This is a genomic window from Luteolibacter pohnpeiensis (genome assembly GCF_016595435.1).
Lineage (GTDB): Bacteria > Verrucomicrobiota > Verrucomicrobiia > Verrucomicrobiales > Akkermansiaceae > Luteolibacter > Luteolibacter pohnpeiensis.
Genome location: NZ_JAENIJ010000008.1, coordinates 1 through 57,671, shown reverse-complemented (window position 1 = coordinate 57,671; position 57,671 = coordinate 1). Strand labels below are relative to the sequence as shown.

The 57,671-nt window shown below is 53.4% G+C and carries 47 protein-coding genes, 1 tRNA gene and 1 pseudogene (1 of these 49 running past the window's edge); 32 read left to right on the top strand and 17 right to left on the bottom strand.

Features of this window, described 5'->3' with window-relative positions; genetic code table 11:
* Window positions 1–225: the start of an ECF-type sigma factor gene (locus JIN85_RS06890; RefSeq protein ID WP_200268985.1), read on the bottom strand. The gene continues 309 nt to the left of window position 1, outside the view; only the first 225 of its 534 coding nucleotides appear in the window; the start codon lies at window positions 223–225; its stop codon lies off the left edge, out of view.
* 195 nt (window positions 226–420) lie between these two features.
* Here JIN85_RS06890 and JIN85_RS06885 point away from each other — a divergent pair, with 195 nt between their 5' ends.
* From JIN85_RS06885 to JIN85_RS06850, 8 genes are all read left to right on the top strand, one after another.
* Window positions 421–1,209: a ParA family protein gene (locus JIN85_RS06885; RefSeq protein WP_200268983.1), complete on the top strand. Its 789-nt coding sequence runs from the start codon at window positions 421–423 to the stop codon at window positions 1,207–1,209.
* 217 nt (window positions 1,210–1,426) lie between these two features.
* Window positions 1,427–2,455, top strand: coding sequence for a rod shape-determining protein (locus JIN85_RS06880; RefSeq protein WP_200268981.1), 1,029 nt, complete (start codon window positions 1,427–1,429; stop codon window positions 2,453–2,455).
* A 27-nt stretch (window positions 2,456–2,482) separates the two neighbouring features.
* The gene (gene mreC, locus JIN85_RS06875) at window positions 2,483–3,289 is read left to right on the top strand and encodes a rod shape-determining protein MreC (RefSeq protein WP_200268979.1); all 807 of its coding nucleotides are present in this window, start codon (window positions 2,483–2,485) and stop codon (window positions 3,287–3,289) included.
* 7 nt (window positions 3,290–3,296) lie between these two features.
* Complete coding sequence (locus tag JIN85_RS06870) at window positions 3,297–3,887, top strand: hypothetical protein (protein WP_200268977.1); 591 nt, start codon at window positions 3,297–3,299, stop codon at window positions 3,885–3,887.
* 10 nt (window positions 3,888–3,897) lie between these two features.
* Entirely contained in the window at window positions 3,898–6,144 is a 2,247-nt protein-coding gene (locus JIN85_RS06865) for a penicillin-binding transpeptidase domain-containing protein (RefSeq protein WP_200268975.1), read from the top strand.
* A 59-nt stretch (window positions 6,145–6,203) separates the two neighbouring features.
* On the top strand, window positions 6,204–7,796 hold the full coding sequence (locus tag JIN85_RS06860) for an Rne/Rng family ribonuclease (RefSeq protein ID WP_200268973.1): 1,593 nt from the start codon (window positions 6,204–6,206) through the stop codon (window positions 7,794–7,796).
* Window positions 7,797–7,982: 186 nt separating this feature from the next.
* A complete protein-coding gene (locus JIN85_RS06855) occupies window positions 7,983–8,357 on the top strand; it encodes an Hsp20/alpha crystallin family protein (RefSeq protein WP_200268971.1) in 375 nt (124 codons plus the stop codon).
* A gap of 7 nt (window positions 8,358–8,364) precedes the next feature.
* Window positions 8,365–8,724, top strand: coding sequence for an Hsp20/alpha crystallin family protein (locus tag JIN85_RS06850; protein WP_200268969.1), 360 nt, complete (start codon window positions 8,365–8,367; stop codon window positions 8,722–8,724).
* A gap of 58 nt (window positions 8,725–8,782) precedes the next feature.
* On the opposite strand, the gene JIN85_RS06845 is transcribed toward JIN85_RS06850, so the two are convergent.
* Window positions 8,783–10,387: an MFS transporter gene (locus JIN85_RS06845; RefSeq protein WP_200268967.1), complete on the bottom strand. Its 1,605-nt coding sequence runs from the start codon at window positions 10,385–10,387 to the stop codon at window positions 8,783–8,785.
* 162 nt (window positions 10,388–10,549) lie between these two features.
* On the opposite strand from JIN85_RS06845, the gene panB reads away from it, so the two are divergent.
* Both panB and hemW read left to right on the top strand, forming a co-directional pair.
* Window positions 10,550–11,332 carry a 3-methyl-2-oxobutanoate hydroxymethyltransferase gene (panB, locus tag JIN85_RS06840; RefSeq protein ID WP_200268965.1) on the top strand — a complete coding sequence of 261 codons (783 nt, stop codon included), beginning with the start codon at window positions 10,550–10,552 and terminating at the stop codon, window positions 11,330–11,332.
* A gap of 5 nt (window positions 11,333–11,337) precedes the next feature.
* Window positions 11,338–12,432: a radical SAM family heme chaperone HemW gene (hemW, locus tag JIN85_RS06835; protein WP_425494627.1), complete on the top strand. Its 1,095-nt coding sequence runs from the start codon at window positions 11,338–11,340 to the stop codon at window positions 12,430–12,432.
* Between the two features lie 56 nt (window positions 12,433–12,488).
* Here the strand turns inward: hemW and JIN85_RS06830 are convergent, their stop codons facing one another.
* Window positions 12,489–12,644, bottom strand: a complete 156-nt coding sequence (locus JIN85_RS06830) for a hypothetical protein (RefSeq protein WP_200268961.1) — start codon at window positions 12,642–12,644, stop codon at window positions 12,489–12,491.
* A gap of 366 nt (window positions 12,645–13,010) precedes the next feature.
* Here JIN85_RS06830 and JIN85_RS06825 point away from each other — a divergent pair, with 366 nt between their 5' ends.
* On the top strand, window positions 13,011–13,403 hold the full coding sequence (locus tag JIN85_RS06825) for a hypothetical protein (RefSeq protein WP_200268959.1): 393 nt from the start codon (window positions 13,011–13,013) through the stop codon (window positions 13,401–13,403).
* A 154-nt stretch (window positions 13,404–13,557) separates the two neighbouring features.
* Complete coding sequence (locus JIN85_RS06820) at window positions 13,558–14,478, top strand: DMT family transporter (protein WP_200268957.1); 921 nt, start codon at window positions 13,558–13,560, stop codon at window positions 14,476–14,478.
* 18 nt (window positions 14,479–14,496) lie between these two features.
* Here the strand turns inward: JIN85_RS06820 and JIN85_RS06815 are convergent, their stop codons facing one another.
* From JIN85_RS06815 to JIN85_RS06795, 5 genes are all read right to left on the bottom strand, one after another.
* Complete coding sequence (locus JIN85_RS06815; RefSeq protein WP_200268955.1) at window positions 14,497–15,300, bottom strand: AcvB/VirJ family lysyl-phosphatidylglycerol hydrolase; 804 nt, start codon at window positions 15,298–15,300, stop codon at window positions 14,497–14,499.
* Complete coding sequence (gene mprF, locus JIN85_RS06810) at window positions 15,297–17,942, bottom strand: bifunctional lysylphosphatidylglycerol flippase/synthetase MprF (RefSeq protein WP_200268953.1); 2,646 nt, start codon at window positions 17,940–17,942, stop codon at window positions 15,297–15,299. Before mprF ends, JIN85_RS06815 begins: the two co-directional genes overlap by 4 nt.
* Window positions 17,943–18,020: 78 nt before the next feature.
* Entirely contained in the window at window positions 18,021–18,596 is a 576-nt protein-coding gene (locus JIN85_RS06805; RefSeq protein WP_200268951.1) for an NADH-quinone oxidoreductase subunit NuoE family protein, read from the bottom strand.
* A 42-nt stretch (window positions 18,597–18,638) separates the two neighbouring features.
* The gene (nuoD, locus tag JIN85_RS06800; RefSeq protein WP_200268949.1) at window positions 18,639–19,895 is read right to left on the bottom strand and encodes an NADH dehydrogenase (quinone) subunit D; all 1,257 of its coding nucleotides are present in this window, start codon (window positions 19,893–19,895) and stop codon (window positions 18,639–18,641) included.
* A gap of 65 nt (window positions 19,896–19,960) precedes the next feature.
* Complete coding sequence (locus JIN85_RS06795; protein WP_200268948.1) at window positions 19,961–21,682, bottom strand: hypothetical protein; 1,722 nt, start codon at window positions 21,680–21,682, stop codon at window positions 19,961–19,963.
* 127 nt (window positions 21,683–21,809) lie between these two features.
* Between JIN85_RS06795 and JIN85_RS06790 the strand changes: the two genes are divergently transcribed.
* Window positions 21,810–22,319 (top strand): glycine cleavage system transcriptional repressor, encoded by a 510-nt coding sequence (locus JIN85_RS06790; RefSeq protein WP_200268946.1) that lies wholly within the window; start codon window positions 21,810–21,812, stop codon window positions 22,317–22,319.
* Between the two features lie 86 nt (window positions 22,320–22,405).
* Window positions 22,406–24,607, top strand: a complete 2,202-nt coding sequence (locus JIN85_RS06785) for an excinuclease ABC subunit UvrB (protein WP_200268944.1) — start codon at window positions 22,406–22,408, stop codon at window positions 24,605–24,607.
* A gap of 58 nt (window positions 24,608–24,665) precedes the next feature.
* Here JIN85_RS06785 and bamA read toward each other — a convergent pair whose 3' ends face one another.
* Complete coding sequence (bamA, locus tag JIN85_RS06780) at window positions 24,666–27,020, bottom strand: outer membrane protein assembly factor BamA (RefSeq protein WP_200268942.1); 2,355 nt, start codon at window positions 27,018–27,020, stop codon at window positions 24,666–24,668.
* Between the two features lie 126 nt (window positions 27,021–27,146).
* On the opposite strand from bamA, the gene abc-f reads away from it, so the two are divergent.
* On the top strand, window positions 27,147–28,781 hold the full coding sequence (gene abc-f, locus JIN85_RS06775; protein ID WP_200268941.1) for a ribosomal protection-like ABC-F family protein: 1,635 nt from the start codon (window positions 27,147–27,149) through the stop codon (window positions 28,779–28,781).
* A gap of 199 nt (window positions 28,782–28,980) precedes the next feature.
* A complete protein-coding gene (locus JIN85_RS06770; RefSeq protein ID WP_200268939.1) occupies window positions 28,981–29,460 on the top strand; it encodes a PEP-CTERM sorting domain-containing protein in 480 nt (159 codons plus the stop codon).
* A gap of 123 nt (window positions 29,461–29,583) precedes the next feature.
* Here JIN85_RS06770 and JIN85_RS06765 read toward each other — a convergent pair whose 3' ends face one another.
* The 4 genes from JIN85_RS06765 to JIN85_RS06750 all read right to left on the bottom strand — a co-directional run bounded on the left by JIN85_RS06765 (window position 29,584) and on the right by JIN85_RS06750 (window position 32,418).
* A complete protein-coding gene (locus JIN85_RS06765; protein ID WP_200268937.1) occupies window positions 29,584–30,345 on the bottom strand; it encodes a DUF3108 domain-containing protein in 762 nt (253 codons plus the stop codon).
* Window positions 30,342–31,130 carry a TPM domain-containing protein gene (locus JIN85_RS06760; protein ID WP_200268935.1) on the bottom strand — a complete coding sequence of 263 codons (789 nt, stop codon included), beginning with the start codon at window positions 31,128–31,130 and terminating at the stop codon, window positions 30,342–30,344. The genes JIN85_RS06765 and JIN85_RS06760 overlap by 4 nt, the downstream gene beginning before the upstream one ends.
* Complete coding sequence (locus JIN85_RS06755; RefSeq protein WP_200268933.1) at window positions 31,127–31,621, bottom strand: TPM domain-containing protein; 495 nt, start codon at window positions 31,619–31,621, stop codon at window positions 31,127–31,129. Before JIN85_RS06755 ends, JIN85_RS06760 begins: the two co-directional genes overlap by 4 nt.
* 377 nt (window positions 31,622–31,998) lie before the next feature.
* On the bottom strand, window positions 31,999–32,418 hold the full coding sequence (locus JIN85_RS06750; RefSeq protein WP_200268931.1) for a hypothetical protein: 420 nt from the start codon (window positions 32,416–32,418) through the stop codon (window positions 31,999–32,001).
* A 242-nt stretch (window positions 32,419–32,660) separates the two neighbouring features.
* On the opposite strand from JIN85_RS06750, the gene JIN85_RS06745 reads away from it, so the two are divergent.
* Together JIN85_RS06745 and JIN85_RS06740 are read left to right on the top strand one after the other, a co-directional pair.
* A complete protein-coding gene (locus tag JIN85_RS06745; protein WP_234047285.1) occupies window positions 32,661–38,345 on the top strand; it encodes an amino acid adenylation domain-containing protein in 5,685 nt (1,894 codons plus the stop codon).
* Entirely contained in the window at window positions 38,345–39,028 is a 684-nt protein-coding gene (locus JIN85_RS06740; protein ID WP_200268927.1) for a 4'-phosphopantetheinyl transferase family protein, read from the top strand. Before JIN85_RS06745 ends, JIN85_RS06740 begins: the two co-directional genes overlap by 1 nt.
* On the opposite strand, the gene JIN85_RS06735 is transcribed toward JIN85_RS06740, so the two are convergent.
* Window positions 39,029–40,447: an MATE family efflux transporter gene (locus JIN85_RS06735; RefSeq protein WP_200268924.1), complete on the bottom strand. Its 1,419-nt coding sequence runs from the start codon at window positions 40,445–40,447 to the stop codon at window positions 39,029–39,031.
* Between the two features lie 73 nt (window positions 40,448–40,520).
* The gene (locus JIN85_RS06730) at window positions 40,521–41,903 is read right to left on the bottom strand and encodes a toxin-antitoxin system YwqK family antitoxin (RefSeq protein WP_200268922.1); all 1,383 of its coding nucleotides are present in this window, start codon (window positions 41,901–41,903) and stop codon (window positions 40,521–40,523) included.
* Window positions 41,904–42,068: 165 nt separating this feature from the next.
* Between JIN85_RS06730 and JIN85_RS06725 the strand changes: the two genes are divergently transcribed.
* From JIN85_RS06725 to JIN85_RS06670, 12 genes are all read left to right on the top strand, one after another.
* On the top strand, window positions 42,069–42,224 hold the full coding sequence (locus JIN85_RS06725) for a hypothetical protein (RefSeq protein WP_200268920.1): 156 nt from the start codon (window positions 42,069–42,071) through the stop codon (window positions 42,222–42,224).
* On the top strand, window positions 42,221–44,755 hold the full coding sequence (ccoN, locus tag JIN85_RS06720; RefSeq protein WP_200268918.1) for a cytochrome-c oxidase, cbb3-type subunit I: 2,535 nt from the start codon (window positions 42,221–42,223) through the stop codon (window positions 44,753–44,755). Before JIN85_RS06725 ends, ccoN begins: the two co-directional genes overlap by 4 nt.
* A 5-nt stretch (window positions 44,756–44,760) precedes the next feature.
* Complete coding sequence (locus JIN85_RS06715; RefSeq protein ID WP_200268916.1) at window positions 44,761–44,928, top strand: hypothetical protein; 168 nt, start codon at window positions 44,761–44,763, stop codon at window positions 44,926–44,928.
* Between the two features lie 12 nt (window positions 44,929–44,940).
* Window positions 44,941–45,588: a cbb3-type cytochrome c oxidase N-terminal domain-containing protein gene (locus JIN85_RS06710; protein WP_200268914.1), complete on the top strand. Its 648-nt coding sequence runs from the start codon at window positions 44,941–44,943 to the stop codon at window positions 45,586–45,588.
* A 6-nt stretch (window positions 45,589–45,594) separates the two neighbouring features.
* Window positions 45,595–47,004 carry a cytochrome c oxidase accessory protein CcoG gene (gene ccoG / locus JIN85_RS06705; protein WP_200268912.1) on the top strand — a complete coding sequence of 470 codons (1,410 nt, stop codon included), beginning with the start codon at window positions 45,595–45,597 and terminating at the stop codon, window positions 47,002–47,004.
* Window positions 47,001–47,165, top strand: a complete 165-nt coding sequence (locus tag JIN85_RS06700; RefSeq protein WP_200268910.1) for a hypothetical protein — start codon at window positions 47,001–47,003, stop codon at window positions 47,163–47,165. Before ccoG ends, JIN85_RS06700 begins: the two co-directional genes overlap by 4 nt.
* 24 nt (window positions 47,166–47,189) lie before the next feature.
* The gene (locus JIN85_RS06695) at window positions 47,190–47,894 is read left to right on the top strand and encodes a sulfite exporter TauE/SafE family protein (protein ID WP_200268908.1); all 705 of its coding nucleotides are present in this window, start codon (window positions 47,190–47,192) and stop codon (window positions 47,892–47,894) included.
* Window positions 47,891–50,245 (top strand): heavy metal translocating P-type ATPase metal-binding domain-containing protein, encoded by a 2,355-nt coding sequence (locus JIN85_RS06690; RefSeq protein WP_200268906.1) that lies wholly within the window; start codon window positions 47,891–47,893, stop codon window positions 50,243–50,245. The genes JIN85_RS06695 and JIN85_RS06690 overlap by 4 nt, the downstream gene beginning before the upstream one ends.
* A gap of 86 nt (window positions 50,246–50,331) precedes the next feature.
* Window positions 50,332–51,237 (top strand): helix-turn-helix domain-containing protein, encoded by a 906-nt coding sequence (locus JIN85_RS06685; RefSeq protein ID WP_200268904.1) that lies wholly within the window; start codon window positions 50,332–50,334, stop codon window positions 51,235–51,237.
* A 158-nt stretch (window positions 51,238–51,395) separates the two neighbouring features.
* Window positions 51,396–51,917: a 6,7-dimethyl-8-ribityllumazine synthase gene (gene ribH, locus JIN85_RS06680; protein WP_200268902.1), complete on the top strand. Its 522-nt coding sequence runs from the start codon at window positions 51,396–51,398 to the stop codon at window positions 51,915–51,917.
* Window positions 51,910–52,803, top strand: coding sequence for a transcription antitermination factor NusB (gene nusB, locus JIN85_RS06675; protein WP_200268900.1), 894 nt, complete (start codon window positions 51,910–51,912; stop codon window positions 52,801–52,803). The genes ribH and nusB overlap by 8 nt, the downstream gene beginning before the upstream one ends.
* A 72-nt stretch (window positions 52,804–52,875) precedes the next feature.
* Window positions 52,876–54,228 (top strand): AI-2E family transporter, encoded by a 1,353-nt coding sequence (locus tag JIN85_RS06670; RefSeq protein ID WP_200268898.1) that lies wholly within the window; start codon window positions 52,876–52,878, stop codon window positions 54,226–54,228.
* Between the two features lie 264 nt (window positions 54,229–54,492).
* Here JIN85_RS06670 and JIN85_RS06665 read toward each other — a convergent pair whose 3' ends face one another.
* Complete coding sequence (locus tag JIN85_RS06665) at window positions 54,493–55,857, bottom strand: PTS sugar transporter subunit IIC (RefSeq protein ID WP_234047284.1); 1,365 nt, start codon at window positions 55,855–55,857, stop codon at window positions 54,493–54,495.
* Between the two features lie 168 nt (window positions 55,858–56,025).
* Window positions 56,026–56,142, bottom strand: a pseudogene (locus JIN85_RS22285) (hypothetical protein); the annotation flags it as partial.
* A gap of 435 nt (window positions 56,143–56,577) precedes the next feature.
* Between JIN85_RS22285 and JIN85_RS06660 the strand changes: the two are divergent.
* Both JIN85_RS06660 and JIN85_RS06655 read left to right on the top strand, forming a co-directional pair.
* On the top strand, window positions 56,578–57,189 hold the full coding sequence (locus tag JIN85_RS06660; RefSeq protein WP_200268894.1) for a hypothetical protein: 612 nt from the start codon (window positions 56,578–56,580) through the stop codon (window positions 57,187–57,189).
* Between the two features lie 90 nt (window positions 57,190–57,279).
* Window positions 57,280–57,369, top strand: a tRNA-Ser gene (locus JIN85_RS06655).
* Window positions 57,370–57,671: the final 302 nt, after the last annotated feature.

The window sequence follows — 57,671 nt, the reverse complement described above, 5'->3', positions numbered from 1 at the left end:
ACGCATCGTCTCCGCCGCCGCCGCACAAAAATGGGCGGTGTTTCGCCAGGTTTGATTTTCGCTTTCACGCATTCTCAGCCAAGCTTCATGCACCAGTGCAGTGGGCTGAAGAGTGTGGCCGAGTCGCTCATGAGCCATTTTTTCTCCCGCCATGGCACGCAAGGTCGGGTAAAGACGCCGGATGTCGTCTTCTGAAAAATGGGATAATTCCAACTCGCTCTCCATCTGAAAGTAGCAATTAAACAATCGGGTTTAACCAGAGACGTCAATCAGACATTCTGACAACTATTCTGCATGCCAATCGTCCCGAGAATTGCCGATCAAACCTAGGAAATATTCTCCTACGCATAGGCTCCTAACCGGTTAAGAAGGGGTTTTGATTGCCATCCGGCGCGACAAACGGAACAATGCTGTCACCTCATGAAAGTCGTCGCCATCGGCAACCAAAAAGGCGGCGTGGGTAAAACCACCACCGCGCTCAACCTCTCCGCAGCCCTTGCGCTTCGCGGCCAGCGCGTGCTTTTGATCGATCTGGACCCACAAGCCAACTGCACCAGCGGACTCGGAATTGAGCCACCGGAAAACAGCAGCATGTATCCGGTTCTGATCGGGCAAAAAACGGTCTACGATCAGATTTTGGCAACCGGACGTGACAATTTGTCACTCGTTCCCTCTGAAATGGACTTGGCTGGTGTCGAAATCGAGCTGGCACGGAGCGATGACCACCTCACCCGACTGCGCTCGATCCTTCAGGCGCTGAAACCGAACGATCTTTTCGAATACTGCATTCTGGATACCCCACCATCGCTGGGCGTGCTGATGACATCCGCCCTGGCAGCTGCGGACGAAATCCTGATTCCGCTTCAATGCGAATGGTTTGGCCTGGAAGGTTTGGCAAAAATCGTCCATGTCATCGACCAAATCCGCAACTCGGATGCGAATCCGAATCTGCGCCTCGAAGGCATTCTGATGACCATGTATGATGGTCGCACCTTGCTTTCGCGCCAGGTCGTCGATGAAGTTTCCAATTATTTCCCGGATCAAATTTACCGCTCGGTCATTCCTAGAACGATCCGTTTGGGCGAAGCGCCAAGTCACGGCCGGACCATCTTTGAACACGATCAGGGAGGCATCGGAGCCCAGTCTTACGGCGACCTGGCAGATGAGTTTTTGACCCGCCATGCCAAGGTCGGACCTGTCCTTGCCTAAAATCGGTTTTTGAAGTCCGTGGAACCAATGCCCCATCAGCGAGGAACACTGGTTTCCCGCTTGACCTTGACGGTCTGAATAGGGACTTTGGGATACTTTCGGCGCAGCTCCGCCATCGCTTCAGTTTTTGCACGGCTTGCCCGCCGGAACGCGAAGCCACCTGGGCACCGCCGAATTCCGCAACTTTCATCTATCTGTCTTATTTTCAACCGCTTCCATGTTCAAAAAGATTTTCGGAAATCTATTCTCCAATGATATCGGCATCGATCTCGGCACTGCAAACACGCTCATCAATGTCAAAGACCACGGCATTGTTCTCCGCGAACCTTCCGTCGTCGCTGTAAAAGCTGGCACCAACGAAGTTCTCGCCGTTGGTGACGATGCCAAGCGCATGCTCGGCCGAACGCCCGGCAACATCGTGGCGATCCGACCGTTGAAAGACGGCGTTATCGCTGACTTCGAGGTGACAGAGGCCATGCTCCGTCATTTCATCCGCAAGGTGAACAAGAACAAGCGGGCAAATCCCCGGGTTCTGATCGCCATTCCATCCGGCATCACTGAAGTCGAGCGCCGCGCGGTTCGCGAATCCGCTCTGCAAGCCGGTGCCCGTGAAGTTTACTTGATTGAAGAGCCGATGGCTGCGGCCATTGGAGTCGGCCTGCCGGTGCAGGAAGCATCTGGCAACATGATCGTCGATATCGGCGGCGGCACCACGGAAGTGGCACTCATTTCCCTTTCCGGGATTGTTTACGCTCGGAGTGTCCGCACTGCGGGTGACGAGCTGGACGAGTCCATCATTCAATACATGAAGCGCGCCTACAACCTGATGATTGGTGAGCGCACCTCGGAAGAGATCAAAATTCGCCTCGGTTCCGCCGCGCCGCTGGCCAAGGAAATCACGATGGAAGTCAAAGGTCGTGATATGGTCGCCGGACTGCCGAAAACCATCACCATCACTTCGCAGGAGATTCGCGAAGCCATGGCGGATCCTCTTAACACCATCGTCGATGCCGTTCGCACGACCCTTGAGCGATGCCCTCCGGAATTGGCGTCCGACTTGGTCGATCGCGGGATCATTCTCGCCGGAGGCGGAGCTCTCCTGAAAGGATTGGACCGCCTTCTCAGGGAGGAAACCGGGCTTCCGGTTCACGTCGCCGAGGACCCCCTCAGCGCCGTGGCCGAGGGCACAGGCAAGGCGCTTCAGGAGCTTGCGCTGCTGAAACGAGTCGCGAACTCAGATCGCTAACCCGATCCTGCACATGATCCTCCGGCCATGAAGCCGCTCAACCTCATCGCACTGCTGCTCTTTCTCGGGGCAGCTACATGGGCTCTCACTCGCAGCGAGTCGGCAGTCCGAGATATCCAGAGCAAATACTTTGCAGCAATCTCGCCATTTCTGAAATCCGGATCTGAGCTGGAAACTCATGCCCGTGCCTTCCTGGAAGAAACCAATCATTCCAAAGCACTGGAAACCGAGCTCGAAGCCATGCGTGGCGAAATGGGTCGACTGCGGCTCATCGAATCCCGCTACCGCGATCTGGAAACGGAAAACAATCAGATGCGGCGGGCGCTCGCTTTCAAAAAGCTGACCCGCTTCGATGTCGTAGGTGCCCAGGTGATCCGCCGACAACCCACGACCTGGTGGCAGACGGTCGAGATCGATGCAGGCGAAAAAAGCGGCATCGCTCTGCAATACGTTGTGCTTTCCAATGAAGGTTTGGTCGGGAAAATCGACCGGATCGATAAAGACCGTTCCTCCGTTTTGCTACTGACCGATGAAAAATGTCTGGTGTCAGCAAAAGTGGAAGGCAGTCGTGAAGTCGGCATCCTCAGCGGTCAACGCAGCCAAGCAGACGGAGAACCACGCCTCCGGTTGAAATATTTATCCAAAGACGCGCAGCTGAAAGCCGGCCAGCGGGTCCTCACCACCGGCCTGGGAGGAATCTTCCAGCCTAATATTGTTTTAGGAACCATCGAGTCCGTCGAAAGTGACGCCCTCAATTCCGAAGCTATCGTCCGTCCCGCAGTGGACTTCGCCGATCTCAGCACGGTATTCGTGGTTCTTTCAGGAGACCCATGAAACGTTTGTGATTCGCTATACCATTACCACCGTTCTGCTGGTGCTCGCGTCGTTTGTCGTGCAGCAGTTCATTCCAGCCTTTACGGGATTTCATCAATCCCGGATCCTGCTTGTCCAATTGGTATTCCTCTGCTCCGCAGTCACGGTCGGCTCCCCGACCATGCTGCTGCTGGCGTTCATCTCAGGCTTCCTTTGGGATACCCAATCCTACATTGGCACGCTCAATGGCGATCCTCAGATCTATACCCAACCGGTTGAATCACTTCGTTTTGGCTATTCGATCCTGTTGTTCGCTGCCATGGGCTACCTCATGCAGGGAGTGCAGCCACTTTTCCACCAGGGCAAATGGCAATTTTCTGTAGTTCTATCGGGAATCGCCATCTTCCTTTATCTGATGGCTGAATATCTCATCATTTGCTTCGTACGAGGCGGAATGATGATGGACCGATTCATCGTGATCCAGATGGCCTGCACGGCCCTGCTCACCATGCTATTTTCCCCCATCGTTTTTTGGATCCTATTCCGGATCGCCGCTTTATGTCGCCATTCCATTAACCCAGCTGCTGCGAAAAAGAAAAACCGCAGGCGGCGCCGATGAAATCATTACCATGCAACCGCATTTTCGCTTTCGCCTCTACCTTCTAACCACACTCATCGTCCTGGGTATTGGGGCTTTATTGTCACGTCTCTACAGTTACCAGATCGAACGACGGGATGAGTTTCTTAAAAAAGTCCCTGGCAGCCACAGCGTTTCGGTTCGCGAGCCTGGTGTCCGCGGACAAATCAAAGACCGAAGCGGCGTCGTTCTCGCTGAGAATGTTCCTGAATATATAGTCAGCCTCAATCTGGAGGAGATCAAACAAGCCTACAGCAGCCAGTATAGCAAAATTCCCAAAGTCGAAAGAATTACGCGCGAGCAAGGGATGGACCGCAAACAGGAAGTAACGGACATTATTGGCATCGTTAAAACTTATGTGATCAAACGGCTTGCAGAGAAAGACCTCAAGCTGGCAGCAAACTTCAACGCACGCAATCTTGGAAACCATTACCTAACCTTTGGTGGGCTCATTCCATTCACTTACCGTACGGATCTAACCTACGAAGAGTTTGCGCGATTCGCCGAACACAACCTCGAACTGCCGGGAGTTTATGTGGGAGTCCGGCCCAAGCGGACCTACCCTTATGGCTCTTTGGCTTCGCATGTTCTTGGCTATCTGAAAAAATGGGAAAGGGACAAGTTCATCCCGGAAGAGGCGGCACGGAAGTTCAACTTGAATTATCTTGGCGATGACAAGGGAATCGCAGGAGTCGAAGCTACGATGGATGACGTACTTTGCGGTTTGGAAGGTGTCCGCACTGTGTTGAAGGACGAGAAAGATCGCATGGTAAGAGTGACCGACATCACCAACCCAGGCGCGGGGGCTGATGTAACATTGACGATCGACGCGCATGTCCAATATCTGCTCGAGAACTCGCTGCGACTTGCTGGACGTGCTGCCGGCGTTGTCATGGATGTTAACACGGGTGAGGTGCTCGCCATGGCATCGGTGCCAGATTACAATCCCAACGATTTCGTTCCATCCATATCTCCAAAGAAGTGGGAGGAGTATCTATCAAGCCAACAGTTATCTCCTCTGACCAATCGAGCCATTTCCAGTTACACGCCAGGCTCTACCATGAAAATCCCCACTGCCTTTGCTGGTGCACTGGCAGGGATGGCAAAACAACATTTTTCCTGCGATGGCTATGTCCCATACGGAAACAGCAAAATTGGCTGCTGGATTTACAACATGCATGGGGGTAGCCACGGCATGGAGGACTTGTCGGAAGCGATCCAGCATTCCTGCAATCCTTACTTCAACAAATTGGCCAATGCCATCGGCTGGAAAGCCATGGTCGAAGGTTGCCAACTGGTCGGCATCGGCCAGAAGACCGGCATCGAACTCCCGAATGAATCGGCGGGCACTCTAACCGGCAGTCGCGAATGGCGTGCTGCCAACCCGGGACAAGCGGTCACGCCGGTCCTAACGGCTTTCCTATCCATCGGCCAGGGCGACGCTGCTGCCACTCCTCTGCAAATGTGCGCGGTTGCTGCATGTGTCGCGAACGGTGGCAAATACTACCAACCTCGTATTGTCAAAACGGTGGTCGCAGCCAACGGCAAAGTGCTCGTTCCTGACACGCCGAAGTTGAAAATCGACCTCACCAAGGCAGGCATCAGCGCCGAGGACATCGAGTTGATCCGCCACGGCATGTATTTGTCATCGAATAAACCTGGCGGCACTTCAGGCAAGGTTCGCACCGGCTTTGATGATACTTTCGTAGTCGCGGCGAAGAGCGGAACCGCTCAAACCATGGATGATGGCAAGGCCTCGGATAACTCTTGGATCATGAGTTTCGCTCCTTATGATCATCCCCGCTACGCCATCTGCGTCATGGTCCAAAACGGCAAATCCGGCGGTGGAGTTGCAGGACCATTGGTCAACCTGGTCTACCGCGGCCTTCATGCGCGCGATTCCAAAGGGATTCGCCTGCCGCTGAAACCACAGGAAAAAGCCGATGGATTCCTCGGCGAATTGGTCGAGTCGATCGAAGTCCCTGCCGAAATGATTGCTTCTGTCGAAGCCGGTGACACCAGCCCTACACAGGACGAGATCGCCGAAGCAGCTGCCGAACAACAGGCAGATCAGCAATCTAACGAATCAGATGGCGAAACCGGTGACGAAGTCGGAGATATCTCCAACACCATTCGACCAACTCAGGAAAACCCCATCATTCCTGATCCCACCATCACACCTGTTCCGGATCAGGAAGGAACCATTCCCCGGGCCATCTTGGTCCCTGAAAACAACTGACAAGTTGCTTCAAAAGCCCTAACTATTCATTTCCCTACAGCTTTCCCCATAGCAAAATCATGATTCAACGTATCAAAAGACTCTTCGGCATCGGCAAGCCCGATTCGGCCCGAGGGAATAGCATCGTCGTCAACGTCGAACGGCTGGAACGCCGCGTCGCCTTGCTTGAAGACGGTGTCCTCGAAGAATACACCGTCGAGCGCGAAGGCGAACAAAACATCGTCGGTGGCATTTTCAAAGGCCGGGTAAAAAACATCGAACCCGGACTGAAGGCGATGTTTGTCGATATCGGCCTCGACAAAAACGCTTTCCTTCACTTTTGGGATGCCATCCCTGCCGCCCTCGATGGTGGCTTGGAAGAAATCCAGCGTGAAGGCACCAAAAAGCGCCCACAGAAGAAAAAAATCACTTCGAAGGACATTCCGGACATCTATCCGATCGGCTCGGAAATCGTCATCCAGGTTTCCAAAGGTCCGATCGGCACGAAAGGTCCGCGCGTCACCACCAACATCTCCCTCGCTGGACGATATCTGGTGTTGATGCCGTTCACCGAACAATTCGGAATTTCCCGAAAAATCGAAGATCCCAAGGAACGCGCTCGCCTGCGCAAGATCGTGCAAAATCTATCAGTTCCTGAAGGCATGGGTATCATCATGCGGACCGTGGCCAGTGGCACACGGGCCCGCCACTTCGTGCGCGACCTCGCGATGCTGCTAGAGCAGTGGGACTCGATTGAAGAACGCCGCGCCAACAGTCCGGCACCGGCATGCGTGTTCCGTGAACCAGGATTGATTGAGCGCACTGCACGCGATTTCCTGACCGATGAGATCGACCAAGTTCTTTGCGACGACGAAGAAACAACCGAAATCATCCGTGAGATCGCGGGCAAAATTTCACGACGTGCGAAACGCCGCGTGCATCATCTTCCGACTGCCACCCAGCCGATTTTTGAGCGTGTGGGCATTCAAAAGCAAATCGACGAGGCATTCTCACGCCAAGTTTGGCTGCCATGCGGTGGCTACATCGTGATTGATGAAACCGAGGCTCTGATTTCGGTCGACGTCAACACGGGTCGGAACCGTGGCTCCAAGGACGTGGACAAGATGATCCTGGAAACGAACATCGAGGCGGCACAGGAAGTCGCCCGCCAGCTTCGCCTCCGGAACATTGGCGGATTGGTGGTCGTCGACTTTATCGACATGCGTCACCGCAAGGATCAACAAGCGGTCTACAAGGCGATGAAAGATCGCCTAAAGAAAGACAAAGCGAAAACCCAGGTCCTGCAGATCTCACCGATCGGCCTGATGGAAATGACCCGCCAACGACTCAACGAATCGTTGCGCGACTCCATGTATGAGCCATGCCCGTATTGCTCCGGTCGCGGTCGCGTCAAAACTCCGATGACCATGTCAGTCGAGATTCAGCGCCGGTTGAATGTTGTGATCCAAAAGCATCGCGACAACGTCGGCGACCTGATCGTGATCGTGAACAGTGACGTGCTGAATCGATTCAAATCCGATGACGCAAAACTATTGGTCGAACTGGAGCGTTCACACACCGGACGGTTGATTTTCCGCTCCGATCCGACCCTCCATCGTGAGCGCTTCGCCATCATTGATGCTGGTAGCGAAAAGACCATCGATCAGGGCTGATCCCCTCCCCGCCTTCCAACTTTCGAACTGCGACAACGCGATCCGGTCAATATGGCCGGATCGCGTCATTTTTTCCCAATTGTTCGCATATCACCACCAGCTGCAAAAATACCCAAACCTCTAGCATTCAATCATTTATGATCCGTGATCCAGTTTTGCACGAATCATGCGAAACAAGGGGCAACTATGAGATTCATCCAACGAACCCAACCATTTTTTGACGATCTGGATCGCTTCCTGAGCCGAAGTGTCACAGCAGCCGCAGCCCTTACTCCGAATGAGTCCATCTACGAATCGCCCGAATCGTATATCATTCGAATCGATCTTCCGGGTTATGTGAAATCCGAAGTGGGGTTGAAGGTAACGGATCGGCTTTTAAAGCTCACGGCAGAGCCTGGCGAAGAGCGTTCCTTCACATCGAAACTCGAACGGCAATGGAAGCTCGGAGACAAAGCCGACAGCAGCGGCATCACCGCCAAACTCGAAAATGGCGTGCTCGAAATTGCGATACCGAAAGCCGCCCCAGTGACTCCTGAAACGGTCGAAATCAACATCAACTAATCCATTTATGAACAACAATCTTTGCAATCCTACCACTCAACAACGGACCATCACTCCTGCGACTCAAACTTACGAAGACGAAAACGGCATCCGCTTGGAAGTCGCGCTGCCTGGAGTCAGCAAGGAAGATCTGAAGATCAAACTCAACGATTCCGCACTGCATATTGAAGCGCCCCGATCGTCCAAAGTTCCAGAAAACTGGAAAGCATCGCCAAGCAACACCGCCCCGGTTCAGTACCAGCTGCAAGCTAAATTGACTCGCCGACTGGATGGCAACCGAATCGAAGCCAATTTGGAAAACGGTGTCTTAACTTTGCTGATTCCATTTTCTGAAGCAGCGAAACCGCGAGAAATTTTGGTGAACTAACAAACTAGCAAAAACGAATTCGCCATCCGCTTTTCAAGAGCGGATGGCTTTTTTTGCGCTAATCACCGGAGCCACGAAACACTTTCTTATCTCGTAAATTCGTCATTAGCAGGTGTTGGACTTTTGGAGCTTCTGACGATTGGTGGAATTTCAAAACGGCTTCTTCCACGGCTCGATCTGCGACAGTCGCCCGTTCATGTTGACGAAGGTATTCAGCCCATGAACCGACCAGAAACGTTTCTTGCCAGATCCAGGGATCATCCAAGTCATTGAAAACCGAACAACGGAAAGCGCCGTCTCGGAGCCGGATTTCACGCAAATGAAACATCGCTTTGCGGAAACCAGCCGCCTCAGCGGGATCGATCCGATATTCCGTGGAAACCAAAATCGGACCATCTTCCAGTGCCGGAGCATTCGCAATCACTGGGCCTGGCCAATGCGGAGATGGACTGAGATCAAGATTCACCACATGGCTAATCGGGAAATAACGGCATAAGATCGCACTAACAATGAGTCCGACAGAAGCGATTTCCAAGGCAACCGTTGAATTGGCGTGATCCGTCACCAAGCCCCAGACTGCGGCTCCTCCTGCAAACGCGCCTTGCATCACCACCAGATAAATTGCGGAACTGCGCGCCCGCACCCAATTCGGGAAAGCGCTTTGTGAGGCGAAATTGAAGCTATTGAGCGCGGTCAACCAGGATCCACCGATCACAAACAGAACCAAGCCCATCAGAACTTTTCCTGGCACAAATGCCAGGGCAAACGTCGATGCGGCAGCGCACCAGCTCGCCCCGCCAATGACCCGATCGAGTGGCAGCTTATTGCGCAATTTCGGCAAGACCAGTAGAGCTATGGTGATGGCACCCGCTCCATAGCAGCCCATTTGAATGCCGAAATCCGCCCCGGTCCAACCGCGTGAATGGATGATGATTGGTAAAAGCACGACTGGCGCGACTGCTGAAAACATGTGAACCCCACCACGCAACAGGACTGCCTTCATCACCGGCGCGTGGTTCACATAACGGATTGCTGCCGCCATCGCTCCTAACATTTGCTCGCGCTGGGCGCTGCGGGGTTTTCCGATCTTCTCACCACCGTAGATGGCAACGATGACCGCCACGAAGGACAGGGCGTTCAGGCCAAACACTGGAGCTGGTCCCAACCACGCGACCAGAATTCCTCCAAGAATGGGTCCCAATGCCCGGGCGATATTGTAACCCAGGCCTCCCAAAACAATGGCCATCGATAGCTGCTTTTTCTCGACGATTTCCGGAATCAAAGCCTGCCAAGCGGGTGTCCGAAACGCCATGGTCAAGCCGAGTTGGAACGTCGCCAAAAGCAGCAGCGATTCTGAAAGCATACCGGCCCATGAGAGCAAAGCCATGCCCGTAGCAGTGAGTAACGCTCCCACTTGAGCCGCTTGAATCAGATTTCGCCGATCCACCAAATCCGCCAATGCTCCAGCCGGAAGCGCAAAGAGAAACAATGGCAAGCTGGACATGGTCTGCATCAGCGAAACCATCGTGGGAGAACTCGTCAGCGTCGTCATTGTCCACACCGCCGCGGTGTCGTTCATGGTCGAGCCGATATTCGAAATGATGCTTGCGATCCACAAAGCCCTGAAAAGAGGAACACGTAAGGGCGAGGAACCGGCGGACATCAGGATGAGACTACACGATGAGTGGCACCGGAACGCGTCAAAAAATCCGGAATTTCACCGCCCCATCACGATTTAAAATTCTCTTATCGCCTTAGTTCCAGCTTTACGCACATTTCGAGTGACCACCTCCACTTGAGCGCCTACGATTACCGGACGCAACCCGTGACAGCTCTCGAAAAATCTGAATCACTAAGGAACCGGAAAAACGGTCGGCCGATTTCCGCGCTCACTGCCTATGACTACCCCACAGCCCGCTTGTTAGATGAAGCAGGCGTGGATTTACTGTTAGTCGGTGATTCGCTGGGCATGGTCGTGCTGGGATTTCCGGATACCACCAGTGTGACCTTGGACCACATGATCCACCACACAGCGGCTGTCGCCAGAGCAAAACCGAAAGCTCTACTGGTCGCAGATTTGCCGATTCATACCTACGACACACCTGAACAAGCACTGGCGAATGCCAAACGCTTGGTCGAAGTCGGAGCTGAAGCGATCAAATTAGAAGGCGGCATCCGCCAGGCCGACAAAATCCGCGCGATCGTCGAAGCGGGCATCCCCGTCGTAGGACATCTTGGCATGCTACCGCAACGTGTGGTCGAAGAAGGCGGATACCGGAAAAAAGGCAAAACTCCGGAGCAAGCCGAGTTTATTCTCAAGGGAGCCCAGGCCATAATCGATGCCGGTGTCTGTGCCATCGTGCTGGAATCCGTGGTTCCCGAAACGGCTGCGTCACTCACTCAAACCTTAAGTGTCCCGACCATCGGGATCGGTTGTGGCCAGCATACTTGCGATGGAGAAATCGCAGTCATCACCGATTTGGTCGGATCATTCCCATGGTTTGTTCCGCCTTTTGCAATTCCAGAAGCGGACGTCGCCACAGCCGTTCGCGATGCAACCGGCCGCTACATTTCCCGGATCACGGACCACGCACGAAATTCTGGCTGATCATTTTGTTGCTCTATCTGCACATCCCGTTCTGCCATCGGATCTGTCCCTATTGCTCGTTTTACAAGCACACTCCCGGACAAACTTCGATCGGGCGATTCATCGACGCCCTAGTCACTGAATCAGCCGCTCGTATTGCCAGTTCTGGCCAGGTGCCACGAACCATCTATCTCGGTGGAGGAACTCCGAGCATGCTTTCGCCAGCGCATCTGACGAAATTGTTTCAGGGGCTGAAAGAATCAATCGATTTCACCCAACTCGATGATGTCACGATGGAAGCAAATCCTGCGACCTTCGATGAAAAGAAGGCGGCATTGTTTACCGAACTGGGTGTTACACGCACCTCACTCGGTATTCAGTCTTTTGCTCCACATGTTTTGAAAACTCTGGGGCGCGAGCATACCCCTGAAGAAGCCAGCGCTTCAGTTGACATGTTGAGACGAACCGGCATGCGCTCCATCAACATTGATCTGATGTTCTCAATCCCCGGTCAATCGCTTGAAGATTGGAAGCAAACCTTGCAAACTGCCGTCTCGTTAGAACCTCAGCATATCTCGGCATATAATCTAACTTACGAGGAGGACACAGCGTTTTTCGAATCTCTTCGCAAAGGAGAAATGTCTCAAAACGAGGATCACGACGCGGATCATTTTCATCTGGCAGATGAACTTCTCACCCAGGCTGGATTCGATCACTACGAAACTTCCAACTACGCTCAACCTGACCACCATTCCACCCATAACCAGGGGTATTGGTCCGGCGAAGATTATCTCGGCTTAGGACCTTCCGCTGTCTCCACCGTGGGCATGGTGCGTCATAAAAATATACCGGACACGGCGCACTATGTCAGCCAGATCGAAAGCATTGGCAACGCCATCCACGAATCGGAAACGATTGATGAGGAAGCTTGGCGGTTGGAAAGGATCGCACTGGGCTTGCGGACCAAGGAAGGCATTCCCCTCACCCTGCTGGACAGCGAGGGGAAACGCCGCGCCTTGACCCTAGCAGAAGAAGGCCTGGCCGAAATGACCGAGACATCGTTGATTCTAGTTCAACGGGGCCGAGCTTTGGTCGACCCTATCGCTGCAGAACTGGTCTAAGGATGGGCATTTCTACTATCAGTGTAGTAGATAAGCCCTGATCTCCGATCAGGAGATCATTTCCCTCGGAATTTCCCGATCAACCAGATGATGGCCATGATCACAGCAGCCACCCAAAGCAGGTGAAGAAATACACCGGTGATTGCCAAAGCGACTCGGAGAATTACCCACAAAACCAATAACAGGGCGGCGAAGAGGAGAAGTTTACTCATTCCGAAAATCTTCGTTCCAAATCAGGCGTTCGCAAACAGAGATTTTCATTTTCGAGTTCACCCATCTTGCACCAACTCAGGAATAGGTGGAGCGGTCCAATCAAAAAATGATTCGAACACCTTTGGATGGAGGACGAATCAAATCGATTTTGCCATTAGCGAAAATATCGCGAAATTCTAGAGACAAAGATCGTGGAAAATGGAGTTCCCTTTGGAATAGCCGCGATATCACGAATCGTATATTTCTTCAATCTGACATTTGGAAAACAATTCACAATCGAACCCAAGATGATTGATTATTCATCGCGTCATTCTTTCCGGCCAGCAGCTCCCCTTCCATCATGGGATCGGCTAGCGTCGTACTTTATGAATATTCTCGTCAAATTGATGTCCATCGGCGTTTTAGATTCGAATGTTCTACAACGCCTCTATCGCCCGGGCATGAAAGCCCCTGAGTTAAGAAAAGCTCTCGCGGAATATGAGTCCGTCTGGTTCCGTGAAGTCGACACCGTGATTTGTAGGATGTCACTATCACTGGATTCTCAACTTTATGGGTTTCCATTGCAGGCGTTGGACATTTTAGCCTGTAGGGTGAGCGCAGCTTCGGTTTTATTGGGTTCGCTGAGTACTGGAAAACATTCACCATTCGGCCCACCCGTCTGGTCGACAGGTGAGTGCATCCATTGGCTTCTGAGCGATTGGTGGGAAGAGCACGGTCGGTCATCAAGTGTCGATATCTTCCTCAGCAATCCAGGATAAAGCGCATGCTATCGCGCCATGCGAGAATGCGTTGCATTTCCAGCGATAGAAGAAGATCACAAGAGAAGTATTCGCTGGCCTGAGCTAAACTGCAGTTGCCGAAGTCAATCCATACGCCGATACCTGGGTTCTGAGTTTAGCTATGGCTCTTCGCATGAAACCTATCTTCCAACTGCACCTGCTGGTCATGGTGTTTGCGGCAACTGCCATTCTCGGACGGTTGATTTCTCTCCCAGCACCCGCGATTGTTTGTTGTCGAACTTTTCTAGCAGCAGTTGGGGCGGCAATCGTAACGTGTCTGTTCAAACGAAAATCGCTTGCGGCTGGGAAAGATACGATTCGCCTCTTACTGATTGGCGCACTCGTCGGACTCCACTGGCTCTGTTTTTTCGGCGCCGTTAAAGTTGCCAACATTTCGATCTGCCTGGCTGGTGTTGCGACCATTTCACTGTTCACGGCTTTTACCGAACCTTGGCTGGAAAAGCGACCAATCCGCATGTCCGAAGTTCTGTTAGGTGGATTGGTAGCTGCAGGTATAGTGATGATCGCAGGTTTTGAAAGGTCCAGCTCGCATTTGTTAGGTTTGGCAATTGCGTTGCTAGCCGCATTTCTTGCAGCTGTCTTTCCGGTATTGAATCGCAGATTGGTCAATCAAGGTCGGCTTGATACTCAGGTGATGGTCGCCTGGGAAATGACTGGAGCCTTCATCGTGGTGGCGCTCCTGATGCCGATCGTATCAGGAAATATCGCGAGCCCGATCGCCAGTTGGGTGCAGCTATTCCAGTGGCATGGGTACGATTGGATCTGGTTGCTCGCTCTTTCGTGGATCTGCACGGTGTTTGCGCACGGATTTCATATCCACTTGCTGCGCAGTTTATCCGCATACACCAGCAATCTAGCGATCAACTTTGAGCCAGTCTACGGTATCACAGCGGCCTTGATCATTTTCAAAGAGTATCAAGATCTGCATCCAGGGTTCTATTTCGGAACCTTGACCATCATCGGGGCGAACGCCATTCACGCGGGGATTCCGTGGTGGAAAGCCCGCAAGCAACGCAATCTGTTAGATCCTTGAGGCAAAGTACGCTGGAATTCAGGGCCGCTTCAGAGTCCAGCTCATGGCTTCATCCACCTTTTTCAGAAACTCATCCCCTGCTCCACCCATATCGTGCAGTTCTGTGGGGAACTCGATCAGCTGGTGAGGAATATCGCCCAAAGCTGGCAACCAGCTGGTATCATCCAGCGGATCCAGCCCGGCAGCAAATTGAACAATCTTGAGTCCCTTCAACTTGGGAGCCAATGAAGATAGTCGGAAGGTATTTTCCCCCTGGGGCTCGACACCTAACAAATCACTATCATCGATCCCATAGCGACCGGTTCGACCTGGCGCTGCCAGCAACAATCCGACCAAGCCATCCGGCCGCCCGGGAAAAGCTGCTGCCGCCACGGATTGCTCTGCTCCGGTAGACCAACCCAGATACCAAATCGGCACATCACCCGCTCCGGAATGTTTTCTAACAACCTCAACCGCTTGACGAAATCCGGCGGACAATTCCGCCGCATCGTAGGTGCGTGTATCGGCAAACTTCCGGCAATCCCAACCACCGACCGCATAGCCCTGTCCCGACAAATGTTTGGCCACATTTTCCTCCCAGTAGGACCAACCTCCATCGCCTGTGGCGACAATGACGATGCCCTTTGGGTGGCGCCGTCCCAAGTTATAATAAAGCGTTTCGAATTTCCCGTGAGGCAATGTCAGAACCAGTGCCTGCCCGGTTCCAAGAAAGTGATGCGGCAGCACCATGTGTAAAATAAACGCCACTACGGCGGCGAAAATCAAACCACCGATTCCAAATAGCAGCCATCGCTTGCGGCGGCGTTTAGGATTTGAGCTCATGGTGATGCGTTCGAACTTATTTTCCTATTTTGCCTACCCATGACACCACGCCATCCGCCGCCGATCAGCGTGGTGATATCGGTCAAAGCAGCAGGCAAATGCCAGGGACTGGGAACCGCCAAATAATGGGGATCCCACTCCGGATGGAACTTTTCTTTAAAATCCCTCAAACCACGAAAATTGTAAAAGGCTCCTCCACGCAAATAGATCAACGAGCCGAGCTTCTGCCAGAGAGGGGCTAGCGGATGCGCGGCCATACCCGAGAGCGGTGCCATGCCCAAACTGAACCAATGGTATCCCTGCTCTTTGCCCCAAACCAGCAACTCGGTGAAAAGATAATCCATCACACCTCCCGGAGCATCGGAACCGTATCGCATCAGATCAATCGAAAGCTCCTCCTTCGAACCACCGCACCATAGATTTGCAAACGCTAGAATGGTGCCCGATTTCAGGATAACCGCCATCGGTCCCGTTGTTAGATAAGCCTCATCAAAACGACCTAATGAAAAACTTTTCTCGCGTGCCGAATGTTTATCCAGCCATTGATCGGATACCGTGCGCAGCTCGGTCATGTGCGCTTTCGATTGTTCCGGCGTCCACATTTCAAAGCTCATTCCGTCACGAACCGCGCGACTTCTTGCCTGTCTCAACCTACGTGAATCCGGGCTTTCCAGGGAAAATTCGGTTAGAGAAACCCGGGCTTCCTCACCGAGTTTGAACAATCTCATTCCCATATCAATGCATCGCGCGAGCGTCACCGATGATATCTGGTAATAACAAACACGCCGACCTTCATCTTCTGCGGTTTCGTTGAAATTCCACAGGAGATCATCCCACTCATCTTCGTCACCGACCGGATCCCCCATGACGATCCGCGAGCGACCTTGCTCGCCATACATCAAAAAGGCATTACCAGACCGGCTGAAATGAAACATCTTATCGCCTAACAACGCCAGATGCGCCTGGCACTGCGGGGCCTCAGCGACAAGTGCCGCAACTTTGGCACGTTTCTCATCGCTCAACTCCGCCTGTTTTTTACGGACTCTTGGCGGCGTTGGACGCAGCCATTGCGCAAGCAATACGGCAATCAGAACAACCGCGACACCAACCTGCGCCCGCAGGAATCGCGAAGCATCACCATCAAAGGAAAACCGCCACCACAAATCGTTGCGATATTCGACATGACGAGTGCTGAAAAATCCTAGCCAAACGGAAACCGTGGTCAACCCGATCAGTAAGAACCACCACTCGACGGTAAAACGGCGCGACCACATGGCCGCATGGCGATGAAATTGATCCCGATAAGGAATCAGACAAAGGAGCAGAAAGCCGAGCAAGAGCGCCTCTTCATAATCGAACCCTTTCAGGAGCGATAGAATCATTCCCGCGATGGATAGCAACACCGCCGCCCACCATGCGGCATGAACCCGCCGCTGTAGACCGCGAGCCACCACGATCAAGGCAACGCCGGCAATGCTCGAAAGAAAATGCGAGGTTTCGACAAAGGTTAGCGGCAGGGTATCCTTCAACCACATCCGGCGGGCTGCTAGCATCGGCGTATTCGCTGAAAGCATCAGAACAAATCCACCGCCGAGGGCCAACAAAGCACCCAGCCTCGGCCCGAGGCGCATCCAGACACCGCCGAGAATTTCCACACTGCGCGTCACTTTCCGGCGATGTGCCCAGGCTTCCCGTCCGCCCATCCAAGCAGCGGCCAAGGCAAATGGGAGCAGATAAAACAACGCCCGATAACAAAGTAACGCCGCTGCTAGCCAAGCGTGCGGGACCGCCGCGCCAGCCAACCGGGTAATCGAGAGTTCCAACACTCCAACGCCTCCAGGAACGTGGCTCAGGGCGCTTAAAAGTTGCGAAACCAACACCACGCCGAGGAAACCCGCCGTGCCGATATTTCCCAGATCACCAGGCAGCAAAACACGAATCGCCATTCCTGCCATGACCCAGTCAAGCGCTGAAGACAAAATAGCGGCAAACAACAACCCGGTTGGCGGCCAGCGCAGGTTTTCATCGACGTCATGTTTTCCACGCCGCCAGTAGTTCCAAAGCAGCAGGCAACCCACTGCGATGACAAGCAAGACACCGATTCCCCGAGCCAACGCCCCACCCACCATCGGCAAGGCAGCGGGTGAAAGGATCAGCAAAATTCCCGCAACCAGAGCATTCCCAGCCCATCCGGCAAAGACCGCAAATCCAGCCATTCGCGCAACCTCACCAGGCGTGAGACCAAGCCCCGTGTAGAGTCTCATGCGGACGCCACCACCACCTAACAAGGTGCCCCCGGCATTCAAGCTGAACGCGGCAGCGATGTAGGAACACCCCAATGCCTTAACCGTGGAGACTTTTTTGCCAAGCCAACGAAGCGAAAACAGATCGATCGCCGCGTTGCTGAAATAACTAAGAGCGGTGCACCCAAGTGCCAGTCCAACATGCATCCAACCCAAGCGCGCCAGCGCCGCTTTGAAATCCTTGGCGTGAAAATGTGCCCATTCCTTGTGCAGGGCCGCCAATGCAAACGCAAGAATCACCAACCAAGCCGCTATCCCCAAACGCCAAATCCAGACGCGAAGACGCGAAACATGAACAGGTCCTGATACCTCGACCGGCAATTCTTCATGCTCACTCATCTGCTTCCGTCACAAACTCAAAGCGGCATTCGGAGCCGGTTTGTGCCCAAAATTCAACAGATCGCCCGGATTTTGCGATCAAATTTTATCGACATATTTCTTCAGCAAATCCTCTGCCTTCTCCGCAGGAATTGCCGCATGAAAGTCATCATTGACCATACAAACAGGAGCCGTTCCACAGGAAGCAAGGCATTCCGCGAACTCGACTGAAAAACGACCACAAGGTGAAATGGAAATCGGGTGATGGTGAGGATCGCTGGCGGATCGGTCTATCCCTGTTAATTCGCAGATTTTTTCCATCAATTCATGGCTACCTCCCATGGCACAGGATAAGGTTCTGCAAACGCGTATATGATACTTCCCCGGCGCTGATTGTCGGAAACCCGGATAGAATGTAACGACTTCTAACACCTTGATCGGCAATATTTCGAGCTTCGCCGCTACCCAATCGATCGCAGGAGCGGAAATGTAGCCGAATCGATGCTGGACGATGTGGAGTAACGGCAGCACTGCCGAACGCTTGTTCACCGGATAATGCGAAATCCGATCATCGGCTTCTTTTTCCAGCTCAGGAGTCACCTCGAATGCCGGATGAAACTTCGAGCCCGGAGTTTCATGAGATGCTATGTTTTCGTTGAGAGCGGAAGATGACATGAGAAGAAATCAGGATTCGACCATGGATCACGGGTTCTAACATCAACGATCACACTCGCCCATGACAAAATCGAGTGAACCAAGGATCGCCGGAATATCGGATACCATATGACCCGGCAACAGACGAGATACGATGGAAAGATTGCAGAATGACGGGCTGCGGATTTTTAACCGATACGGAACACCGCCGCCCTTGGAATGAATGTAAAATCCGAGCTCTCCTTTCGGGTTTTCCGCACCGAAATAAATTTCTCCCGCCGGCGCGTCGATCCCTTGGGTCGAGATGATGAAATGGTGGATCAGCTCTTCCATCGACATCAACACCCGCTCCTTCTTCGGCAGCGTACTCTTGGCATCGACCAAATTGACGGGCCCGTCCGGCATGGTATCCAGCACCTGACGGCAGATTTTGATCGATTGACGCATTTCCTCCATCCGCACCTGATATCGGGCATAACAATCGCTTTCGTCGGCGATTGGGACATCGAAGTCATAGTTTTCGTAACCCAGGTAGGGCCGATCCTTGCGCAAATCCCGTGGCACTCCAGCAGCCCGGAGATTCGGGCCTGTAAGCCCCCAGCTGACGGCTGATTCTTTGGAAATGACACCAATATCGATCATCCGATCGAGGAAGATCTTGTTCTTATCGAGGAGTTTACCGATTTCGCCGATCGCGATCAGGCACTCATCCAGAAACTTGCGCACGGCTGCTTCGAAACCCGCTGGCATGTCGCGCAACTGACCGCCAACCCGGGTGTAGGAAGTGGTGAAGCGCGCACCGGTGAGTTGTTCGCAAAGATTGTAGATTTTTTCTCGCTCGGTGAAGGTGTAGAGGAAAACCGTCATTGCGCCGACATCCATCGCGCAGACACCCACACCCAGCATGTGGGCGGAAATGCGTGCCAACTCACAGCAGAGCACACGCAAGGCCTGACCGCGGGGCGGCAAGGTCCAGTCCATCAATTTCTCGACCGCGCAGGCGTAGGCCACGTTGTTCGCAAGCGGAGCGAGGTAATCCAGCCGATCCGTGTATGGCACGAATTGGTTGTAGTGCATATTTTCGGCGATTTTCTCATCGCCCCGATGCAAAAAACCCACATCGGGGTCAGCCGAAACTATCACTTCGCCATCAAGCTCCAGCACCAAACGCAACACGCCATGCGTGGCCGGATGCGATGGGCCCATGTTCAGGACCATGCGCTCTCCCATCAAATCATCGGTCTCACCATGGTAATCTTCCATGGCTTTGGCCGCTTTGGCATGGGTATCGGGCGCCTGATAATCCTGTGTGGTGCTCATGCGGGTTTCTACCTCTACAATAAGCGACCAAACCCTGGCGAATCGCAAGGGCTTTGTGAAATTTTTCACAAACTCCCGCGACCATAGCGCTCTCTGAACTGCCGCAGCAGGTCATCGACACGCTTCTGATCGCCAGCCACTTCCGAAGGTTTCGGCGCTGTATCTGGTTGGCTTTGGACCGGTGTTTCCTCAGCAATTGGCGGTTTTTCCTCAAAAATTGGCTGGCTCAAATCCTCCTCCGGCTGGGCAGGTTCTGGCTGATCCGGCACCGCCGTAAATGGTGAAGCATCCGAAGCAATGGCTTCGAAGGGAGAAGGCGCTTTTTCAGGTTCAAATGCAGGTTCGACCTCAGTTACAACCGGCTCTTCGGCGATCTGGAACGGCGAATCTTCAACTGGCGCCTCCCACGAAGACTCCTCTACCTCCGCTACTGCCATGAACGGTGAATCGACAGGTTTCTCTTCAACTGCGGGCTCGGCAGCGATGGTAAATGGCGAACTGAAATCTTCCTCTTCGGCTGGCAATTCAGGCTCGGCAGGTGGTTCCGGCGGAGCGATTTCAGCTTCAGTTGGTGCGCTGTATTCAACTTCGGTGTATTCCACTTCCGGCTCGACCGGCTGGGCTGCAGGAACTGTTGGTTCTGCCACCGGTGCTTCCGAAATTGGTTCTACAGGCTGCGAGGATCTCGCGCGCGCCGCATTGACCCATGCCTCACCTGCGGCGCGGATCAGGCCACGCGCATGTAGATCGCTGGTATCGATGTGCGCCCTGACTTGCTCACCAAGCCCTGGAGCCCGGGAGTTAAGCAAAGCGATGATTTCATCTTCAGAAAGTGGTTTCAGCTCCACCAACACCTCTGACAAGCGGTCCGCCAAGCCTCCGCTGAGTCGGGGAAGAAACGCGCTGTCCCAGATGTCCTGATTCAATGATAAAATGACATCCAAGCGGTCCACGGACTGCCGCAAAGCGCCGATGAACGCGGACAATTTCAGTGCGGCGGTTTCGTCAGCTGAAAACCCTTCAAGTTCATCTGCGACCAAGACAACCCGTTGCTGGGACGCCAGCAATCCAAGAATCGCCTCCAGACGATCCATGGCCACCCCTTCCGTCATTTCTGCTCCCAAAACCGCCTGTGCCAGCGTCTGCATGCGCGATGGGTAGTCCAGCGGTGTCGAAGCAAATCGGAACATCGAATCCAGCCAGAACGTCACATCCCGCACCGGAATGCCGCATTGCTGGGCAAGTTCCATCCCCAATCGAGGCCCCAGAACTTCGAAATTTTCCCGCGCCCACTGGGCGGTCACCGCGTTGGGATGGTGGAAATCAAAGGTCTCGATCGGCCGGTTTTTCAATGCGCCCAGAGCACCATCGCGATCCTGACAGGGAACTTCGCCAGAGCGCACCAGCGGCTGCAGTGAAAAGGCAAAGAGCTTCCGTACCAACAAATCCATCGCAGTCAATCCACCGGATGCCGGCAAAGTCCGGGTCAGGCGGCGTATGGCATCTTCGATCACAGTTGAAGCTGTGATCCGCGTCCCGGACGAGGGTTGCAGTGAGATAAACTCGTGGGAGCCGACCAACTGATGTTGCAGTCGTGAAAGCAAATGCGTCTTTCCATGACCAGCCCGTGGCGCGCGCAGCAAGACACAGCGGCCGACGCTTTCAGTCGGGACCTTTAAAACATCCAGCAACGTCTCATAAGCCTCGCGATTGACGTTTTCCGCATGATCGACCGGCAAACGGCCGAATGATTCGAAGAGAATTTGAAAGGGATGCGCGCTAACCATGGGGGATCGTTGAATGACGGTGCAAGAAGCGTGCTCCTCATTTGGCAATATCACAAGCCTGCAGGTGGCGAAAATCGACGAACGAAAAACCCTCGCATCCCTCAAACAGATGCGCCACCTTGGCCCCATGCCCACCTCCCTTGTCATGACCGTGCTCGGCGCAGATCGCCCGGGCCTCGTTAAACTCCTTTCCGATGCGATCGCCGCCAACGGCGGAAACTGGCTGGACAGCCGCATGGCCCGCCTTGCCGGTCAATTCGCAGGCATTGTCCGCGTCGAGTGCCCAAGCTCTTCGACCAAAGATCTGATCGAAGCGCTGCAAGGCCTCGCCACGCTCGGCCTCATCGTCCAAGCCGTTCCGCAAGACGGCCCGGAATCACCGGAAAAACGCGAAACCGTGACCATCGATGTGGTGGCTCACGACCGTCCCGGCATCGTCCGCGAACTGGCAGCTGCCATCTCCAATGGCGGCGGTAACGTTGAGGAATTCACCACCGGACTGGAAAGTGCCGCGATGGCCGGCCACCCGATGTTCCGCGCGCGTGGCGTGGTTTCCATCCCCGCAGGAAGCGATCCAGCCATTCTCACCAGCTCAATCGAGAAACTGGGCGGCGACCTTTCCGTCGAGATTCTCTGATCCCGCCGGGATTTTTTTGCAGATCGAAGCCGTGACTGAAGCGGCTTCGATCATTCCCCCACCCTTGTTCCAAAGCTTCGACCGCGATGCCGTTCCAACTTGTCAGCGATTACCAACCTCAGGGCGACCAAGGTCAGGCGATTGCCAAGCTGTCGAAATCTCTGGCTGCTGGAAACAAGCATCAGACCTTGCTCGGCGTCACGGGTTCGGGGAAGACGTTCACGATGGCGAACCTGATCCAGAATCATGGCAAGCCAACGCTGATCATGAGTCACAACAAGACTCTTGCGGCGCAGCTTTACTCCGAGTTCAAAAACTTTTTCCCGCACAACGCGGTCGAATACTTCGTCTCTTACTTCGATTACTACCAGCCGGAAGCCTATATCCCGCGAAGCGATACTTACATTGAAAAGGACTCGTCCATTAATGATGAGATCGAGCGTCTGCGCCTGTCCACCATGGGCTCGCTGCTGACCCGCCCCGACACCATCGTCGTCGCCTCGGTGTCGTGCATTTACGGTTTGGGATCGCCGGAAGATTACGAGAACATGATGCTGCCGGTCTGGGTCGGGCAAAATCTGAGCCGCGAGGAATTTCTGACCTCACTGGTCGGCATGTTGTTCGAAAGAAACGACATCGCCTTCGGCCGCGGTAAATTCCGGGTTCGTGGCGACGTTGTGGAAATCCACCCTGCCTACCTCGACGAAACCGCGATCCGCGTGGAATTTTTCGATGACGAAGTCGAGCGCATCAGCAGCATCCACACCCTCACCGGCAACACCATTGACCGGTTGGAAAATCACACCTTTTTCCCCGCCAAGCAGTTCGTCACTCCCGGCGACAAGATGAAACGCGCAACAGTCGCCATCCGGCAGGAGTTGGAGGAGTCGATCAAGAACTTTGAAAAAGAAGGCAAACTGGTCGAAGCCCAGCGGCTGCGGATGCGCACGGAATACGACCTCGAAATGATGGCGGAAATGGGATTCTGCCAAGGCATCGAAAACTATTCACGCCATCTAACAGGCCGCGAACCGGGGGCAAGGCCACACACCTTGTTAGATTTCTTCCCGCGCGATTTCCTGCTTCTGGTGGATGAAAGCCACGCCACCATCCCGCAGATCGGCGGCATGTTCGAAGGCGACAAGAGCCGCAAGACCGTGCTTGTCGATCACGGCTTCCGACTGCCAAGCGCACTGGATAACCGGCCGCTGCGATTTGATGAATTCATCCAGATGACCAACCAGCGGGTGTATGTTTCGGCAACACCCGGGCCATTTGAAATCGTCAATTCACGACCGGAAAACCGAACTTACATCCCCGTCAAATCGCGCAAGGATTCCGGCGGTTTCACGCCGTTCGATCTGAAAAAACTGCGAGTGAAACCCAGTGGCAATGATGAGCCGGTAGGCGATTTCGATCCGGAAAAGCGCGGTACGCCACTCGTCGTAGAACAAATCATCCGCCCCACGGGATTGCTCGATCCGGTGTTGGTTCTGCGTCCGCTTGAACGGCAAATCGACGAAACCATCGAGCTCTGCAGACAGCGGGTGGAACGCCACGAACGCGTTCTCATCACAACTCTAACCAAAAAAACGGCGGAGGATCTTTCGGAATACCTGCAAGGCACCGGCCTCAAGGTGCGATACCTGCATTCAGATATCGACGCCGTGGAACGGGTCGAAATCCTGCGCCAACTGCGGGCTGCCGCATTCGATATTCTGATCGGCATCAACCTGCTGCGGGAAGGCCTCGATTTGCCGGAAGTTTCACTGGTTTGCATCCTGGATGCGGACAAGGAAGGTTTCCTGCGCAACGAGACCTCATTGATCCAGACCGCAGGGCGCGCCGCACGCCACGTCGGCGGCGAATGCGTGCTTTTTTGCGATAATGTCACTGACTCGATTCAGGCGCTGATCAACGTCACTGAATACCGCCGCTCCAGGCAGCAGGCACATAACGAGGAGCACGGGATCACTCCTCAAAGCGTGAAACGCGCGCTGCAGCAATCGCTGCAAACCCACGAACGCGAAAAAGCGGGAGCTGATCGATTGAATGCTTCGATGGTTGCGGATGATGAAGCGACCTACGATAAGCTCCGTGTCATTTCAGAGCTTGAGGAAGAAATGCGGGAAGCGTCCTCGCGCTTGGAATTTGAGCGCGCCGCTCATTTGCGCGACCAGATCGCCGCACTCAAGAACGACAAATCCACCACGCACACCACCCAGCCGGTCAAATACGGCAAAGGGAAAGGCCAAGGCAAGCCAAAGGGGCGACGCGGCGCCCGCTAGCAAACCGAAGGAATTTTTCCGGCCCGCAGAGAACCATTCCTCTGCGGGCGGTAAGTGATTAGAATCCGTAGTTCAGGTAGAAGTTGAACTGACCACCCTTGTCCGCCTCGTCATCCGGTGATGAGACTGGAACTGCGTAGTCCAGAGCAAGTGGCACCTGACTGATCGCAGGGAGCGTCAGGCGAATACCGATACCGACGTCGCTGTAAAGATCATCCGGAGCGGGATCCCATGCGCCTGAGTTGACGAAACCGGTGTCATAGAACACGGCCGCACGGACGGTTTCGATGATTGGCACGGTGTATTCGAACGAAACATAACCCAGCGATTTACCGCCGATTGCTTCATCGGTTCCACCCGGGTTGTCACGTGGTCCCACATCGCGGAATTCGAAACCGCGAAGCGTGCGTCCACCGCCGAGGAACAAGCGATCGAACACAGGAACCCGGTCACCCTTGACGCTATCGACGAAGGCAAGCTCACCGTTGATCGAGAAGATCGAATCCCATTTCAGGTTCCAATATTTCTGGCCACGCAGGGAAAGGGTGAAGGTATCGACATCACCGCCGAATGGGCCGCCGGCGAGCGATGCACTTGCATCGAAACGATGACCAACCCGTGGCAGCAAGGTGCTGTCGCGATTGTCATAAATGTAGTCGAGGCTGACCGCACTACGCACGTATTTCCCATCGTCATCGTGGAAGACGGAAGCAACAGGAACATCGCTATCCACATCGATATCGATGTTTTCCAAACGATACTCGAGCTTGACCGAGCTCTTTTCTGTCAGTGGCTTGCGAAGTGAGATCGCCGCACCAACGTTGGTTTGTTGATACTCGTCGCTGAAGTAATCCGATTGGCGATAGAACAATTCACCACCAAGGGCGAGTTTCTTGTCCATGAACCATGGTTCGGTGAGCGAGATGCTGAAATCGGTGCGCTCGCTACCCAGGCGAAGATTCATGGCGAAACGTTGTCCACCACCGGTGAAATTCCATGGGTTGAATAGATCGAAGTTCGCTTGTTCGAGGTTCAGGAATCCGACCACGCTATCGATCGAGCTGAAGCCGACACCGACACCGACGGTACCGGTCGACTTTTCTTCGACCAGGACGTTCACATCGCGATAGCCCGATCCGCCAGGTGAGCCGGTCGCTTGGACTTCGCTGAAGTATTGGAGGTTTGTCAGGCGGTTCTTGGTGGTTTCCAATTCAACCGAGTTGAACCAATCGCCCGGCTCCAAAGGAATTTCCCGGCGGATGACCTTATCCTTGGTCTTGGTGTTGCCTTCGATGTGCACCTGGCCGACGCGGAAACGGGAGCCTTCAGTGACAAAATATTTGATGTTTACCTGATTGGGACCTGCATCGGTGATTTCAGGTCTGACCTGAGCATCCGCATAACCACGAGAACCGTAGTAGCTGCGGATCATGGTGACATCGGCCCGCATTTTCTTGGAAGAATAGGCATCGTTGCCATTCAACGTAAGCGCTGGATAAAGCTCATCCGGCTTGAAGACAGTCATCTTGCCGAAACTGACGCCTTTGACGGTGTATTTCTCACCTTCATTGATCGGGATGATCAGATCTACGCGACCGTCACCCACTGGCTCACGGCGAATGCCCGGGCTGCTCGCGCGGAGGTAGCCTTTGCTGCGATAGTAATCCAACACCGCCTCGACATCGTCGCCGAGTTTGGAAGATTCGAAACGGCCGGATTTGGTGAGCCAGGAGAACCAACCCTTTTCCTTCACCTTCATTTCCTTCTTCAGCTCCGGCGTGGTGAATGCCTTGTTGCCTTCGAAACGGATGTGGCGGATTTCGTTCTTCAATCCTTCATCAATCACAAAGATCAGATCGGAAGAGCCAGGCTCGCTGCTTGGCTGGAAGCGGTGTGTTACCGTGACGTCCGGGTATCCGTAGCCTTGGTAGTATTTCTCGATATTGCGGCGGGCTTCGAGAATTTCCGCATCGCTCAGCGGACCACCGGCCTTCAGCTTTGATTCCTTCGCGAGGGTTTGATCCTTGAAAGAAGAGCTATTACCCAAAAATCCAACCGCATGCAATGAAGGTTGAGTGGTTACTTCTGCAATTAGCTTCACTTGATCCCCAACAGGCTCAGCCAGCCAGCGGATGTCGGTCACCAAACCCGAATTGTACAGGGCCTTGATGTCGTCATCCAGCTTCTCGGTGCGATAAGGCGTGCCTGCTTTGCTGGAAATGAAGTTGCGCAGACGCGACTCGTCCACGGTCTTGACCCCGCGGTAGCGAATGGCGACTTCGGAAATGGTTTTCCCTTCGAAATCCTGCGCATGGACGGTTCCTGCGAGAGCCAGCACCGAAATCGAGGTAAGAGCAGCGAATTGGCCAAGACCGCTGGCCACGAGTGGAGGAGGAGATAATGGGAGTCGCATGCGGGTATTCAAGATGCGCTATAAAGCGCGGTGATTCGGGGACTCGTCAAGGTCAATAGCGAACGCCGTTTCGACAGGTTCGAGTGAATTCTTGCTCATCTCCCGGTCCTTCAGTAAACCGGCGGCGTGTTAACGATTCACAAGCTCACCAAGACCCTCGGCGGCCGCACCCTGCTCCGCGAGGCAGAAATGTCCATCAACTGGGGCGAACGGGTGGCCCTCGTCGGCCCTAACGGTGCCGGTAAATCGACCCTTTTCCGCATGATTCTCGATGAGGACCAGCCTGATGAAGGCACCATCGAGCGCGATGAATACGCAATCACCGGCTACCTCCCGCAGGAAGCTGGCGAGCCATCGGACGAGACGATCCTGGAAATTGCGATGGGCATCACCCCGGAAATGATCGGTCTGCTGCGCACGATCCGCGAAGGTGAGAAATCCGGTGACCTTTCTTCGCCGGAATTTGGCAAGGCACAGGATCAATTCACCGCTCTGAATGGGTATCAATTGGAGCCGAAAGCGAAAAAAATCCTCAACGGATTGGGCTTCAAGCAGGAAGATTTCAACAAGCCCGCCAGCCAATACTCCGGTGGCTGGGTCATGCGTGCCCACCTTGCCCGACTTTTGGTCATGGAGCCGGACCTGCTGATGCTCGACGAGCCGACCAACCACCTAGACCTGCTTTCCCTGCTTTGGCTGCAACGTTACTTGCTCAACTATTCGGGAGCCATCCTGATGATTTCCCACGATCGCGACTTCATGGATGCCATGATCGAGACCGTCATTGAGATTGATCCCGACGCAGCGGCCCTGATTTCCTACACCGGCAATTACTCCTCTTACCTCGATCAACGCGAGAAGCGCTACGAACTGCAAGTCCAGGCGTATCGCAACCAAAACAAAGAAATCGAAGGCCACATGGAGTTCATCGAGCGCTTCCGCCAGGTCGGCTCGAAGGCTGCGCAAGTCCAATCCCGGATCAAATTGGTCGAAAAGATCGAGCGAATCGAAAAGCCACGCGCTCCGCGCAAGCCCTTCAAGTTCTCATTCCCCCAGCCTCCTCGATCGAACCAAAAGGTCATCGAGATGGAAAAAGTCGGCCAGTCCTACGGCACCAAACGCATTTACAAAGACCTCGATCTCACGATTGAACGCGGCGACAAAATCGTCCTGGTCGGCCCGAACGGTGCGGGTAAAACCACTCTGCTCAAACTGCTCGCCGGTGAACTGGAAATCGATGCTGGCAAGCGCGAACCCGGCTACCTGACAAAGATCGGTTACTACTCCCAGCATCGAGCCGAGGCTTTGAACGAGTTCAACACCGTGCTCGATGAAGTCATGGGAGCCTGCCCGACCTTGCGCGAGGAGGACGCCCGAGCAATTCTCGGGACCTTCTTGTTCCGCCGCGCCGATGTTGAAAAACGCTGCGGCGTCCTTTCCGGAGGCGAAAAATCTCGTCTGAACCTGGTGAAATTCCTGGTCGATCCGCCAAACTTGCTGCTGATGGACGAGCCAACGACTCACTTGGACATTCTTTCCATCGATTCGTTGGTGAACGCGCTGAAAACCTACGAAGGCACGCTGGTTTTCATCTCCCACGATGTGCACTTCATCCGCAACCTGGCTGAAACCACCTTGCACGTCACCCGCAACGACAAAGACCCTGAAAATGGCGCCATCGTCACCCGCTACACCGGCGGATACGACTATTTCCTCGAGAAATCCGGCCTTTCGGATGATCGCGGAGCAGTCACAGCATAAGCAGCTGTTGTCTGACCTGAAACTCATCAACCCGCCCGGCATCACGAGCCGTGCGGGTTTTCTTTTTCTTAGATGTGTTCATCTGAAATATTTACATGATTTATCTTGTGTTTGATTTTTTGTTCTGTTTCCTTTGCATTTGAAGATGGTCTCTCGATTGGGAGTCCGTCTTTCAACACAAATCGAAATCCCCCAAAACATGAAAATCAAAGCAACCATGGTGGCAGCACTTCTCCTGCTGGCACCAGCTCTTCATGCGTTCACGCTCGATTTTGCATCGAGTGTGGGTGCAACGCTACCGTCCGATCTGGTCATCAACGTTCCTGGATACGGTGATGTCAGTTTCAGCGCGAACTATGCGTCTTCCCTTGAAGTCGGCACCGACTTCTACGGTGGAGCCACGCTTCAATTCGACAACAACGAGGTCGTTCTGGTGACCTTCCTCGGTGGTGTGCCTACAGACGTTGACTTCAGCACAGTGGCCGTATCGGCGATCTCCGGCGAACAGTTTGTGGTGATTCCTATTTCTTCATCTCAATACGCCGTGGCACTCCAAGGGTCCACCGATGGTGCTGGAATTGGAGCCGTAACCTTCAACGCTGCCGCTGTGCCTGAGCCAAGCTCAGCTGTCCTCGGTTTGTTAGGAGCCGCAGGATTGTTCGTGCGCCGTCGGCGCTGAACCTGGTTTTGGTTAGACTAGTTGGACAAATAGGCGCCGTGTTTTGAGGCAACGGCGCCTATTTGCATCCGCAGGTTACTTTGAAAAAATCGAACTGCGCGGAATAAGCTAATTTACGGCAACTCAGGCGTTCTTTCCTGGGGTCGAGGAAACAAGCTCGTCAGTTTCGCGGAACACCGGTTTTTCATCAACCTCTCTGACTTTCTCCTCGCGGATGATTCCCACTCCGGGAGCGAACCAGTAGGTTCGCCTCAACCCAACATTTCCGTCTTTACCGAACATCTGCAAACGGACCGTTTTGAAAGTCCCGGCTGGCACGGTTAAATCCTCACGCCCAATCACGCGGATGACGCGCCAGACGTCTTTGTCCTGATTGAAGACTGCAAATGGTAAAGTATCTCCTGCGTCCAACCCGGCGCGGAAAAAAGTCATGGGTTGCTGCAGCCAGACGAAGTTTGACTGAGCGCCGTCAGCCTCAACATCCACCTGCCCACGCAACTGAATCTCGTTGGGCTGGATATCGACGTATTCCCGCTGGGTCTTCGCTCCTTTCGCTTGGACCTCGAAACAATCGGTCATCGGATGACCTTCGCCTGGATTCACTTTTCCCAGGTAAGTTCTGGTTCTAACAAAACTCCCTTTCAGAGATTTTTCGATCCGGGTGTCATAAGGATTCTCGACCGTGACCTGATAACTCCAGGTATGCCCCGGGAGAATTTCCAAAACCGGTGAGTCAGCTTGGGCCAGTTCACTTAGCGGCAGCTCGGCTGCAGGCTTTTCCTCTTGTTTTGCCGCAGGAGCCGACTTTTCACAGGAAACCGAAGCACCAGCCGTTAACAAACAAGCGGCAACCAAAATTCGACTATGGATTGGACGAGATATCATCGGGATGAACGGGTTTTATGTTTTTGGGAATAGGTATAGACGATCGCTGCGTGAGGCGCACCAAACCGGGGCTTCCACGAGATCGATGGAAATTTCTTGGGCGTCATCAGTTTGAACCGACGCCAGCTGCGGAATAAGCCGAGGACGAGGAAAAGGATTACCAACACTCCGATAACGCCAAAGATCATCAGTTCTCTCCAATCCCGGAAAAGCTGGAGCAAACCCACGATCACAGGGTTCCGGTAACGGATTGGAGCTTGGGGTTGCATCGTAATGACCGTTGGCGCAGTGCCTCTCGCCGCCTGGCCTCCGAAAAACCGCAAATCATCCCCCAGTGACTCAACAGCTCGCAAAATTGATTCATCCGTGGAGATTTCCATCCGGGCACGATTGATCGCGTTTTGTGTAATCTGAGCGAGAGTCGGATCCGGAATTTCACTCCGGATCATTCCTCCGACTTCGATCCAAGGTCCTCCGCCCATTCCCGGGACAAACAACACCAGCGCGTGGCCACCATGATACCCCCACTGGTCTGCAAAATTTTTCGCCAATCTTTGTGGTTCAGTGCCTCGAACATCACTGACCACAGCCACCAGCATATCGATGCCTGCATTCTGATGAATGGATGCCAAATTCCGACTGATCTCATCACGCTTCGCTTCTGAAATTTGATGATCGGGATCGTAGATCCGGTTCTCGGGTCGAGGCCCAATTTCCGGCGCAGCATGCGCGAGCATTCCCCAACAGCCGAGAAGGGCGACGATCATCCATTTCCAGCGATTCATGACAGGAACGATGGTCGTTTTGACTTCCGCTGAACGATTCGGTTGGCGCTCGTCCATGCCTTCCCCATAAGCAACGCTCCACGTGCAATGAAATCACGAACGCCAGGGCCGTAGTTTCGCCTGCGGACATCGCGATTGAGCTCCGCCAGCAGTTTACCCCATCGATCTGCAGCCAACCAAATCTCTGCGGCGTATCCCGGAGCAAGGGCCACGCTCCCGTCCCGCAGAATCACCAGCAGGATCGTCCATGGCCGATTTTCCATTCGTTCGTCACTCCCCAAGCCACTGACATTCAGCAGCCAGAATGCAAACAAGCTCGGGCTTTCATGTTCATTCAAGTTTGCAGTCGCAACTCGCCAATGAAACTGAGGAAAGGCTCGCTGGAAGCGTTTGATCTCCTTTTCAATGAGCTTCACATCGGCGGCCGAAAACAGATTCGCTGTATCTGTCACCTGCTCTAACAAGGGAGGCAGATAAGGAAATAGGCTCATGGTATCCTGGCCTGAAAAGCCACAAGCCGGGCAACAGCCAGTCTCATGGTCTCGATCACGATCCTTGAGGCGGTAGCCGCACGACGGACAAAACACAGCGCCTGCCGCCATCGATCTTGCTCGGTATTTCTTTTCTTTCTTGGGGGGAGGAACGCTCATTTCAGTTCAGAGATCAGCACTTCGATTTATAAACACTGTTGTATTTTTTGTTCTCGGTGGCAATTCTGAATTTGTAGAGAATTCTTCAGTTGCACATCACATCGACGTGCAAATCCAACGTTCGCCAGCAAGCGGCACCCTTCTCGCCGTGCGTGCGCCTCAAAGCCGACAAGCCCTGCGAAACCGGAGATTCCCTGATAGGGATCGAAGTCGCCCAGTCAGACAATCCGGCGATCGTTGTAAAGTGCGACCACCGAGTCACGACTGAGAATAATCAGCGTGAAGACGCCAAGTATGGTCCCCAATGGCATGAAAAGACATATCATGCACGCCACGACAAAACTGAACATCCGGTTCTGACGCTTTGAAATGAAGCGGCCGGAGAGAAAGGTGGCAATGGCAACCGCCCAACCGATCGTGATGAAAAAGCAAGCTATGATGACAATAAACCATCCAAACTCCGGGGGAAAAGCTTCAGCTCCTTTTGTAACTGGAGGATTGAAAACGAGGAAAAGTCCGAAAGTTAAATGAATCACCGGGATGCATGAAGCCAGGGCCAAAATACCAGCCACCACATAATGGAAAATCGCGAGCATGTTTAAGTGCTCCTGATCACGAAACTGTTGGTATTCGGCCATCGAATTCATACTCAACTGCTTGCTGGTGTGGGTGCAAAGCCTGGAAAAGCTAATCGTCTGCATGGCGAATGACAACCCAGAATCCAGTCGACTTCGGCACCCACTGGGTGGATTGGATGGGAAAGATTTTCTATTTCGTTTGATCCCAGCTTGTTGCCGAAGGCGATTTCAGGCATAGGATATCAACCTAGCGCGGCATCCACTCCCCCCGATCATGCCTACTCCTACAGATTTTCTACGAAATGGCTAACCCAGCTCCAACCTTCTCATCGAGAGCAGGTTCGGTTCACGAATGGGTTTCCAGAACATGTAACTTGCAACCAGATGATGCGATCGCACTCCAGTTTGGAGGGCTGCATCTCTCCTATGCTGAATTAGAGGTAAGAACCAACCAGCTTGCAGGCTATTTGGCGAAAGCTGGAATTGGGTGTGGCCAAATCATCGCATTAGGTCTTGGGCGCTCACCGAACATGCTGATCGCGCTCCTCGCGGTATTAAAAACTGGAGCCAGCTACTTGCCGATCGATCCGTCCTTTCCCCCACTCCGGATTTCCCACATGCTGGAAGATTCCGGAGCTCAATGGGTGATCACCGAACGGGCAAGTGAAGATGCATTCCCAACCGACTCGATCCAACAGATCCGCTTGGATGACGATTCAGAGGTGATCTCTGCATTTCCCGCTACGTTCACGGGGCATCGATCTAATCAAACAGATTGCGCTTATCTGATCTACACCTCCGGTTCAACAGGCCTGCCCAAGGGCGTTCGTATTTCCCACGCAGCGTGCATCAATCTCTTGCAATCGATGTCCCGCTTGCCGGGTTTCACCAAAAATGACCGCTTAGTCGCGGTCACCACCCTATCGTTCGATATTGCCTTTCTCGAACTGATCCTGCCCTTGGTCAATGGCGGACGAATCATTCTATCGGATCGCGCAACTGCCAGCAATGGCCTAGCTCTGAAGCAGTTACTAATCGATTCTAAAGCCAACGTGATGCAGGCCACGCCCGCGACCTGGCGACTATTGGTCGAAGCCGGTTGGACAGGCCATGCTGATTTCAAAATCCTCTGTGGCGGAGAATCATTATCACCCGCGCTCGCCACCGAATTACTTCCTCGATGTGGTGAACTCTGGAATCTTTACGGACCAACCGAAGCGACGATTTGGTCCACGGTCGATCAAGTCCGCGATTCAGATATATCGATTGGTCGGCCAATTGATCATACAACAATCTATCTGTTAGATGACCATGACCGCCCGGTTACTGGTGGAGAAATTGGCGAATTATGCATCGGAGGAGCAGGACTGGCGATCGACTATTATCAACAGCCAAAACTCACTGCGGAAAAGTTCTTCCAGCTGCGATTAGCAGACGGGAGTTACGAAAAAGTTTATCGCACCGGTGATCTGGCTCGCTGGCGTGAAGATGGAAAAATCGATTGCCTCGGGCGAATCGATCAGCAGGTCAAGCTGCGTGGATTTCGCATTGAACTCGGAGAAATCGAGTCCGCCATGCGGATGATTGATGGCATCACGGAGTCCGTTGCCATTTTGCATGAATCTCCTGATGGCGAAAAAAACATTGCCGCTTTTTTCACAGGTGACCATTCGCCCGTTTCGGAAAAAATCCGCGAAGAACTATCAGCCTCCCTGCCCACTTACATGCTTCCCTCCAGTTTCACAAAACTGGACCGAATGCCGCTGACGCCGAACGGTAAAATTAATCGGAAGGCCATGCCTGAGCCAGGTCAATGGGACTTCAAAACATTCCCAGTGTTGTCACAGGAGTCACAGGATCCGATCACCCAAAAGGTCGCCGCTATTTTCGGCGAAGTTCTAGGCAATCACTCCATAGATCCACGTCAGAATTTCTTCCATTTGGGAGGCCACTCATTGACCGCGATGCGGGCGATTAATCGGATCAATCAAGCATTGGGAATCCATCTAACAACAGATGCATTGTTTAGAAATCCAAGTGTCGAGCAAATGATCCGCGCGATCGCGGATCAATCACCATCCCATGCCGCATCACTGATTCACCAGCCAGGCACTCGTCTGACGCTTTCGAGAGCCCAGCAAGGGCTATTGATGTTGGAAAAATCACATCCAAATGAAACCGACTACAATCTAACTGAGGGAAGACGCATTCACGGGTTGCTCGATCTAAAAAAGCTTGAAAGCGCCATAGCTCGCATCATTGACCGACACGATATTCTGCGGCTGATCATTCCCGAGCAAGGACCCGCACTTCAACAAAAGCCATTTTGTTTGGAGTTTCATGATTTGAGCCTGGAACAAGAGGACGCCCAATCCTTCGAACTCAGACGAATTGCCAAAGAAACGGCAGCCTTTGTATTCGATCTGGAAAACGGCCCATTGTTCAGAGCTATCATTTTCAAGATGGGCGAGCTTGATCATGCGTTATTGGTCAGCTTTCATCACATCATCTCCGATCAATGGTCGATAGATGTATTCATGCAAGAACTTGATTTTTACTATCAACATGGAAATCAAGACCCGCAGCCGATGGCAATTCAGTTCAATGATTTTGCAATCTGGGATAACCAACGTGATCATCATGCAGCTCGGGAATACTGGCGACAAGAACTCAGCGATGCTCCGCCATTTTGTGAGTTACCGCTCGACCACTTACCCACCAACGGACGAAGGCGGTCTGAATCCATGGTTGAGCTCCAGCTCCCGAGACATCTGCTCGTGGAGCTCGGAAACTTTTGCCAACGCGAATCCATCACCCGATTCACCACCCTTCTTAGCGCGTTTGCTGCGCTGCTCGCTCGATGGACTGGTAAAGATGACATCGTCATCGGCACACCTACCGCCAACCGAACTCTAACTGAATTCGAGCCATTGATCGGCTACTTTGCGAACATGATACCAGTTCGCATCCAAACATCGGGTGATGAAAATTTCAGCGATCTAACCAAACTCACGTCGACCAAGGTCGCCGCAGCGATCCAGCATCAAAGTATTTCCTTTCCGGAATTGGTTCAATGCATCAACCCGCCTCGAAAAGCGGATCGTCACCCAATTTTCCAAGTCGCGTTCGTCCTCCATCAAGAAACAACTAACCCAAAAATCGGCGACTTAAGCATTGAGCCATTCTATCCACAACCTTCCGGAGTTAAATTCGACCTCACACTTCGCCTCATCGATTCCACCGACAGCATCACCGCGTATCTCGACTATGATCCTGGTCGATTCACCAAATCCACCATTCAACGGCTTGGCGAGCAATTCACGGCTTTGCTTTCAGATTTACTAGTCGAGTCAAGTAAACCCGGAAAAGACGTTCGGATAGGAATTCCACCTGCAGAATTTCCGCCATGTCTCATTCCTTATCCAAGGCAGGAATCTCTCTCGACTCTCTTCTTGGAAGTCGCGAATGCCCATCCTAACAGCCCGGCGATTTTGCATGAGGGAAATACCTGGACTTACCGCGAACTACTAGATGCATCGTGGAAAATCGCCTCAGACCTCAGGGAACACGGCGCCAAACAGGGCGATTTCATCGCTATCACTGGCGGCTCATCGTTCCAGTGGATCGCGTCCATGATCGGAATTCTCCACACCGGCGCCGCATACGTTCCTATCGATCCATCGCTCCCGGTGAACCGCAAGCAGTTCATACTGGAGCATGCCGATATCCGAATCATATTGCATGCTGGATCTACTGAATCCGAATCATTTTCGCCGGATCGAATCAACATCGATTCCGAGAGCGTGATCCGCAGAGAAAGCGCCGTAGAATTTCCTGTCCACGCCGATGGCGAATCCCCCGCCTACCTCCTTTATACCAGTGGCACCACGGGTTCGCCCAAAGGTGTCGTCATCCCCCAACGAGCTGTCACACGCCTGGTTCGGCAACAACAATATGTCGAAATTTCGAAAACGGACGTCTTTCTTCAAACCGCTTCGTTATCATTCGATGCGGCAACATTCGAGATTTGGGGAGCGCTACTGAATGGAGCAAAACTTGTTCTATCACCTCCTTCTAGCAATCTGGACACACTAGCGCAGTCCATCCATTCAGAACAAATCTCCATCCTGTGGCTTACGGCCGGGCTTTTCCAGTTGATGATCGAACATCATCCAGAAAAACTCATCAATGTCCGCTACCTCATTTCAGGCGGCGATATCATGTCTCCACGACATGCCCGCCTGGCAATCAAAACGTTGCCGCATACCAAGTTAATCAACGGATACGGACCAACGGAAAACACCACGTTTTCCACCAGCCATCATGTCACCGAATCGGATCTTACTCGACCGACGATTCCCATCGGCAAGCCCATTGCGAATACCACCGGATACATCCTTGATCAGGAATTGCGACCTGTCGCGATTGGCATGCCAGGTGAGCTCTATCTAGCAGGCGATGGACTTGCAATCGGGTATCACAAAAACCCGGAGCTCACCCTTAGTTCCTTCATTCAATATCCGGATTTAGGTCGAATCTATCGAACCGGCGACCGGTGCCGATATCTTATGGACGGGTCTATCCTATTGATTGGTCGAATCGACTCACAGATCAAAATTCGCGGCTACCGCGTCGAACTAGCAGAACTCGAAGAAGCCCTTTTATCCCATTCACAAATTGCCTCAGCAAAAGCAGAAGCTCGTGGAGATGAAGTCACGAGCAGGCAATTGTATGCTTGGGTGATTCCCGTAGATGGTTCGAAACTGACACCCAAGGAAGTCATTTCATTTCTTTCCAGCAAGATTCCGAGCTACATGATTCCGGCGGGTATTGGAATACTGAAAGCATTTCCATTAGATAAGAACGGCAAAACAAATGTCAGCAGCCTGCCGTTGCCTGCGACTGTGGAAAATGCGAAAATCTCCCCGGTCGCAACTCGCACCGAGAAGACACTGAAACAAATCTGGAGTGATCTACTAGGCACACACGATATTGGCCGTGAATCCAATTGGTTCCAACTGGGAGGACATTCGTTGCTTGCTCTGCAACTGTTTTCCAGAATCCACCAAGAATTGAAAATTCTGGCACCCCTCTCCCTTTTGTTGGATGCACCTACCCTGGCAGATCTGGCCGCCCTGCTCGAGCGCTACGAAGATCATGCAAGTCCAGGTGTCCTCGTTGCATTATCTGATGGTGGCGATCAGCCTCCGTTATTCTGCATCCATGGCGGCGATGGCGGGATTTTATTTTATCGCAATCTAACAGCATCATTACCGGATGATCTTCCTATGTTTGCGATCGAATCACACGATCTCAGCAGCCCCGAACACACGCACCTTACGAGCATCCAAGACATAGCAGGTTCCTACATCCAAGAAATCCAGGCTCAGCAGCCTGCTGGCCCTTACCGACTTGCTGGCTACTCCTTTGGCGGGGTTGTTGCTCACGAGATCGCCTGCCAATTGACCTCAGCAGGCCACAAAGTCGACTTCCTTGGCCTATTTGACACCTATAACTTATCGGAGCCCTATCGTTATTACTCACCGCTTGAGCGATTGAAGGTTTTCTGGTCTCAACATCAAAATCTCACAATCCCGGCGCGTTTAGCAAAGCTTATCCGACGCATGGTAGATGGTATCGAAACTCATTGGCATGTGAAATCAGGTCAACGCAAAGTGCGGGGCATACACACCACTGAGCCGCACAGTGAGCAACGCCGCATTCAAGTTCGAGAAGAAAACCTTCGCGCCATGCAATCTCATCATCCTCGACTTTTCCAAGGTCGCATCGTGCTCTTTCGCGCTACTACTTCCAGCGACAAGATCGCATGGCCAGAAGATTACGGGTGGACGAATTATGCGGCAGAAGGAGTCGAGGTTGTTCGTGTCGTCGGCAGGCATCTAACAATCTTTGATCCGGAAAACGCAGATTCACTGGGCACCGAACTTGCTGCACGTATTCCTCGCAGTCCGACACTTCTCGATTAATGGCCTCACCCGTCATCCAAGTATTCCTGATCACTCCAGGTATGATTCCAATGGATCAAGCCAGAGCTGTGCTTTCATCCGATGAAATGGAACGCGCTGACGGATTTATTTTTAAAAAACATGCTGAGCCATGGATTTCCTACCGTGCTGCCATGCGTATGATCCTGGGAGGAATGTTAGATCAATCTCCGGAAAGCATCGCGATTATTACCGGAGCGATGGGTAAGCCCATGTTGGAAAAGCCTGAAAACAACTTCTATTTCAATCTTTCTCACTGCGATCATTTAGCGATCTTTGCAGTCTCCACAGATCGCGAAATTGGGGTCGACTTAGAACCCGGCATCCGGGGTCGAGAGCTTTTGGAATGCGTCGATTTTTTCTGTCACCCGGAGGAAATCGCCACACTATCATCTCAGAAAAACCTCCGCTGCCAGCAATTACTCGAAATCTGGACAGCGAAAGAAGCAGTGCTGAAAGCAATGGGTGTTGGTCTTTTCCAAGCACCAGAGAGTTTGAAAATTAGGTTTTCGGGAACCCATGCAAATGCCCATTGCGACGCATTGCTACCCGGCTTATCGAGTCAGTGCATTCGGCGTATTGAACATCCCGATCTAGCAGATTATACTGCCATGATTTCTTCAGCAAATGTCGCCAAACTGGAGATACAACATTTCACTCCGTGATCAGCGTAATCCTTCCTGCGTGATAATCTCTTCACTCACGGAAGTTTCTTCGGGCGCCTCTTCCGTGATACGTTTCTTCTGCCAGCTACCTTGAAGGAACCAGGCCAGAGTAACGGCAGTCGATAGAAAATTGGCAATCGGATAGGTCCACCAAATTCCACGAGGTCCCATCCCGGTGTGTCGGGATAAAATATAAGCCAACGGAAATTGGAATACCCACATGGAAACAATCGCGAGCATCATGCTCATAAAGGTATTTCCAGATCCACGGAACGCCCCAATCAATGCCTGCTGGGCACCAATCAGACCGAAGAAAAGCGCCATGGTTTTCAAAAAGATCACTGCCCCAGAAACCACGGCCTCATCCGATGGAACAAAGAAGCGGATTAACGGTTGGGCGAAACAGAAACAGAGTATGCCCACCACGGTCAGAGCGGCGAACGCGACCAGTGCGCTAAGTCTGGCAATTGAGTTCGCACGCGGCAAATTCCCCGCTCCAATGTTTTGGCCGACCAGTGTAGCGGTGGCCATCGATAAACCCAGCGCCGGGATGATGACAAAGCTCAAAATCCGCGAGCCAATCCCAAAGATCGCAACGGTAAGTGTTCCAAACCCTGCAACCAGAAAGATCATCATCGACATGCCTAAAGCGCGTGTCGATTGTTCGATCGATGCGGGCAGGCCCAGTTTGAGGATTCGCTTCATCATGCCAAAATCCGGCCGGAATCCGGCGAGGCGAAAATGAATGCCATAGCGCCCGCTGAACAAGACACAGAAGCCGGTCAACATGGCAATCGACTGGGTTCCAATGGTCGCATAAGCAGCCCCGGAAACTCCCGAGCCCGGTATCGGTCCCCAACCGAAGATGAAAAGCGGATCTAACAAAAGATTGAGCAACACCGTGCCCGATACGATATAAAGTGGAACCCTCACCTCTCCCAGACCCCGCATGATCGATTGATACATGAAGTAACCAAACAGGAAGATCAACCCAGAGAAAGAGACTCGGAGATACGTGGTCGCATCACCCAAAATGACTTTTTCCACTCCAATCAAACGCAATAAGGCACCCGATGAGAGAAAGCCCAGCAACGAGAGGCAAGCTGCGGCAAAAAACACGATCATCAGCGTTTGCGAAGTGACGTGATTCACCATTTTCGAATTTTTCGCTCCCGTGTATTGAGCAACGAGAGTCGAGCCGGCCACCGTAAAGCCTCCGCCAAGTGCAATCATCAGGAAAATCAGCGGGAAACTCACTGAGACTGCTGCAACCGCGTTTCCACCCAGACGTCCCACCCAAAAAGTATCGGTGAGCTGATACATGGACTGCAAAACGTTGGCAAAAACGATTGGCAACGAAAGGGAAACAAGCGACTTGAGGATCGGTCCCTCAGTCAGTGAAGATCGGGTGGCAGGCATGCGACGGCCTTACCATCCACCATTATTTCCAAATGCCCAACCGAAACCCTGAGCAGATTGTAAAGACGAGACCTTACTGGCGCTGTCCTTCTGACCAACTCTGGCGATCGATCTCCTTTCCATTCTCATCGTATTTGACAGCAGGTCCGTCCAACTGGCCATCCTTGTAACTGAGCGTGTAATAGAGTTTGCCACTCGGGTAAAATCCCTCCGCCTTGCCGGTGATGAGATTTTTCTCGTAATGGCAGCGCGTTTTCACGGTTCCATCGGGAAAAAGGTATTCTTCCACCCACTCGCCACTGCCTCGGTTCAGCAACGTTCTACCCTTCATTTCGTATTTTCCCACAGGAGGTTCCTGAATGACCACTGGAACCTCTGGGCCCTCACTTAACCCGTAAACCCGTCCGACTTCCTTCCCTTCATCGTAGAAAGTGGTGAGATTTTCCATCGGCATTACTCCGATGGTTTTACCCGTTACTTTCGATCGAAGTTTGGAAAAATCATTGGCTTGGGCTTCGACCGCTTCGACCACTTTTGCTTGATTCTTAGGATCCACCTCAAATCCGAAATAGTCGTAGTAGTAAGTAACGGTCGGTTCTTCCTCCTCGTCATCGTCATTGTCCAGCCTGCGGTCTTTTTCCTCCAAGCTGCGGACGAAATCCGGTTCACCATATTTTGCGATAATCGCCTCGAGTGGAGGAGTTTTCCGGCAAGGAGGCACGGAGGTCGACATCGTCATGAAGTATCCCCCTCGATAGTGACTTGTTCGCCTTTTTGAGAAAAACAGCGCATCGATCCGGTCAGCAGCATCTCTCGGATCGAACAAGTCTTCATCAAGCAGGATTGAGCCACCGCGGCTCCCAAGTTCTGTCATTTGATCTGCAGGTGGCAATGGTTTCAAATTCAACGCCTTTTCGATATCATCATAATCCCAGGACTTCTTTTCCTGATCGCTGGATTTGGCGAAACCCAACACACCCCGGAGTTCTCCTGCGGCTTCTCCATGGGTGCGGGAAAACCATAAGATGTATTCCTTTCCGGGTTCGAAATAGGAGCCGTCAAGGGTCTGCAGGATGCGTAACCGATCTTTCTCCCCCGCTGCGTCGTAGGAGCTATAAAGTTTATCTCCATCTAACCAATTTTTGAATGATTCCCGGGGATCTCCTTCGGATTGAATCAAATACCACTGGCCCCAATTGGCAGGCGCATTGAAATACCAAACAAAATCCGAACCCTTTTCGATTTTGGGGCACGTGAAACGAAAGCCATCAAAATAGTCATCACCCAGTTTGATCGGTTGATCACCTAACTGAATCTTGAACGAATGCGGTTCTTTCGCATCGCCGATCTCCATTCTTTCGAAATCAGCAGCGACAGGCTGCATCTGATTTTTGAGCATCTCCAGAGTGATTTGCGCCCCGCTCATGGGAAGGATGCTCAAAAAGAGAGTCATCATCAGACTGGAAATCAGAAGTTTCATACAATAAATAGAACCGTTTGACAACGCGCTGGCTAGTCAAATTTTGCTCAGTTCCTATCGAGCAAAAAAGATATGCACAATCTCTGGCAAAAGGTGCGTTGACCCCATTTTGGTTAGAATGCATTCTGCAACCGTTCAATTATGAACGTGATCGCTCTCACCATTCTCATCAGCTCCTGCCTGGCAGGAGTTTTCATTGTCTGCTTCGCCTTGGAAATCAGGCGCTCGAAGGATTCGTCCCCGGAGCGCGATTCCTTGCTGCCGTTAGATGATCCTTCTCCAGAACCAAGAAAATGACGACCAACACTCGGACCATAACCTACGACGACGCCAGCGTCCGCCGATTCATGATCGCCTCCATCGCGTGGGGCCTCATCGGCATGCTGGTGGGCCTGATCTGCGCCACCCAGCTCTCCTGGTGGCAAATGAACGGCAAATTCCTCGAAACGCTCACCTTTGGCTTATTCAAAGGGGATGGAGTGGCATATCTAACATTTGGTCGTTTGCGGCCGCTGCATACCAATGCGGTGATCTTTGCCTTTGTCGGCAACATGATGTTCGCCGGGATTTATTATTCGACCCAGCGGCTGTGCAAATGCCGGACTGCGTCTGATATCTTGTCAATAATCCACTTCTGGGGTTGGCAGCTGATCATCCTCTCGGCTGCTATCACGCTTCCCGCAGGTTTCACCCGTGGCAAGGAGTACGCCGAGCTGATCTGGCCGATCAATGTTGCTGTCGCGGTGATCTGGTTGGTTTTTGCCGTCAACTTCTTCTGGACCTTGGCCAAACGCAATGAGCCGAGCCTCTACGTGGCACTGTGGTTCTACATCGCCACCATTCTAACCGTGACGATGCTTTATGTCGTCAATCACCTTTCCCTCCCAACCTCACTGCTTCACTCCTACCCGATCTTCGGCGGACTTCAGGATGCTTTGGTTCAATGGTGGTATGGTCACAACGCCGTCGCGTTCTTCCTCACGACTCCGATTTTGGGGATCATGTATTACTTCCTGCCGAAAGCCGCGAACCGCCCGGTTTACAGCTACCGGCTTTCGATCATTCACTTCTGGTCGTTGGTCTTCATCTACATTTGGGCCGGCCCTCACCACTTGCTCAACACCGCGCTGCCACACTGGATGCAGATGCTCGGGATGCTTTTCTCACTCATGCTGTGGGCACCATCGTGGGGCGGCATGCTCAATGGTTTGTTCACCCTCCGCGGAGCTTGGGATAAACTTCGCACCGACCCGGTGCTGAAATTCTTCGCCGCAGGCGTCACGTTCTATGGCATGGCCACCTTTGAAGGGCCACTGCTTGCGATTCGTCCGGTGAATGCCCTGTCGCACTACACCGACTGGACCATTGGTCACGTTCACTCGGGTGCCTTGGGCTGGAACGGCTTCATGGCAGCAGGCATGTTTTACTGGCTCGCCCCTCGCCTTTGGAAAACCAAACTCTGGTCAAAAACCATGGCCGATTTCCACTTCTGGATCGGGCTCGTCGGCATCCTGATCTACGTCGGTTCCATGTGGGCCGCTGGTATCACGCAAGGCTTGATGCTTGGCACGCTGAATCCGGATGGCATCAGCATGAAGTATGAGTTTGTTGAAACGCTGAAGAAGATTCAGCCGGAATATATCTTCCGCAGCATTGGCGGTGGCTTCTTCCTGTTCGGCTTCATCTTGTGTGCAATCAACATCGTGATGACCGCCCGTTCCGGTAAGCCGGTGGACGACACGGTGGAAGTCAATGTTCCAGAAAAAACCTACGATCGCCTGGCTCTGAGCAAAGGCCTCACCAACGATCCGGTGCTTCACATCCTGATCTTCATTCTGCTCATTTGCCTGTGGTTCTTCCTGCCCCCACACGCGGACAAGGCGGCTCTTGGACTGGCGGTCATCATCGCGATCAAAGCCATCGTCGATTTCAAAAAGGATCCGAAAAAATGGGACGACTGGCACGAACGCCTGCTCCACAACTACCTACCGTTCACGGTTCTGGTCGGCATCGCTGCGGCCATCGGTGGTTCCGCTCAAATCATTCCTTCCCTGATCGTTAACACCGATAAAAACGTCGAAGGCCGCTTGCAGGAACTCTACACTCCACTGGAGCTCGCAGGTCGCGACATCTACGTCTCGGAAGGTTGCTACAACTGCCATTCGCAAATGATCCGCACCTTGAAGCCGGACGTGATGCGCTATGGTCGCGCCGGCCATTCCGACGACTACTCGCACTTGGGTGAATCAATCTACGACCACCCGTTCCAATGGGGCTCCAAGCGCACCGGTCCGGACTTGGCACGCGAAGGTGGCGATCTGGTCAAAGGCAGCGATCTGATGCGCAGCGGTAAACGCGATAACAAGTGGCACTGGTTCCACTTCAGAAATCCACGCTGGGCGAACGAAGACTCCAACATGCCCTCCTACGCCCACCTGTATGAGGCCAAGACCGACTTCAAGGCACTGCCATCGAAAATCAAAGCTCTCCGCAACCTCGGGGTTCCTTACCCATACCCAGCGATGACCAAGGATGACATCGACGAGAAAGCCCGTGAACAGGCCATGGAAATCGCCAAGTCATTGTTCGAGGGCGGAACTCCAGTTTCCTACGACGGCATGCCCAAGGCAACTTCGGCAGAACTCGTCAACACCTTCTCCGAACGTCAGATCATTGCCCTGATCGCCTACATTCAAAAGATCGGTGCTTATCATGAAGTCAATCATGACGGACCCGTTGAGCCGAAAACGCTCGATCCCGATTCTTACCGCAGAGCATCCACCCCAACGGATGCTGACTCCAAGAAAACCACTCAAATCGGAAACTAACGGCCATGTTTAAACGCATCCTTCACGAAGACTGGACCCACATCATTCCCTTCATCTCGTTCGGACTGACCTTCGCCGTGTTTGTCGTCGCCACCATCCGCGCGCTCCGCATCCGCCCGGGTGAACGCGAACGACTCGCCACCCTGCCCTTAGACGAAACCACCCGCAACTAACCACACATCGCCATGTCCGATACATCACCTGAAGACAAGCAAGTTCGCCGGGGAAATTACGCGCAGAGCAAAAACGAAATCGTTCTGCGCGAACATGAATACGACGGCATCCAGGAGTTCGACCAAAAACTGCCGAACTGGTGGTTGTTTACCCTCTACATCGCCATCGGTTGGACGGTCGTCCATTGGTGCATTTACTACTACACCAACAGTATTCAAACCGACCAACAACGGGTCCAGGCGGAGATCGTTTCCGTTGAGCAGCAAAAGGCGAAAGCCCTGGAGGAAACCCTCCGCACACTCAACGACGAAACCATGCTTACCAAATGGGTGCCGGATCCAGCCGTCATCGCTGCCGGTGAGACCACCTTCACCGCCAACTGCGTCGCCTGCCACGGTGCGGATCTTTCCGCTACCATGACGGTCGATGGCAAATCCTACCCGCTCCCCGGACTTTCGCTGGTGGACGGCCAATGGAAATACGGCTCCAAACCGATGGATCTGTTCAAGCTGATCAACGAAGGCACACCTGCGGACTCCGAAGGCCACAATGGTGCGCGGATGCAGGCTTGGGGACAGGTTTTCTCACCGAAAACCGTTGCAGAAGTCACCGCCTACGTCATTTCCCGTAATCCAAAGGACTTCGGCCTTTCAGAATAAACTCCCATGTCCGCTGACCTCCAGAAAAAGCCCATCCGGGATGCCGTTACTACGATCAATTCCGACGGCTCCCACTACAAGCTCTACCCAGCCGATGTGCATGGGCGCTGGGCGGTCATGCGGCGGATTTTTGGCTATGTTCTGATCGCCATCTACATCCTGCTTCCCTGGATTCCCCTCAATGGCAACCCCGCGGTGCTGTTGGATGTGGAAAATCGCCGGTTCCACTTTTTCGGGCTGACGCTTCTCCCCCAAGACCTTTGGGTGCTGTTCTTTGGAATCACGGGGCTGGGATTTGGCCTGTTCTTTATCACGGCACTGCTCGGCCGCATTTGGTGCGGCTGGGCGTGCCCTTACACCGTCTTTCTCGAGCACATTTTCCGCCGCATCGAACGCCTGATCGAGGGCGATGCGGTGCAACGCAAAAAGCTGGCTTCAGCACCATGGACTGCAAGCAAAGCCACCAAGCAAATCATCAAGCAAGGGCTGTATCTGATTGCCGCCACCACCCTTGCTCACATTTTTCTCTCCTACTTCATTCCACTGCCACGGCTCTATGAATTCATGCAACAAAGCCCGCTGGCCAATGCCACCGCCTTTGGCATCGTGATGTTTTTAACCGGCGCACTGTGGTTCTGCTTCGGCTGGTTCCGCGAGCAGTTCTGCATCATGATGTGCCCATATGGCCGCTTGCAAAGCGCTCTAACGGATGAAGACACGATCATCGTCGGCTACGATGAATTGCGTGGCGAACCTCGCGGCCCCAAAGGCAAAACCGAAGGTTCCTGCATCGATTGCATGCGCTGCGTCAAGGTCTGCCCTACGGGCATCGACATTCGTGAAGGGCTGCAGATGGAATGCATCGGCTGCACCTCCTGCATCGATGCCTGCGATGACATCATGCGCAAGATCAAGCAGCCAACCGGGTTAATCCGCTATGATTCACAACGCGGCTTTGCCCGCAAACCCCGCCGACTGCTGCGTCCACGCATCTTTGTCTACAGCCTGCTCGGTCTGTTTGGGCTGATTGCGTTCGGCGTTACCTTCAGCCTGAACGCGAGACCTTATACGGCGGATGTCTCCCGGATGCGCGGTCAGCCGTTTTATGTCGATGGCAGCTTGGTAAGAAACCATTTCCAAATCCGTCTGCACAACAAGCGTAACCAACCCGCGCATTTCTCCGTTAAGCTGTTGAATCCACCTGCTGGATTCAGCTTGAGCGGGACTTCCGGAGAAATCGATGTCGAGCCCGGAGGGGAAATCACCCGCACCGTCATCGTTCTCGTCACAGGGAAAAACTACACCGGCCCGACTCCACTGAGGTTCCAGATCCTCGGCGATCCCGGCAATGTCACCCTCACCCATCAATTCCAATTCCTCGGCCCCAATCCACAATCCATTCAAGAATCACCATGAGCACTACTGATATTCGTCCCGGTTTGTTAGCCCGTCATCCGTGGTTATTTGTCGTTGTCGCATTCTCAATCTTACTGGCCGCGTGGTCGTCTCTGATTGTGGTCGCGATCAAGAATTCACCACAGGTGATTGAGACCTCTCCCATCAGCGAACATCGCTGACTCAACGCTGCACCTCCTTCATCCATGAACTCCACCCTGTTCGGTTTCCTGATCGCCGGCCTCGCCACCAGCGTGCATTGCGCCGGAATGTGCGGCCCACTTGCGTGCGGGATTGGCAGTCGTGGAAAATCCGAAGGGGCACGGTTGATCGCGGCATCGCTCTATCACATTTGCCGGCTTTCATCCTACACCATCATCGGCACACTTTGCGGAGCATTGGGCCGTGAACCACTGTCCTGGTTTTTCAATTCGCCCGCCGTTTTACTCCCTTGGGCCTTGGTTGCAGCACTGCTGCTGATCGCCACGGGGCTGGATAAACGCATTCCGCGCCCCGCGTTTCTGGTGAAGTTCACGGCGCGGGTAAGGATCAAATCCCTTCATTTCCCACCTGCCGCCGGAGCAGCAGCGATGGGTTTGCTAACCCCCTTTCTGCCCTGCGGTCCGCTCTACGCGGTATTCATTGCTTTGATTGCTTCTGGTTCGGCGGCCCGTGGGGCGGAATCCGCCTTCGCGTTCGGTCTCGGCACGGTCCCTTTGCTCTGGTTGGCGCAAAGCCAGTTCCATCGGCTCCGCACCCGCTTGACCCCGGGGAATCTGGCCAAAGTGAAACGAGGTCTCGCCCTCGTTGCGGCGCTGGTGCTCGCTTGGCGATTGCACGGCACGCTGCCATTTGAGCCCACGAAAAGTCCGACCGCCTCCGACTCTGAACTTCCGTCTTGCTGCGAATGAACTCTGCGATCAGCGCCAGCGCCCCCCCGATGGAGGCAACGACCGCATCATGCCTTCACTGCGGGAGCCACTTCAGCCCCACGGCTGACCAAGCGGATTTCTGCTGCAAAGGATGTGAATGCGTTCACCAACTCATCCTCGATCAAGGACTGGATCGATTCTACGAATTGAAAGCCGGGCAAGTGCTGGCACCGGTAAAATCGCGACCCTTCGAATCGCCGGATTTTGCCTGGTTAAGTGAAAAAATCGCCGCAGCAGAAGCCACCCCTGAAGGCACCTCCGCGAGCCTCGACTACTCATTGGAAGGTCTCTCCTGCGTGGCCTGCGTCTGGCTGATCGAGCGATTGTTCACGGAACAACCCGGGGCCATCCGCGCAGTCGCACATCCAGCAAGATCGACCCTGCATCTCGAGTGGCAACCCGGTGCCTGCGACGTCACCGCCTTTGCCGAGCTTCTCGTTTCCTACGGTTATACTCCGGCTCCCAGCGACCGATCATCCGAGAATCGGGAAACCTCAGCACTCGCCGCACGCACGGGCCTCTGCGCTGCATTTGCCCTAAATGCGATGATCTTCACCCTGCCGTTCTACGCAGGCATGCCGATCAGTTTCGAATTGGCTCCGTTGTTCCGCTTGATTGCCTTTCTCTCCGCGACACTCGCCATGCTGACTGGTGGCGGCTGGTTCATTGCGCGGGCTTGGCGAGCCTTGCAGATGCGCACGCTCCACATCGATCTTCCGATCGCACTTGGACTGATCGCTGCCTACCTCGGCTCGATTGTCGGTTGGGCTCTGGATTTGGAAGGACTTCTATATTTCGACTTCGTCTGCACCTTTGTGTTCCTGATGCTCGGTGGCCGCTGGCTGCAGACTCTGGCAGTAGAAAAAAACCGCCGCCGGATCGCACGGACATCGCCGATCAGCGAAACCGTGATTTCCAACGGGGCACCACTACCCCTATCCGCCATCCAGCCGGAAACCCCGTTCGAGCTACAGACCGGTCGCGCCCTCCCAGTCGCCGCAACCCTTACCTCGGAGATTGCGGAAGTTTCATTGGAATGGATCCACGGCGAGCCGCATCCAGTAACGATGAAATCCGGCACCGTGTTACCCGCCGGAACGATTCTACTGAGTCGCTCCAGCGTCACCGTGGTCGCCCGTGAAACATGGGATCAATCCCTGCTTTCCCAACTCACCGCACCTTCCAACTCCGAAGCATCGTCACCGCTTCTGACGAAGGTGCTTCGGGCCTATCTAACAGCCGTCCTGATCATCGGCATGGCCGGTTTGGGGTTCTGGTGTCTGCGCGGACACGCCGCCACCGGCGTGCAGGTCATGATCTCGATTTTCGTCGTATCCTGCCCATGCGCCCTCGGGATCGCCATTCCGATGGCCGATGAACGGGCCACGAAATTTGCGGCACGCGCCGGGGCATTTGTTAGAAACTCTACATTCTGGTCGCGACTGCCCCGAGTCCGGAAAATCGTCTTCGATAAAACCGGAACACTCACTCTGGAACGTCCTGTCCTCACCAATCCAGAGGTTTTGCAGGGGCTGGATTCCGACGCAGCGCTCGCATTGACACGTCTTTGCTCCGGCACCTGCCATCCCGTTTCTCGCACACTCATCGAAGCACTTGGCTCACGCGGCCAAAAACTGCTCCAGACCGCGAAATCCGGTCCCGCTATCGCGGAAGAACCCGGATTGGGAGTTCATCTCGATGACCACGGCGACCTTTGGTCATTGGGTCGTCCGAACTGGAAAGCTCCCGGTGAACCAGGGACCACGGTTCTGGCGAAAAATGGCATCCTGATTGCCGCATTTCGATTTACCGACTCATTGCGACCAGACGCGACGAAGGTCATTCAAGAACTTCACCGGACGTTCCAGCTCTTCATCCTTTCCGGTGACCATGCGGATAAAGTCACCAAGCTGGCAGGTGAATTGGGCATCCACACTGAGAATGCACGGGGTGGCCTCACCTCCGCACAAAAGGCACAGGAAATGCAGCAAATCGACCATCGGGATACTCTCTATCTCGGCGATGGCGCTAATGACTCACTCGCATTCGATCGGGCTCTCGCAACCGGCACCCCCGTGGCAGATCGCAGCTTGTTAGAGAAAAAAGCCGACTTCTACACCCTCGGCAGTGGCCTCAACTGGCTGCCACAGCTGTTTCAAATTTCCCGCAATCGCAACCGGGGCATTCACCGGACTTTTGCGTTTACCCTAATCTACAATCTCATCGCCATCGCGATTTGTCTAACCGGCGGGATGAACCCCTTGCTCGCCGCCATCCTAATGCCCCTTAGTTCAATCATTTCCATCGCGCTCGTCACCACTGCCAAATAGCCATCCGACCTGAAAATTCATGAAATATCGATCCATCCTTGCGGGTTCCGCCAGGGTGCGGCACCTTGTGCCCAATCGAACCAATCATGACGGAAGCTTCCGAATTCACCCGGCGCATTTATGAACGACTCAAGTCCTCTGAGCGTTTTTTACGCTATCAGGACGCGTTTCGAGCTTCCACCGGATTGCCACTCCGCCTCGTTCCTGCTGATGTCGATTCCTGGTGTCTGGATGACAATATCGAGAACCGCAGCTCTTTCTGCGAACGCATCAACCTGTGCAATGACGCCTGCAAGGCCTGCCGCGAGGTGAATCGAAAATTGATGATCGAAGCCGAAGTCAACGGACCTTCGACCTGCCGTTGTTTTTCCGGCATGTCTGCCACTGCCGTTGCCGTGAAATTGGGTGCCGAGACCGTGGGTTTCCTGAAAACCGGCCAGATTTTCCAGCAAACGCCTACCGAGGAAATGTTCGAGCAAACCATCGGTGCCATCGGTCGAAAAAGTCTCACCGAAAGTGAAATCGAAGCGCTGAAGAACTCATACTTCCAAACCAAAGCCCTGGATCCACGGCGCTATGCCGGCATGATCGAGCTCATCGTCATTTTCGCAGACCAACTTTCCAAGGATGCTGACGAAGCTGCATTGGCCGAAGATTCGAAGGCACCGGAGGTCGTGAAAAAGGCACTGAAATACATACACTCCCATCTCGACCAACGTCTGACGCTGAATGACGTCGCCCCCGTAGCTGGCGCGAGTGGATCGCACTTTTGCCGGATTTTCAAAGAAGCCACCGGACTGACATTCACCGATTACGTCAATCACTCGCGCATCCAATGGGCACAGCGGGAACTTCTGGCACCACGGGCACGGGTCTCGGAAATTGCCTTTTTGGTTGGCTACCAATCGCTGTCCCAGTTCAACCGCTCATTTGCCCGCATCACCGGACTGAGTCCGAGTGAATTCCGCCGCCAACGCAGCGTCGCGGCTTAAACTCACGACGGATCGGCGTTTCCGCTGGTGATTCATGGCGAGAGCTAGGGCGTTGAGCTCAACCGACATGCGCAGCAACCGGATCGTTTGCCGACAATCTTGCAGATTCCCTCACCCCGCCGATTGACTTTTTCCCAAGCTCCCTGCATACCCCGGTTATGTCGTCCGCGTTGCCTCCAAAGCCGAGGGTCATCGGCCCTAAGGCCCGTATTTGTATCGTCGCATCCAAATACAATGAGAAGTTCACCGATGCCTTGGTGGAAAACACCATCGAGGAGCTAGCTGAACTGGCCCCAAATGCCCGTGTTGATCTGATCCGTGTTCCTGGTGCCTTTGAAGTCCCAGTCACTGTGGCCACGGTCATTGAGCGGGAGGCTCCTGCCTGCGTCATCGCACTCGGCCTCATCATCCGTGGTTCCACCGACCATGCTGACTTGGTGGGCAAGTCCGTAACCTATGCATTGCAACAACTTGCAACACGCTACAAACGGCCGGTCATTCATGAAGTCCTGCTTGTGGAGGACGAAAAACAAGCCTATGCCCGGTGCATTGGATCCCAGTTGAACCGCGGTCGCGAGGCCGCCAGAGCCGCTGTGTCCATGATCGACATTTTCCAAGAGCTCGACCGCACCATGCCCGGCAACACCATTCCCACCCGATCCAAAAACCGCAATGCCTAGCCGCCGCCAAATCCGCGAGGCGGTCATTCAGTTCCTGTATTGCGCTGATCTCGAAGGGGGAGCCGACCCCGCCGCGCTCCGCGAACCATTCTGGAATTTTGTTACCGAATCGGACCGGAAAGCTCTTCAGCTCGCCACCTTTCGCACCGTTCACCATTTAGCCCACGGGCGTGATGGTCGCTTGGTCGAATTTATTGATCGCTCCACCAATGCCTGCGCGTCTCTATCCGCATGGCCACAAGCGGAGCACCTGAAAATCGATCTGGAACGACTCGCCATGCTCGAGTCGAACTGGAGCACCGCATTGGCCCGACTGGAGCGTCTCCCGAAGGACGACGATGATGCCGCTGTCGCCGACAGTTTCAGCGAAGCCTTGGCCGCATTTTTCAAAACGGATCGGGAAGTCGCCGCCACCCGTCAGCGCTTCCTGCACGGCATGGAGGATTTCCCTTCCTTGCGTGGTTCCCTTGAAGCCGTGGCTGCTTCCATCCGCCGCTTGCAAAGAATCTCTGATCGTCTCCGCATGGTCGAGGAGCCTGAAAAATTTCCAGAGCAAACGGATTTGGCAAAACTCCGTGACTCCAAAGCCGAAATCTCAGCCCTGCGGGAACGCGCGGATCAAACGGTGGATGCGGTCCTTTCCCTAAAGGAAAAAATCGATGCGAGCCTGGCTGGTGTGGTGGACAATTTCGCGCCAGAACGCATCAATCCCGTGGACCGCGCGATTCTGCGACTTGGAACCTACGAGATCCAACATACCGACATTCCTAAAAAAGCGGTGATCAATGAGGCCATCGAGCTCGCTAAGCGCTTTGGCACCACCGACTCCGGTCGGTTCGTAAACGGGGTTTTGGATAAGGTCGCCAAGCAATTGTCCGAGAATTAGAAACTTGTTCGATTTTTCTCATTGGAGGGAGTTGATCCGTTGCTATTAACTTTGCGGGTCAATCACTGATCCATGCGTTATCCGACTCGTTTTCAGCAAAAAACCCTTTGGAACGCCGCAACGGGCTTATCCATTCTCGTTCTCGGCGCCCTCGCAGTTGGATTCATCTGGCTGGTCGGCATGATTTTCGGCTTTCTCCAGCCGGTGCTGGTTCCCCTGATCGTGGCGGGTATCATCGCTTACCTGCTGGACCCGATCGTGGGGTGGATTGAAAAACGTGGCATCAGCCGCCTTTGGGCAGTTGTGATCTTGTTTTCCTGTATCCTGGTAGCGGTCGCCATCCTCGTCGCAGCGGTTTTACCGGGTATTCAAAATGCCAGGATGAGTTTGCAGGAGTTCATGTCGAAACCTGCCGCCAGCTCGACAGAGACCGTCATTTCCACCCCATCTGCAAATTCTGAAACCGGCTCCGAACAGGACCAGATGGAGGAAAAAACCAAAGAGGATGAAAAAAATCTAGTCCCGGCTCTCGCTCGCTCACTTCACAAACTCCGCATCGAACACGCAGGTGGTCCCATCGGCTGGGCTTTGACCGAGACCACTGAATCGGGGGAACCCATCAGTTATGCGAACGGCGTCGTCCCAGAGCCTGAATCCTTGGATTTCTTCTACCGCACCCGAGCAGGCAGGGCGATGAACAAAAACATGGGGAATATCCTCAAGACCGGCAAAACCTGGTTAACCGCCGGATCTACCAAAATCCTGGGCTTCCTCGGTCTCGTGCTCGGCATGATCATGGTGCCGGTGTATCTGTTTTTCTTTTTGAAGGATTCGGCAGGAATTCGCAGCCAATGGCAGAATTATGTCCCTCTCAAGGCATCCCGATTCAAGACAGAGCTGATCTCGACCCTGCAGGAGATCAACCGATACCTGATTTCTTTCTTCCGCGGGCAAGTCGTGGTCGCCGCAATCGACGGGGTCTTGGTCGGCATCTCACTTGAGATCTACGATCTCCCCTACGGCTTCCTCATCGGCATCTTCATGGCGATTCTGGGGGTAATTCCCTACATTGGAAACATCCTCTGCCTGATTCCAGCCTGCATCATCGCCTACTTGCACGCGCAAAATGGTGGCCCTTTCGGCCTAAGTCCCTGGGCTTATACCGCCGGCACAGTGGTCATTTTCGTCGTGGTCCAACAAATCAACTCACTGGTAACGGCTCCGAAAATTGTTGGAGATTCGGTAGGGCTTCATCCACTGACCGTGATTTTCTCGATGCTGTTCTGGTCGCTGATCCTGGGCGGATTTGTCGGGGCCTTGCTGGCCGTTCCATTTACAGCTGCGGTGAAAGTTCTATTCCGCCGATTCATCTGGGAGCGCCAGCTTCGGGAAGAAGGCACGGACGACGATCTGGACTTCGCCTGAACCAGAGCTTGTATCCATTAGGTGGGTCCAATTGGGCCCAATGGGTAATGAGCACGCGTCAGAACACCAGCGATCGAGCTATCCTCGTTTGGTCAAACCGTGGCTGTGCCCTCCGCCTCTCAGGCCAGAGTTCTCCCCCCGGATTACCCTGACCCCAAGCGAGACGAAGGGCTGCGTGATGCTAGAATCAAACTATTTTTCAATCAAGGTTTTAGTTCGCGGAATGATCAAACAGTCCGCTGCTGAACAACCTCGATTGATGGTTTAGGATGATCTTTCACGAATTGCGCTCAACGCATTATCGATGCTGATCGAGAGTTCAGCACTGGCGCTCTTTTTCGCCTCTTCAAGATAAGGCAAGCTCTTCTTGGAACCGACTTTGGCCAGCAAGCGCACAGCCGAAGCTCGGTTGAGCCCGCTGGTATTACTGAATTCGTGGAGCAGCTGATCTTCAATCGCCGCCCCAAACTTGCCGTAATCCAACTCCCACTTCATCGGGTCATTGAACCACAACATCGTGATCTGAGGCATCGACTCCACCGATCCCAACTGAGCGAGCAAAGCGACCATCTCCGTTGGCACAGGCTGTGAGACCTTGACCATGTCTTGCAATGTGGAGTTCACCACCTTGGCAGTTTGATCCGAATCCTCGGACCAAACCATCAGCGCGCGGCAAATGGTCCCCTTGAACTGAACCTTGGGATCTGCCAGCAGCTCTAACAATTTCCGTGAAATATCCGTCCGGTAAATCTTGGGTTCTACATCTGCCAATCGCTCAACGGCGCGTTCAACTCGCTTCATTTGAATGCTGTCGAGTTCACGCTTGTTGAGATCATAAAATGCAGGATCTGAAGACTCGATGAGTTTGTCCAACGAACCACCGCTGAAAACGGCGTCATTGAACTCGACTTCAATGACATCAATCTGGTCATACACGTTTTTGACCTTGCCAATGGTTTTCGTAATATCCGCAATTTGATCAATCGATTGATCCAGCCCGGTCAAAATCATCAGGTAACTATCATGATCTCGCGGGTAACAATGAGATGAATCGTCAGCATGTGCGGCCTGCACCAAGAAGTCCTTCACCTTCAATTTGTTAAACTCTGTGAGGTTTCGAAGCCAAATTCCGTATGCGTGCTTGCCCTCACCAACCTTATCCAAACGCTCCTGTTCTTTAACCAGTGGCGCCAAACCTATCGTTTCCTTTAGTTTCTCAAAGGCTTCTACCTCGGGATCAACCACTGGAATCAGCGGCTTGGCAGCCACCTTTTCAGCATTTGGATCAAATTGCTTCGTTCCTTCCTTGAAAAAAAACGGCACCGTCATAACCCCTGCTCCAATCAAGCAGCCAACGATCAATCCCTTCATGCGTGCCTTCGGGTTGGCATAAACCAGGAAAACAACACCCAAAAGCACTGCAAACGAAGCAATTACCAATCGCGTCGCAGTCGGTACCCCATTGAGCACTTCCCCGACTCCCGTGGAAAACATCAACAGCATTGCCGTGATAAGCATAATTCCCACCCCCACAAATCCTGCGAGAATGCGTTGCGGCGACACGGGAAAGATCACCGCTGGGTCCGGCTCCTTTCCATAGTGCGCAGGCTTCAGTGGAGGAGTTTGCACTGGATGTTGAGGGCGCCCCTTCCCCTCCAATGGGGAAACCGGTGAACTCGATGCGGCCGATGAAGCCATCGGAACTCTCGATACTTTTTTGTCAAAAGGACTAGGCCGTTCACCAGGATAAAACCGTTTGGAACGCACAATGACTTCATCGCTAATTTTGAAACGATGCTCGCAGCTCCCGCACTCAACAGTCCGGTTATTCAGGTCAGCACTGACGTTGAAGCGTTGTGAACATGAGGGACACCGGATTTTGAGCGAGGGTTTCTCTTCGTTTTCAGAAGCCATGATTGGTGGAGAGCATCCATGACTCCCCGCGAAATGCAATCTCAACCATGGCAGACCTTTCATTGAGGCAACACCGAGACGTAGGATAAACGTGTTTTAATTAAGAAACATTAAAAATTGACCTTTATTGAAAATCAGGTTTGATCGTAATGGAAGTTGAAAGCAAACCTCGTCCGCGATGCAGTTCCACCACCGCCTCACAAAACTGATTTCCCCGATCCCATCGGCTAAAAAATCCGCTCTGAATGCTCAATTCTTAAGCATGGTTAAATATTCCAATGCTTCGAAAGTGATCCCCGGAATTCTGGCGGAGTTCTTTATCGCGAATCAGATCGATCTGCTATATTGATTTTTCGTTTTAATTATTGATTCAATTATTGACCTCCGCAAGCAATCCGATTTCATAGCCCTAATTCCCGATCCGCCATGTTTGCCATGAAGTTATCCCCACTGCCGATTGCACCTTCGGATGCATCGCCAAAGATCGCACCTGCGGAAAACAATCAGCAAATGCATGGTTTCGTCGATGAGGATGCCATTTTAGAGCTGATTGATCCAACACGGGCACAGCGCCCCTCACCTTCCGTTCAGGACCTCATTCTGACTGCCGATGAAGACGATTTTGCAGGTTGGATGAGAACGCCCAAAACTGAGCCCCGCCAGCTCGTAGCAGTAGCCCCTCCATCACCCCAACCGCCAGTCAGCAAAAGCAGTGCCACGGCCATTTCCCTGAATCTTGAGAAGCAAAGACCTGCCGCGCCCAAACTTACATTTCGATCCCTCGAACAAGAGCCCGGCATCGGCGCTCCACACTCAGGTGGACATCGCTGGTGGATCGCAACAGTAGCAGGACTCTCACTAGCGGCCCTGATGGCAGGTGGACTGATCACTCATTCGCTGAAAACACGTCACGAGATAAAATCCACCCACGGAACATCAGAAATCTGGTGGAAATCTCCAGCGACACAAACAGCCGTAGCTACCGAATCAAAAAATAAAATTCATTCCACGGAACTCTCGCTGCTCACGCCTTCGGTTTCTCGCTGATCTTTCTGGTTATCCCTTCAATTTTTCCATTTTCATCAAGTGAGCGCTTTACAAGTCTGTCTAGATTGCTAGCTTCCGCGCTCCAGCAAAGGAGAGGTGGCTGAGTGGTCTAAGGCACCCGATTCGAAATCGGACGTGGGGTAAAACTCACCGTGGGTTCAAATCCCACCCTCTCCGCCACTTTTTGTTAAATAACCGGGTCTACACCAAAGATTGGGGATGAGGCAAGATCCAGCAACTCCTTTTCCAGTCGTTGTAGCTCGGCAGTGAGCTGGTTGAGCGACTTCGTCCCTTGCTTCGCTTCGGGGAGTTTCAGCTCATCACCGGTTTCATCCGCAGCCGCACCCACCTGATCCAGCCCTGATGAAGTGTCATCGGCAGCATCCTTGGGTCTACACCAAAGATTGGGGATGAGGCTTTTTGTTGAGGTTTTGAGGATGGGTTTTCAGCCGCATTGGGCGATCACGCGGAGCCGGTAGTTT

Bases quoted from the DNA above. Each gene is read 5' to 3' on its own strand.
- JIN85_RS06855 (WP_200268971.1), top strand. From the start codon at position 7,983: ATGAGATTCATCCAACGAACCCAACCATTTTTTGACGATCTGGATCGC.
- JIN85_RS06670 (WP_200268898.1), top strand. From the start codon at position 52,876: ATGCGTTATCCGACTCGTTTTCAGCAAAAAACCCTTTGGAACGCCGCA.
- JIN85_RS06860 (WP_200268973.1), top strand. From the start codon at position 6,204: ATGATTCAACGTATCAAAAGACTCTTCGGCATCGGCAAGCCCGATTCG.
- JIN85_RS06765 (WP_200268937.1), bottom strand. From the start codon at position 30,345: ATGATATCTCGTCCAATCCATAGTCGAATTTTGGTTGCCGCTTGTTTG.
- nuoD (WP_200268949.1), bottom strand. From the start codon at position 19,895: ATGAGCACCACACAGGATTATCAGGCGCCCGATACCCATGCCAAAGCG.
- ribH (WP_200268902.1), top strand. From the start codon at position 51,396: ATGTCGTCCGCGTTGCCTCCAAAGCCGAGGGTCATCGGCCCTAAGGCC.
- JIN85_RS06695 (WP_200268908.1), top strand. From the start codon at position 47,190: ATGAACTCCACCCTGTTCGGTTTCCTGATCGCCGGCCTCGCCACCAGC.
- bamA (WP_200268942.1), bottom strand. From the start codon at position 27,020: ATGCGACTCCCATTATCTCCTCCTCCACTCGTGGCCAGCGGTCTTGGC.
- JIN85_RS06760 (WP_200268935.1), bottom strand. From the start codon at position 31,130: ATGAATCGCTGGAAATGGATGATCGTCGCCCTTCTCGGCTGTTGGGGA.
- JIN85_RS06745 (WP_234047285.1), top strand. From the start codon at position 32,661: ATGGCTAACCCAGCTCCAACCTTCTCATCGAGAGCAGGTTCGGTTCAC.
- JIN85_RS06830 (WP_200268961.1), bottom strand. From the start codon at position 12,644: ATGAGTAAACTTCTCCTCTTCGCCGCCCTGTTATTGGTTTTGTGGGTA.
- JIN85_RS06805 (WP_200268951.1), bottom strand. From the start codon at position 18,596: ATGTCATCTTCCGCTCTCAACGAAAACATAGCATCTCATGAAACTCCG.
- JIN85_RS06785 (WP_200268944.1), top strand. From the start codon at position 22,406: ATGCCGTTCCAACTTGTCAGCGATTACCAACCTCAGGGCGACCAAGGT.
- JIN85_RS06740 (WP_200268927.1), top strand. From the start codon at position 38,345: ATGGCCTCACCCGTCATCCAAGTATTCCTGATCACTCCAGGTATGATT.
- JIN85_RS06770 (WP_200268939.1), top strand. From the start codon at position 28,981: ATGAAAATCAAAGCAACCATGGTGGCAGCACTTCTCCTGCTGGCACCA.
- mprF (WP_200268953.1), bottom strand. From the start codon at position 17,942: ATGAGTGAGCATGAAGAATTGCCGGTCGAGGTATCAGGACCTGTTCAT.
- JIN85_RS06685 (WP_200268904.1), top strand. From the start codon at position 50,332: ATGACGGAAGCTTCCGAATTCACCCGGCGCATTTATGAACGACTCAAG.
- JIN85_RS06865 (WP_200268975.1), top strand. From the start codon at position 3,898: ATGCAACCGCATTTTCGCTTTCGCCTCTACCTTCTAACCACACTCATC.
- JIN85_RS06715 (WP_200268916.1), top strand. From the start codon at position 44,761: ATGTTTAAACGCATCCTTCACGAAGACTGGACCCACATCATTCCCTTC.
- JIN85_RS06725 (WP_200268920.1), top strand. From the start codon at position 42,069: ATGAACGTGATCGCTCTCACCATTCTCATCAGCTCCTGCCTGGCAGGA.
- JIN85_RS06735 (WP_200268924.1), bottom strand. From the start codon at position 40,447: ATGCCTGCCACCCGATCTTCACTGACTGAGGGACCGATCCTCAAGTCG.
- mreC (WP_200268979.1), top strand. From the start codon at position 2,483: ATGAAGCCGCTCAACCTCATCGCACTGCTGCTCTTTCTCGGGGCAGCT.
- JIN85_RS06660 (WP_200268894.1), top strand. From the start codon at position 56,578: ATGAAGTTATCCCCACTGCCGATTGCACCTTCGGATGCATCGCCAAAG.
- JIN85_RS06790 (WP_200268946.1), top strand. From the start codon at position 21,810: ATGCCCACCTCCCTTGTCATGACCGTGCTCGGCGCAGATCGCCCGGGC.
- JIN85_RS06815 (WP_200268955.1), bottom strand. From the start codon at position 15,300: ATGAGCTCAAATCCTAAACGCCGCCGCAAGCGATGGCTGCTATTTGGA.
- ccoG (WP_200268912.1), top strand. From the start codon at position 45,595: ATGTCCGCTGACCTCCAGAAAAAGCCCATCCGGGATGCCGTTACTACG.
- JIN85_RS06795 (WP_200268948.1), bottom strand. From the start codon at position 21,682: ATGGTTAGCGCGCATCCCTTTCAAATTCTCTTCGAATCATTCGGCCGT.
- JIN85_RS06710 (WP_200268914.1), top strand. From the start codon at position 44,941: ATGTCCGATACATCACCTGAAGACAAGCAAGTTCGCCGGGGAAATTAC.
- ccoN (WP_200268918.1), top strand. From the start codon at position 42,221: ATGACGACCAACACTCGGACCATAACCTACGACGACGCCAGCGTCCGC.
- JIN85_RS06845 (WP_200268967.1), bottom strand. From the start codon at position 10,387: ATGTCCGCCGGTTCCTCGCCCTTACGTGTTCCTCTTTTCAGGGCTTTG.
- JIN85_RS06690 (WP_200268906.1), top strand. From the start codon at position 47,891: ATGAACTCTGCGATCAGCGCCAGCGCCCCCCCGATGGAGGCAACGACC.
- JIN85_RS06850 (WP_200268969.1), top strand. From the start codon at position 8,365: ATGAACAACAATCTTTGCAATCCTACCACTCAACAACGGACCATCACT.
- JIN85_RS06880 (WP_200268981.1), top strand. From the start codon at position 1,427: ATGTTCAAAAAGATTTTCGGAAATCTATTCTCCAATGATATCGGCATC.
- nusB (WP_200268900.1), top strand. From the start codon at position 51,910: ATGCCTAGCCGCCGCCAAATCCGCGAGGCGGTCATTCAGTTCCTGTAT.
- JIN85_RS06755 (WP_200268933.1), bottom strand. From the start codon at position 31,621: ATGAGCCTATTTCCTTATCTGCCTCCCTTGTTAGAGCAGGTGACAGAT.
- JIN85_RS06820 (WP_200268957.1), top strand. From the start codon at position 13,558: ATGAAACCTATCTTCCAACTGCACCTGCTGGTCATGGTGTTTGCGGCA.
- JIN85_RS06825 (WP_200268959.1), top strand. From the start codon at position 13,011: ATGAATATTCTCGTCAAATTGATGTCCATCGGCGTTTTAGATTCGAAT.
- JIN85_RS06700 (WP_200268910.1), top strand. From the start codon at position 47,001: ATGAGCACTACTGATATTCGTCCCGGTTTGTTAGCCCGTCATCCGTGG.
- JIN85_RS06750 (WP_200268931.1), bottom strand. From the start codon at position 32,418: ATGGCCGAATACCAACAGTTTCGTGATCAGGAGCACTTAAACATGCTC.
- JIN85_RS06730 (WP_200268922.1), bottom strand. From the start codon at position 41,903: ATGATGACTCTCTTTTTGAGCATCCTTCCCATGAGCGGGGCGCAAATC.
- JIN85_RS06885 (WP_200268983.1), top strand. From the start codon at position 421: ATGAAAGTCGTCGCCATCGGCAACCAAAAAGGCGGCGTGGGTAAAACC.